This window comes from Flavisolibacter ginsengisoli DSM 18119 (assembly GCF_900129295.1).
Classification (GTDB): Bacteria; Bacteroidota; Bacteroidia; order Chitinophagales; family Chitinophagaceae; genus Flavisolibacter; species Flavisolibacter ginsengisoli.
This window is the reverse complement of record NZ_FQUU01000015.1, coordinates 57,672-115,342: the sequence shown is the minus strand read 5'-3', so window position 1 is coordinate 115,342 and position 57,671 is coordinate 57,672. Positions and strand designations below refer to the sequence as shown.

Below are 57,671 nucleotides of genomic sequence, written 5' to 3'. Positions count from 1 at the left end.
TGGACTGCTACCCCTGGTATATTGCAACATCCATTGGTAGACATTTAATGTGTTATTGGGAGGAACAACACCTGCAAGGGTGTAAAACCAGCTATCATGCCCGGAGGCATCAAAAATAGTTACTTTGGGTGGCGGGTTGCAACCCAACATGGTAATGGTATCGGTATATCCAGTAGTGTAGGTCAGTGCCACTCCATCATCATACCTGTTGTGAAATGCCCATATAGGCAAATTGGTACTAGCAATAACCTTTGATTTAGCAAGTGTTGGTGTATCAGTGCCTGTAAATGGTGCTATAGCTGCTAACCGATTGGAGTATAGTGCACTGCTACCACAATAATTCCATACCGATCCTGCGCCGGTGCTGATACCTACCAGATAGATCCGGGAGGTGTTCACCCGGTAATGCGAAACAGCATAGTCAATAATCTCATTGATCTCGGCAGCTGTTGGATAGCGTTGCCATATGGGAATAGTAATCTGCGGTGTAAAGATGATAAACCTGTGTGTCTGTCCATTTACTGTAAAGGAAGTAGGAAAGCTGCCTTCATTGATATATTTGGGCGGCCCGTTATTATACAGTTTCTGGAGATCTGTAAGACTACCATTCCCGGTTTCTCCAATGCCTTCAATAAATATTAGCAGGGGGTAGGTCTGGGTTCCTGTATTATAGCCTTCAGGAAGGTATTCAGCAAAACCATTGCATTCGGCATTGATATAAACGTTAGGTCGTAAAGTCTGAACCTGGCTATTTCCCTGTAACGAAAAAATAAGCGCAAATAAAAGAAATAGCGTACATGGCAGGGCAGCGTAAAATTTTCTCATAATAAAAGTGGATGTGTACCTGAATTGGATTACAATGAATAGGGTAGGAGTAATATAAATATAAGATAAATCCTTTATTAATCCTACCAAAACCAGGCCATTAGAACAGAGTTTGAAGGAAAAATTTTCTAAAAGCTGTTTTAGTATCAACCAGGGCTCCGGGCATTTGAAAGCTCTATCCATGAGGTATCAAAATGAGAAAGATCCGGTACAGTTCCCGGATCTTTTACTCATTTCGTTATTTCATTTTTAATGAGCAGCATGGCGCAGGGATAAATAGTCCAGGTAGTAAATGATCTTTATGGAAAAGTTATTCTGCTGGGGCGTATTCAACACGTTGGAAAAATTAGTATGGTATTGATTACGTATCTGCTGGTCAAATAATTGGGAAGCATCTTTCCAGGCGATATTGATAAAGCTGCCTGGAGCAAACTGCCAGGTATACACCATGTCAATATTGAAAAGATTCAAATTCTTATTGGGATCCTGGTCAACAGTATTTACTTCCTTCAGGTAGCCATCCTGCTCCAGGTTAAAGAAACGGGTATAGTGAACCTTACTCCAATAATGGCGTGCCCTGAAGCTTAGCCCCATTTTAATATTGAAATTGTATTTGACATTAAATATGTTCTCTACTGTGTTACGGTTGCGCAAACCGAATAGAATGCTATCTCCTGCCTGGTTAATAAAGCCAAAGCCGGCATCCCTGTTGACCCATTCCATGTTATTGGTAAGGCCCATGGAAAGTTTATCAGAAAAACGGTATTGGTTTCCAATAATAAACTGGGTTCCGTTCGCATTGTACCTGGATGAATGGCTTTGAAATCCCTGGAGGGATAGATTGTATCTTTTTGCTGTATTGGTATTTATAAAAAAGCCTGTGGTATAAGACCCCGGGTTTTTAAAAACCCTTCCTTCTACCCTGGGTTCATAGAAATCATTTTCTTCGGGTGAAAATTTTGCATTCAATCCTACGTTCCAGAGATTTTTGAGCTGGCTGTTGACATTTGCGTTGACTTTGAAATACTGGAAACTCCGTGGCTTATACCGCTGTGAATAGTTAGCCCTTACCTGGACACGGATGTTGTTGTAAAAGCTTTTTGGCTGCATGATCTTGTACCAGAGACCTGTGCCATAATTGAAATAGTTGTTATTGGTAAAATAACCCATATCATTTTGCTGGTACTTTTCATCTGCCATAAAATGGTCTACCTCAAAAGTAAAGGGGCCCCTGAATTTGCCAAGGTTCACTTCGTAATTGTATCCGGATAGCGTTTTACCCGGGGCGGGCTGTCCAAATAAACGACTGTTGGCCACCTTGCCCCAGAAATTCCAGTCAACTTTTTTGTCATATAGATCCCAAAGGCCCGCGGTTACATTGGCATCATAATCTTTGCCATTCCTGAGTACATTGGTATTGACAAGGGTAATACTTGAATTGTTTTTCAGGGTCTGGTCCAGCACAATGATATTATAGTTGGTCAGCGGGTTGGTTTCAAGTTTATACTGCGTTTTGTTATTATCTTCTATGGTAGCATACTGAGGCTTGGTGATGGCATTAAAGAAGCCTACTCCCAGGCCGCCGGCGGTTCTGCCACTGATCTTGGTAGCATTCAACAGTTTGGTTTCAGAGGGATTCTGAATAAGCGTTTCGCCGGGTTTCAGCTGATCTAAAGGCAAATAGTAATTGAGGGGTTGACCACCAATTCTGCGGCTGTAAAACAAATTACCCTTGTTGAATAGTTCTGTCCCTTCGGTAAAAAAAGAGCGGTTCTCATTATACCTCACCTCGAAAGGACTTAGATTAAGTACCTGGTTGTCACTTTGAACCTGGCCAAAATCGGGGATCAGTGTCATATCTAAAGTGAACGCCTTGCTGATACCATACTTTACATCCATTCCACCATTGATAGTGGAACCCCAACCTTTATTATTGGATGCATTATTATCCATGTACGCAGAAAGGTAGGGTGAAAAGGAAAGCCTGAGAGGTGATTGAATGTCCCTGATGTCTTTCCAGGTACCTGCCTGGTTCATGGTTCCAAATTTATTAGGGTCAAGGGGGCTCCATAAAAATTGTTGGCCGGTACGGGTGCGGCGGCGTACAAAATTGATACCCCAGCTTTGCACTTTTTCCTTGCTGAAACGCAACGCAGAATAAGGGATGCGCATTTCAAAAGACCAACCTTTGTCGGTTATTTTAGTGGCAGTCTGGAACACAGTACTCCAACTTTCATCTTCATTGTTGAGGAAGTATTTGCAATCCATTTGTTCTCCCAGTGGGGTAACATAAAACCCGACACCATTTATCTTGTCTTCATAGGTGTCGAACATCACACCTGCAAAATCATTAACACCAATCTGGTCGCGCCCTACCAGTTCCGTGGATATGCTGTCTTTGCTGTTTTCATGCATGAACATGGACACATATATGGCATTGTCATCGTAAAGAATAAAAGCTTCCGTTTTAGTGTTTTCCTGTTCCTTTCTTCCATAAGAAGGCCGCTGTTCAATAAAATTGCGGGCAACAGCAGCAGTTGCCCATGCAGGATCACCGAGGTCTCCGTCAACTTTAATGGCAAACGAAGTTCTGATAGCAGGTAAACTGCAGAGAGAAGTTTGTGCTTTAGGGAAAATTGAGGGGAACAAAAAAATGCCTGCCAATAAATAGCTTCGGAAATTCCCTATCATTCTGAACATTGCTTACTTGATTTAAAACCTTTAAATGAGGGTGCAAAATGTATAATCTTTAAAAAACTGACTACCTTTTAGTAGATGAAAGGCAGATATAGCCTTATGAGCAGGGAAAATCAGGAAATGAATCATGATCATTCATTGAATCCCGGGAATAAAGACTACCTGGCCCTGTTATCTTTAATAGAATTGGATTTATTGGTTTCTAAATATTTAATATGAAGTTTTTTCTTTTTTTATTGCTATGCTTTTTATGCCAGGACGCTTTTTCGCAAATTGACTCTTCTTTCGTAAAAGCATTAAAGGCTTTGGATACAGCAGATATTTTAAAAGCAGATACCCTGCCCCCTCCCGATGATGCATTTACAAAAAAGATTAAGGTCCTGAAAAATGAACGGAAAGGGTTGACAACAGAAAATATCATTCGAATGAAACTAATGGAAGAGCAGCAGAAGGATAAGGTACATTCAAAAGAGTTCTATATAGAATTACAGCGGGAGATAACAACCGGCAAAACCGGGCAACTACTGGAAAATAGTTTTGTTAATCTATATAGGAAACGATTTACAGAAAGGGAAGTAGATGATCTTATAAATTTTTATAAATCCTCAGCAGGTAAAAAGATGGATAATGAATTTATATTGTTAATGGTTCAATCTGTAAAAGGTGCTGAGCAATTGCTGAAGATCGCTGGTAAAAATGTGGAGATGAGATTGAAAAAATAATAGATGGCGCCTTTGTGCCTACAAGGCCTCAATCATGGCGTGGTACTAAAAATCTTTCATTTACATCATTATAATTTTATGTGTGGGTCCTGTTCTTTTACATTTGCAGATCTTTAATTAACAAGGTCCAATGAACAAGGAAATGCTTGTTGAGCATTCAACAATGAATGATTTCGATAAGATAATTGAACTATACGATGCCGCAATAGCCTACCAGAAAACGAAGTTCAAAAGAAACTGGCAACGTTTTGACGATGAGATGATCAGGAAGGAGATCGGTGAGAACAGGCAATGGAAAATTGTAATGAATAATGAGATTGCATGCATCTTTGCAATTGCTTTTTCGGACCCACATATCTGGAAAGAAAAGAATGCAGATCCTTCTTTGTATTTACACCGTATTGTTACCAATCCTGCTTACAAGGGTAATCATTTTATCAGGCATATCATACACTGGGCAATGTCTTTTGGCAAGGATAATCAACTGCAATATATAAGGATGGACACCTGGGGTGATAATGATGAACTGGTGCAATATTACCAGCAATGTGGTTTTAAGCTTTTGGGAACCGTAACTCCTGAGGAGACAGGTGAACTGCCCAAACATTACTCCTGTATCACCCTGGCATTACTGGAAATAAAACTATAGCGGTGAACCTATGGTTTTATCTTGCTGAATTCCAGGAAAGGAAGGAGTATGTTTTTTTTCACCCAATACTTCTTTTGCCCTTTGTAAAGCCGTTTCAAAATCAGGCGTAACATATCTTTTCCCTACCTGGAAAAGCAGCCTTGACTTTCTAAATTCTTCGAGAACAGGAGGTTGAATACCACTGAGGATCAATTGCATTTTATCATGCCGGCACATGCGCAGCACATCTTTTATGGTGTGTATGCCTGTGGCATCAATTACTGGTACATGCCTCATCCGAACGATGAGTACTTTAGGTTTTTTTTCAATCACCCTAATGGCATCCTTGAATTTATAAGCTGCGCCAAAGAACATGGGGCCCGTCAATTCAAAAACTTCAACACCATGGGGAATGGTATACCTGCTGACAGCATTGACATCTGTGACCTGTTGCTTATCCTCATTGAGATAAGAACTTACGTTACTTACTTTGATCATCTTTCTCATGAACAGGAAAACTGCGAGCACCATACCTATTTCTATGGCCAGCGTCAGGTCAAAAAGAACAGTTAGCAGGAAGGTAGTGACCAACACCGTAGCATCACTGCGACTACCTTTTGCAATGGCAACAAACGTGGTATGTTCACTCATGTTGTAAGCCACTATGACAAGTATACCAGCCAGGCAGCTCATAGGGATAAGTGTTGCCCATTTGCCCACTAATAACATGATGACCAATAAGGTCAGCGCATGTACTATACCTGCCACAGGTGTGCGTCCACCATTCTTTACATTGGTAGCGGTGCGTGCAATGGCGCCCGTTGCAGGTATGCCACCAAAAAGCGCAGAGGCGATATTGGCACCTCCCTGTGCTACCAGCTCCATATTGCTTTTATGATTGCCACCGATCATGCCGTCTGCCACCACTGCTGACAGCAGGCTTTCAATACCACCCAGGATGGCAATGGTAAATGCCGGCCTGACGGAGTTCTTTATAATATCCCAATCAAGATGCGGTACGCCGGGTGTAGGCAGGGAAGAGGGTATGCTTCCAAATCGGCTTCCAATAGTTTCTACCGGTAGTTTGAATGCCTGGACTGCAATAGTTGCCAGAAGGATAGCAACAAGGGAGCCCGGAATGACATGAGTGATCTTTGAAAAGAAGATGATGATCAGTATCGTAGTCACTCCAATAACGACGGCATAAGGACTGATGTGTGAAAAGTGATGGAAGTAGGCGTTCCATTTTTCTATAAAATCGGCGGGTACACTGCCCATGGTTAATCCAAGGAAATCCTTAACCTGGGATGAAAATATAATGACAGCGATACCGGTGGTAAATCCCACGATCAGTGGATGTGGAATGAATTTGATGACACTTCCGAAACGGGCAAAGCCCATTAGCATTAACATGATACCCGCTATAAAGGTTGCTATGATCAATCCATTGACACCATATTGCTGTACAATGCCATAAACAATTACAATGAAGGCACCTGTAGGTCCGCCAATCTGCACCCTGCTGCCACCAAAAGCTGATATAACAAAACCTGCTATGATGGCTGTGAACAATCCTTTCTCGGGAGAAACACCTGATGCAATGGCAAAGGCAATGGCCAGGGGCAAGGCTACAATGCCTACAATGATGCCTGCTACAAGATCTTTAAGAAATTGTTCCCTGGTATACGCTTTAAGTGTGTCAACAATTTTTGGTTTGAACATGGGATAGTGTTTAGGCAGGATATTGAATGGTTCATTGAGATAAAGAAAGGTGGCTGAGGTGTATATGTGCAGTTGACAGGTTCATATAATATTCATTGGCAAGAGTACTGCCTTTCAGATCGTTGAGCTCTTCGATAATGTACCTGATATACTGTACAAATATATTTTCCCGTGTATCCTGTTTTTTTATTCTTAAAATGTTCTCATTAATGATCTCTTTTACTTCTTCATTAGAATGTGCATTTAATATTTCATTGATCAATTTACTACGGTAGATCTTCATGCTCACTGATATGTTCATAACCTGGGTATTTGTTGTTTGATCTGACCTCTCTGCATCGGGAGCCAAGTGTCCACAAAAGACACATGAACTTTCGTCATAATCAATATCTATTAATATTTCCTGTGTAGTTGTATTGTTCATCATACCTTGATCCAGAATTTCAGGAGGTTGTCAAAATGTGTTTTTACGACGTAATAACAGGGTGGGATCTCATCTTCCAGGCTGTGATACGTAGCTATGCGGGTGCCCTGGGGCAATTGTTCCAGTTGTTTGTACAAGTAACGGTTGTAATAGTTGTAGAGAGAAGAGGAGTATTGGATGCTGGTATCTATTTTTTCAGTGCCATCCAGGTTTTCGTAAAAGGAGTTGAAAAAATAAAAATGATCATAAGCAGCAAGATTCAGTTGAGTGAAATTGCCGTGTATAAAGAATACATTTTTCAACTGTAACTCTGATTTAATGCCAACTGCAATATCATGCAGGTCTTTTCGCTGTTCAATACCATAGAACATCCCACCTGGCTCGTAGTAACCGGCTGCAAGACAAAACTTGCCTACGCCGCTACCTATATCCAATACTCGGGAGCCTGTTTTGGTAACAAGGAATTGTGCTACGCAGCGTGATACCTGCAGGGGAGTCCAATGACAGATGGCTTTTCTCTGAATGACAGGTGGATAGAGGTGATGAAACTCCCTGTCGTCCTGGAATATATCCAACTTATAATGTTTTTTGGAAAAAGCTTCATTCATAAACTACTATGGCCTCCTGTTTGATTTCGTCCTTATTAAAACAAATATTATTTCAACTGATTATTCTATGCCTGTTTTTTGAAAAGAAGAAAATAGAAAGCAGGTATAAGCCTGCTTTGCAAAGTTACCATGGCATATAAAGGCAAACTGTAACTCTTGTCACTTCAAAAAGTAACTTTTATCACTTATTGGATAGTTTTGTAGCATATGAGCCTTAAAGGGATCTTTCCAATTGATAAGTGGGGTTTCAATACTAATTCCGTAATTACTGATCTTCCTGCTGCGGAACTGGACGCACTTATGGCCCATAGCAGTGAACAACTGTTTAGTAAGGGAGAGATAATTTTCCGTGAAGGATCTTTACCCTCCGGCATTTTTTATATGCGCACAGGCATGGCTAAAAAATACAAAGTTGATAAAGAGGGCAGGGAACAGATCATATATGTAGCGAATAGCGGGGAGTTGATCGGGTATCATGCTGTACTGGCTGAAGAACGGTATCCCGACAATGCCGCTGCGCTGGAAGAAAGCCTGGTAGGATTTATTCCTAAAGAGGATTTTCTACAAGTACTTGATCTTTCAAAGACTTTATCCAACCGTCTTTTAAAAACCTTAAGTCATGAATTCACTGTTTTTGCCAATAGTGTAGTGTTGTTTGCCCAGCGAAGCGTAAGGGAACGGTTTGCCATGCAATTGATATTAATGCGTGAGAAATATAAGCAGGGAATTGTTCAAGGCATGGAAGTAGAGATCAATCTTTCAAGGGAAGACCTGGCGAGCCTTGTGGGTACTGCCAGGGAAAATATAGTGCGTATCATTAAGGATTTTAAAAAAGAAGAAATACTGGAAACCCGTGGAAGAAAGATCATTATAAAAGATGTAGAAGCATTATTGAAGGCAGCTAATTATTGAACGGTCAATTATTTTTGGCAAAGCTGTAAAAAAGCATCTATCATTTCATGATACCCTTGTTGGTTTAAAGGTTTCATAGCTACCATATCAGCGCCCTTTTCCATTGCCTTCTTCGTTAACATAGCATCGGCATAGGTGGAATAAATAACTACAGGAATGGACTGGTATGCCGGGTTAGATTTAAGTTCATCCAGTGTTTGTAACCCGTTTTTCTGGGGCATATTCTGGTCAAGGATAATAAGATCGGGAAGCTCCTCCGGAGGCATGGAATCCATTACTTCTAAAAGCCTGGCTCCATTTTCAACTATTGGTAGTATAAATAAGTCGTTCCTGTTATCTAAGAAATCCAGAAATAATTTTTGGTCATCACTGTCATCTTCAGCAAGAAGTATTTTTGTAAAATGCATGCATTAGAGTGCTAAATTATTGTTGATTAAGGGGTAAGATAATCATAAAATGGGAACCGCCCATTTCCTTCCCCGTTGCCTTGATAATACCATGGTGTTTTTCAACAATCTTTTTAGCGATAGCTAAACCTATACCTGTGCCTTCAAATTTATCCTTAGGGTTGAGGCGTTCAAATAGGGCAAATATGTCTGTAGCAAATTTTTCTTTAAATCCTATTCCATTATCCCTGATGGTGATAAGGGAATAGGCTCCATTTGGGTCTTCCTCACTATCAAATGATAAGGATTTTACCAATTTGCTATTGATAGTTATTACCGGGTCCACTCCAGGGCGTTGAAACTTCAGTGCATTACTGATGATATTTTGAAACACCTGCCTTATCTGGCCCCGGTTTACATGTAAAAAAGGTAGTTTACCTACCTGTATAGTAGCTTTCTTATCTCTTATGGAGAGTTCAAAATCTTCAAGCAATTCATGTATCAGTTCATTTAAATCAACTGGCTGCAGGAGCGTATTATTTTCTGAAAGTCTTGAATAATTCAAAATATCAATGATCAGTGCCTTCATTCGCCCGGAAGAATCAATGATCTTATTCAGGTAATGATTGGAGTCTTCAGATAGTTCTTTCCCGTATTTTTCTTTTAAAATATTTGAGAAGACCATGATCTTACGCAAAGGTTCCTGCAGGTCGTGAGAAGCAACTGAAGCAAATTGCTGCAGATCGTTATTACTCAATTCCAGGGCTTCATTCATTTTGGCCAGCTGCTCATTATTATCTCTTAGTTGCTTTTCATTATTTTTTTGCCTGGTAAGGTCTGTAACAATAATGCTTAAGGCTTTTCCTTCATCCAGTTCAAGAGCCGTAAGAGACAATTGAACAGGCATGAATTGGTTTTCATTTTGCAGGCTAAGCTCGCCTTTGCAGTCTTCTGTCCAGGCTTTTCCGAACAATTCCTTGTAAGATGAGAGTTGGTCTGCTGCAATGAATTGTTCAAAGTCCATTCCTATTATGTAGGATAAAGGTGTATTGACCATAGAGGCAAACCTTGAATTGCAATAAAGGATAAGCCCCTGGTTGTTGAGAGTGACAGCACCTTCTGTCATTTTTTCAATGAATACCCTATAGGTGTGGTCTGCAGATTTTAAAGTATATAACTGGTGTCCATTTTCGCCCTGTACTACAATGGCATCGATCTGGCCCGTGCGAATGGCTTCGATCGTTTCATTTGCTTCTTCCAGCTGGGAACGCAATTGCTCCAGCTCATACTCATAATCTTGTATGGATCTGTGTCTTGCTTCCATAGTTTTTAATCAGGCAGACCCAGACCTTTTAATACTTTTTTTGTATCTGACATGTCGCCAATGAGTTTTTTCTCAGGTAAAGGTTTTTTTCTTATCAACATAGGTAATGCTATCAACTGTTCCTTTTCCGCCAGTTTTTGTTGCTGGTGCACATCAATAACTTCCAGGATATATTTATTTTTTATATGCCCTTCACAAATTTGTTTGATGTTGTTCACTGCCTTAATGGAATTGGTGGATGCTCCTGATATATAAAGGCGCAACACATATTCAAATTCCTTTACTGCAGGACCTTTGCCGGTATTATCCTGGCTTTCATTTTTTATCATGTTATTTTGTTACAGGGCGGATATTCAAGCCTACCAATACTTTTTCCTCATTGGAAAGATCACCAATGATCTTTCTAATAGGAACTGGTACTTTTCTAACTAATGTTGGGATAGCAAAGATCTGGTCGCCAGCCGCCAACTGGGGTTGTTCCAACAAGTCAATCACTTCTATTTTATACTGTCCTTTTAAATGTTCCTCGCAATATTTTTGCAGGTTTTTTAGGGCAGTGGCCGACTTAATCGTATTACCTGCCACATATAACCTCAGTTCCCATTTTGGGACCTTTGTCAATGCCTTTTTACTTTCTTTTGCCATTACCCGATGTGTTAAGTCGCTTTTCAATTAATTGCTTTTTATTCTTTTCCATTACTTCCTTTTTTATATCTTCTTCTATATAGGCTTTATTTAGTTCTTCCTGTACAGATTCAAATTCTTCTCTAAGAGAAGCTATTCTTGCCTCCAAAACCATCCTTTTACGTTCAATTTCCCGGTCTTTCCTGGATAAGGCATGAGAGCGGATAACTTCCCCTGTAAATTCATTCAATTGTTGAGCCTCACGTGCTGAACCTGTTAGAATCCCATCCGGACCCAGGAAAACATCTACAAGCTCCAGTCCATTATTGTTAATGACAAATTCCCGGACCTGGTTAGAATGACCCATACCCCTTGATTTAATAATGTACATACCCCTGTTTCGCTCACCATTTAATTCTAATTCTTTAACCTGGATCCAGGCATCGACCATGGAAGAAACGCCTTCATCTGTTTGTTCGCCTATGGCTGTATTGAGGGTAAGGGCTGTAAACATTACAGTGATCTGTTCTTTTTGAAGGAAGTCAATCAGCCTGATTAGCGTGGCTTTGACATCTCTTAACTGACCAATAGTTACCAGGTTGGTGATAGGATCAATAATGACCACCTTTGGCTTAAATTCAATGATCTTTTTATATATAGATACCAGGTGCATTTCCAGGCCATATAAAGTGGGCCTGGAGGCATTAATTTTTAAGAATCCATTATTAATATGCTGCTGGAGGTTCATCCCAATGGATTTCATATTGCGAATAATCTGTTGAGTGGATTCCTCAAAAGCAAAATACAGGCACCTTTCTTTACGCTGGCAAGCTGCATTGACAAATGAAACTGCAATACTGGTCTTACCGGTTCCCGCAGGCCCCGATACCAATATAGAGCTACCTCTATAAAATCCTTTGCCTTCCAACATATTATCAAGAGTGGGCATACCTGTTGATATCCTTTGTGTTGAGGTGGGTGCTTCAAGGGTAAGGGAAGTAATGGGTAATACCGATATTCCATCTTCATCGATCAGGAAAGGATATTCATTAGTGCCATGTATGGATCCCCTGTACTTAATTATACGTAACAACCTGGTAGATATTTGATTACATACCCTATGTTCCAATAAGATCACGCAATCAGAAACATATTCTTCTAAACCTTGCCTGGTGAGAATACCATCCCCTTTTTCACCAGTAATGATGGCTGTAACACCTTTTTCTTTCAGCCATCCAAAAAGACGACGTAATTCCGCCCTTAAAATTGTCTCATTGCCTAAGCCGGAGAACAAATTCTCAATAGTATCCAGAACCACTCTTTTGGCTCCTATACTATCAATGGCATGTCCCAACCTAATAAATAAACCATCAAGGTCATATTCACCTGTTTCTTCTATTTCACTCCTGTCGATATGTACATGATCCAGTTTTATAAGGTTTTGCTTTTGAAGCTTTTCCAGATCAAAGCCCAGGGAAGCCACGTTTATTGCCAGTTCATCTGATTTTTCTTCAAAAGCCATGAAAACACCAGGTTCCTTATAATTCAAAGCGCCTCTTACAATGAATTCTATGGCAAAAAGGGTTTTCCCACTTCCAGCTGCGCCACATATTAGAGTGGGACGACCCTTAGGTAAACCTCCCTCCGTTATCTCATCAAGACCTGCTATACCTGAAGGTGTTTTGGGTAAAATTTTTTTCAATGTTGTTCTTTTATTTGAAACTGATGCCATAAGTAATAATTGTCATTTAAGCTACCAGATTATCTTTTTTCGACAATCAATGCTTAAATGACATAAAAAAATCTTATGCCAAATTTGATCAATCACTTCTATGAGCATAGAATAAACTAACTGAAAGAGAATAGAATTACTTAAAGGAACGAGCAATTTATAGGCGCTTAACGCATATATAAGTACGTTATTGAAGCAGTATTGATAAGTAATCCGGGAGTGCATTTTAACCTTGCAAATAGCCAGGTTTACAATCTTATCATATTGGTGATATTTTTCCCGTTCTAACCACCAGTTGTTGTAAATCCAGGCTTTGCATAGGCTTGCTGCTCATTTAATTCATGCTTTCTTTTTTTTACAGATTCATAAATGATCAAAATAATCAGTAATCCGAAAAGAATGAGCGATGAGCCCTTAGTACCATAGTTAAGCCCTCCAGCCTCATGTGATTTTGTTAACAGGTCACCAAAGGTGGCGCCAAAAGGCCGGGTTAATACAAAGGCAATCCAGAACAGGACTACCCTGGAAATACGTGTGAAAAAGTAAGCTAGTATAATAATTACAAGTATGGAACTGATAAGCAGTGCACTGCCTCCAAAGCCAAGGCCTGAATCATCGGCCAGGAAATCTCCAAGAGCTGTACCCAGGGTATTAGAAAATAATATTGCAGTCCAGTAAAAAGCCTCACCCCGGAATGAGCGGATATGGCTTACTGAAAGTGATTTTTCCACCAGTTTCCAAATTATAAGGATGAGGATGAGTATAGACACAAGGATCAGGGCACCTTTGGCATATCCTAAATGCAGGGTCCTATCCATATAGTCTGACATTGTGGTACCAGCAGTGCTGGTTGCAACAATTACAGCCCAGTATAAGGGTGGAATATATTTTTTAGCAAATAGTTGTAATGAAACGGTGATCAGAAAGAAGCTGAAAAATATAAGTGTGCTTATACCATATCCAACCTTCATTGTCTGAGCCAGCAGGTCGCCCCCGGTTTCCCCAAGGGTAGTAGCTGTGATTTTAGTGATCCAGAATAAAAGAGTGAGTTCAGGGATCTTGCTTATATAAGTACTATTATCACCCGGCCTTTCCATTGTTTTTTTAGAGGGATGTTACAACGATAATGCCATCAATAAGGTTTAGCCGGTAAAAGCTTTAAAAGGTAGAGTAGAGATCTAAGTTGGAAGAATATCCGGGAAACTATATTCACAGGGTAACAGAAACTAAAAAAGCCTGGAGAACCAGGCTTTTTTATTACTTCGGAAAAGTATATTAATATCTGTTTTTATTATAATTATTTCCGTTGTTGTAACCGCCGCTGTTGCGAGCTGGTCTGTCTTCTTTAGGCTTTGCTTCCATTACTTTGATTGTCCTGTTTTCAACAGTAGCACCGTCTAATTCAGCAATAGCTTTTTTAGAAGCAGCGTCATCAGACATTTCAACAAATCCAAATCCACGGGATTTACCAGTTTCTCTGTCGTTGATGATTTTAGCTGAAGTTACTTCTCCATAAGGAGCAAAAAATTCTCTTAAGTCTTCATCTTGTACGTTGAAGCTTAAGTTTGAAACATAAATGTTCATGTGATCTAACAATAATTGATTAAAAAAATATCTGAGGCAGCGGAAGTAAAACTAACTACGATGCAGATTGCTAAGCAGGATAATTACTAAATACTAATGCGAGGCTCAAATTAACCCTGTGAAGATAAGTGTATTATTGATATGAAATGTAAATATTATCACAAGGAATTTTGAGCCCGCATAAATTGACCATACATTACTAATTCACGAGGCCTTCGAGAGAAATAGATTCCAGGTAGGGAGAAACTGTCTCAATATTATAGGATACCCTGTATTCCTCTACTGCTTTGCTGTGGCCATTGCAGTAAGTTTCAACATAATAGTTATCCAATTGAAATAAGAAGACCATTTGGCCGTAAAGCTGCCTTTTGCCTACTAAAACCCCAAGATGGAGCACTGTTAACTTCTTTTCCTCTTCATTTAACAAGATAAAATCAGAAAGCTTCATAGTACCAATTTTAGAATTTAACTAATAATGTTTACTAATAACCTGACTCTGAACAATGATAAATGCTGATGCCTGACGAAATGAAACACTAACTGAAATGAATTCTACATGGGATTTATAAGAATAATATGTAGGCTGCCCATGTAGAAATTATGGATAAGAGCAAATATATAATTTGAAATTCAAAAAGGCAATAGTTGTTTCTAATTGCCTCTTATCCCAACAATATCCATATAATAGACTGTTATTACCCATAAAGGTTAATTTAAAACCTAATATTTGATAAGGATATACCCGGGTGGGTTAATTCAACTAACTTGTTGGAAATGTTAATAAATGAATAGGAACGGTCCCATCGTTATAATTGAAGATGATTCAGATGACCAGGAGATACTTATAGAAGTATTTAAAAAACTAAACTATTCCAATGAGATCATTTTTTTCTTAGAAAGTGAAGAAGCGCTGAATTATTTAAATCGTACCGATATAAGTCCTTTTCTGATTTTGTCAGATATTAATATGCCTAAATTGGATGGTTTTGCCTTGAGAAATAAAATATATACGGATTCTCAGCTGAAACTTAAATGCATACCTTACTTGTTTTTCTCTACTGCATCCACGCAGAAAGCTGTAATCGATGCCTATAGCATGTCTGTACAGGGATTCTTTGTAAAGCAAAATTCTATGGCCGAATTGGAAAAGACCATACAGGTGATCATGGAGTACTGGACAAGATGTGTAGCACCAAATGATGTATAAAACAACTACATTTCTCCACCTGGTGTTGGCATTTGTAGCCATGCTGTTTTAAAGTTCGGCCAATTATTAAGCAAAAGCGGAAACTTCCTTATAAATCAAAACATAACCTTCGCAGATGAAGAAGACGTTATTTAATAAAGCAACTGCAGATAATGTTATTGAAAGAGTAAACAAGCTTCAGCCAGGTAATAAACCGCGATGGGGAACCATGACCGCCACCGAGATGCTCCTGCATTCGAATCTGTGTAATGAAGAAATTTTTCAACCAATAATGCCTGTAAGAAAGACAAGGTTCAAACAGTACCTGCTACGTATGATTGCCCTATACATGGCACCCAATTTCAAGAAGGGAATTAAAGGCGACCCAGGAAAGGAAACGGTTGGAAAAATAGCTGCTGAGGGTTTTGAACAGCAAAAGCTGAAATTTATAGAACTTATTAGGAGGTTTCCTGAACAAGAGGGCGATCTTACCTTGCCGCACATTGCTTTCGGCAACATTTCTAAGGAACAGTGGGGTATAGCAGCATACAAGCACATGAATCATCATTTAAGGCAGTTCGGCGTATAATAAAATACAAATATTTTGCCTGTGAAAGCCGTGTTACTGCTTATTAATGACATATAAAAAAACATCCAAATCATTCTTGGCTTTGTGATTTTATTTTGCTTCTATCATGGAGCAGAATATTTTGTCCTGTTCCAGTACCAACCGATAAAGTTTTTGTTGCTGCAATGCTGTCTGCCAAAATCAATTTGGTCACCTAATGATTGAAACGCAATCTATACCCACGTTTATTAATTCGTTTATTGTTATACCATCAGCATATGCCTGTGGTTTTTGATAATTGTAATTTGTTGAACGTATGGGTATCTGACTACAACTCTCTGCAAAGATTATTGCCAGTAAGAATGATACAACTAAATGGGGGATGTCATTTTTTTCAAATACCTATTGTTATCCAAATTGTTTCTCACCAAGATTATTAACCTAGGTTTCATCTGGTTTAGTGAGATCACCAATTTCTGTTACCTATTTAAAAAATCAAGCAGAATTTTATTGAAAACATCGGGTTGATCCATCATTGGTAAATGGCCAGCCTCTTCAATTAGATGAAATTTTGCATTTGGAATTATTTTAGCAGCTCTTTCACCATATTCAACAGGAAACAATCGATCGTCTTTTCCCCAAATAATAAGGGTTTCTTTTTTTATCTGTTGCAATAATTCTTCGGGCACTTTCGATACAGCAGCACCTCTGCCTTGCTTAAATACATTCTTCCCTCCGGTTGATTTGGCAACAGCAATCGAGTAAAGACTGTGGTTCGGGTCTCTGTTTTCAGGCTTCTGGAGTATATAAGGAGAATTAAAACGATTTACCATAGAGGATGGAAAACTATTCATCCATATGATTCCGAATAGAGGCCAAAATGAAACTTTCGCACCTAAGCCAGCAGCGTCAACTAAAACAAGTTTATCAACCATCTCTGGATGGTCTATGACAAACTGTAACGCAATGGCACCTCCTTGAGATAATCCAACTATATGAGCCTTTGAAATTTTCATTTTCACTAAAAAGTCTTTAAGCCATTTTGAGAAATAAGGGCGGTTATAAGGGGCATTGGGTTTGTCAGATTCACCATATCCTACGATGTCTGGTGCAAGCACATGAAAATTTTTAGAGATAGTACCAATTGATGGATACCAGGTGACGGCTCCAGCACCGGCGCCATGTAGACAAATCACGGAATTACCACTTCCTGCAGATAGGTAAGCAGTTTTAACTGAATCAATTGTTACCTCACCTTCCTCAACCGAAACCGTCATCCTATCTATCAGCGCTTTCCTAAAATCATTTCTATTTCTTTTTTTCAAAATTTAAGTTTATGCAGTTTATGTTTATATAAATAGCCTGCCTAAAATGGTTTACAACAGTTATTATGGGTTCTAAATGTCACTCCTAAAGATAGTTTTTTCAATGACTGTGGCAGGTGGCTCCATCAGGGGATGGGACATAAGGCTGCGATCCATCAATCACCTGAAATTCCCCATTATGCCCGTTGCATGATGTTCCAGTATGTTAGTTTCATCTTAGTTATAGTCAAGCATTAGCTTCACGATGTTTTTATAATGATCACCATATTCATTTTCAATCCGAAGAAGGCACTCACTAATTATATAGTGTCTTTGAGAGCTATCATATTTGATAACTTGAGCGGATTTAAAAAGCTTCTGATCTGCTGTTGAAAATGTCATGGGGCTAACAACGTGGAGTTCATCTAAGTCATTATTGGTTAATTCTCCCGTAGGAATAAGGGTTAAACCATGCAATGTTTTTATGGGAAGGTCGCCTGCCGAAAAACTTTCAATTGACCCCGGAAAAGTACGGTTGTAAGTATCCATAATCCCTGCCAATGCAAATTCATTTATTCCTTCCTGAAGAAGTACCCCGAGCTTTTTGTTTTTCCTGAAAATTATTTTTTTACCAATCGTTACTTTATCGCTAAAGTGGAAGGTGTTGCTCTGATGGTTTAATTTGGGAGTGTCATATGGATAAGAAACGTCTTCAATCACCTTGCGCATAGTTTCCATTCCAAATAATTTGTTGATAACCATAAGGCTCCCTTCAGTTGCGTTGGAGACACCCGCTGTACTATAAAGGTTTCTACTACTGGCAACGCTTGTATGCTGCACCCAGAGCGGCTTACTGAAACTTGCTTTGATGCCTTCGTAATCGGAGGCGTGTGCTGTGATCGGTTTCCCGTCGAACAGACCCGTTGCCGCCGCTGTTGCCGCACCGTCGCATACGGAAAGAATAGTTACGTTGTCAGAGTGATGCCTTTTAATCCAGTTAATAATCACTGGATCCTGATGCAGTGAATCGGCAACGGCTAAGAAAGGAATGACGATAACATCAGGATGAATATGCAATGAATCAATTTGGGAGAACGTCATTTGCGGCAGAAGGAAAAAGCCTTTTTTAACGACGATTGGAACTTTGTTCTTTGCAACAATGTAGACGTTGGCCTTTTCCGTGGCGTTAAAAAGATAATAGGGAGCCATCATGTCAAAGAGTTCAGTGCCTTCGTTGTTTGCTACTATCACCACCGTCTTCTTTGAGCTATCATAAGTCGGAAGTTGGTAGGTGAAATTGTTCTTCCCCTCGTAAACTGGTGTTCTGCCAAACTCCTTTAGGGGAGCACAGGCATGGAAAAGGAGGGCTGTTACCGCTACCAGGATGATAGCGGCTTTCATAATTTTTGTCGGTTTCATCTTTTATTTGCTTTTAGGATTCGTTGTAATTGTCTTGCGGTTTTAAACCCACATTTAGTGGCGATGTATTCAATTGTAAACTCAGGGTTGTTGAGCATTGTCTTGGCGAACTCAAGTCGCAAAAGCGTGAGGTATTCAAGCACCGTCGTTCCTGTTTTTTCTTTAAAAACACGACTCAGGTTCCGTGGGCTCATGGCAACAAGTGACGCCAGGTCTTCGATGGTGTTCTCATCTGATAAATGCTCAATCAGGTGGTCCTGGACAATGTGGATGGCCGGATTGATGTGGTTACGATAATCAAGGTAGATGCTCTGTTGGGTATGGCTTTGGCTTCTGCGGTGATACACCACGAGCCCCCTTGCAACTTTGTGCGTAAAAAGAGCGCCTTTTAATTCTTCCAGTATTGCCAGCGAAAGGTCAATACCGGCACTGATGCCCGCACTGGTGTAAACATTGTTGCTCTTTTTAAAAAGAATGTCCGTAATGACTTTTGCCGTTGGAAACTGTCGTTGTAATTCTTCTACCCTCCTCCAATGGGTGGTGCATTCAGTGTCTTTTAGCAAACCAGCGTGGCCCAACGCAAACGCGCCATTACAAACAGAGCAAATGAAAACACCCTTATCAGAAAGTGATTTTATCCAGTTAAAGAAATGGTGCTCTGCCCGAAACGCAATGCTATTTACATACTCAAAATCCATCCCCGGAATAAAAAGGTAATCGCCTTCTTTTAGGTCGGCTTCTGTGTAATGCTTCACGTTCCCAAATGAAATTCCGGAGGTGCTAATGATTTCCTCTTTGTAGGAATAAAATTGGAGGTCTACTTCGAAGCCATAGAATTTCGCCTCAGTAAATACCTGGGCGGGACCGGCCAAATCCAAGAGTTCAACGGATGGAGGAACGATAAATGCTATTTTTCTCATCTCTTTATTTTGAATTTGAAGAACTCCAGAATTTCCGGGTTCATGTCATGGCCATTAGAAGGTATTAAAAAAATTATATTCAAGGCGAATAAAAGCTCCATTGGGTGCGGTTCTCAATAGTGTTGTTCTTAATTCTTTTCTGTAACCAATGTCCAACCTGCCCTGGCTGTTGAATATAAATTGGACAGACGGGGCAACGTCCACGAAATATTTTCCGGATTCTGTATTCACCTGGCTTAAGAACTCCATCATTAAATTAAGATTTGTCTGTCTATAACCTTTGTACTCCTTTGGCAATATTAACTTCCCAACTGAGAGGGTATAGTTGACAGCTTTGCTTTTGTCTTGCCCATAAAGAAATTTGTTACCATTTCCGTTATCAGTAGCCTTTAGATATGATATGCTGGATGATAACGCCACCTTGCGTAATAATTGGGTAGCAACTATGCCAAACTCCACTCCTGTATTATGGCCGTACATATTGATTTCTTCCTGGTGAATGTCACTATTATTATAGCTGACCCTGCCAAAGCCAGCCATGCGAAAATGTTTTTGCACCGCATCATTACTTAAGAACCGATATTTCGCATAGACGCTCCCACCTTCATACTTTAAAACATCACTACGGTTACTAAAGAAAACATCACCGCTTACCATCAATTTTTTAGAAATACCGAGCATGATTTCCGGAATTAGGTGATAATTTTTTTTCGACGTGTAGGTTTCATCCATGATCGAGTTGTCCACCCGAAAGCCAATGCTTCCAACGGCACGGTTACTGGCCGGCTCTGTTTGCGAAAACAACTCCTGTGCACTTGCTGATAAGAACAGAGAAAAAGACGTTATAACAAATAGAAGTTTCATTTTATCGGTTTGCAGCGTGAACGATGACTGAGCGTTTTATAGACTTGCGTGGTAAACTCCAGCAACTGTTGCAACCTGGCCAAGAGCATTACTTTTATATTCTTTAGAAGAGACAAAACCTTTGTCCAACAACCTAACCCGTTGTATTCCATTTAACGATTGACCTTTGCCGTTGATAATGGAAAAGGTATAATTACCCATTGTCACAGTACCATTGTCATTTAACTTTACGTCATTGAAATGTATAGCAGCAACAAAACTGGATACAGAAAAGCCTGCATCTTCAACTTTCTTCTTTATTTTATCAAAATCAACTTGAGCGTTTTGCTTGAAGGAGATTCCAAACGTATAGCTTTTCACGTCTGCGTCTACTTTCTCTACAAAATCAAGGGTCTTTAACGACTTGTTGATCGCGTTACTGCACATGCTGCATGTTAGTCCACTTGCCTGCAAATAAACTTTGGTGACTTGGGCTTTTGCAACCATTGACACGACGATGGCAAGCAGTAAAAAAATCTTTTTCATGATATTTATTTTCTTTTGAAAACTATTTGATTAAGCCTGAAAATTCAATTTTGCCTTGGAGCGTTTGCGGATAAGTCGCCTTGATTACTTTCTCCTTTTCAGGTCCTTTTGAAACGGCATTCGCGCCGATTAAAGCCGAGATAGCGTGACTTATTTATAGGAAAACGCATAAGAGGAAAATTGTTACCCATCCTGTCATCAGTATAGGAAAGTGGCTCTTTTTCATTTTTATTTGTTTTACGATATGAAGGTAAACTGACTAGGCAGGGTTGGAAGGACAGCCTGATGTCAGAAACGGACAACCTGTAAATTGCCACCCTGAGTCTGTGACTGATAGAACAGTTTTTTAAACCCATAATGATATATATCACTGCTGCCGTTGTGCACAGGATAAGCATTGATAAAAACCCAACCTTGCTTTCCCATGAAGTTCAAAGCGTCGATAATTGTATTGAATTTTTTTAGTTTGCCATCGTAGGTTCTCAGCCGATCATCTGACCAGAAACTTTTTTCTTCACCAAAGTCAATGTCAATGGTGACCTTATTGCTAAAGAGCCTGGGTGTAGCAATGAGCTGGCAGTATTGTTCAATTTTGCTTGTGTCAGTTTGTGCAAATACAGCAATAGTTGCCAGTTGAAAGAATATAATGACTAATAATTTTTTCATTTCTTTTGATTTAATTGTTTATAATTTTTGGTTTTTGAAAGGCACAAAAGGGTGTTTATGATGCTATGCACCACGTTAAAAAATGTTGGCTTGTTTTCAGGATTAAGAAGCCAGTGAAAGCAATTGGCTGCCGACGCATTCATTCTGAGAGGCAGCGCAACAACATGCAGGTTTTCTGTTCTTCAAATATGGGCTGCTACAGTTCCAGCAAGATGCCGGTTCTTCATAGGAGATAGTGATGTCCATTTCTGCAAGCAAGCTTCGGCTACTTTCGGATAAGTGAGTTCTTTCAATAGTGGCAAAGCCCTCATTGTTGTATAATTTACCAACATAGTGAAAGCCTGCTTTCTGAATACCTTTCAAAGATGACCTGTTTTCCGGCGCATGAATAATCCAGAAGCGGTCTGCCTTTTCTCTTTCATAATTGATTATGTATTGGAGTAAAGTCGGATAGATACCCAGGCCGCGAAAAGTTTCCATTGTTCTAAAGTTCCAGAGATAGCGGTTGCCAATAGGCAATATCAGTTCGTGAGCCAGTTCTCCGATCATTGCCTTTCCCCTTGCCATCCATCCAAATGCAGCAGGCATATTGTTTAAATAGGCTACAAAAGCTACATGATCATTTGCTATACGTTTTATTACGTCTTCACGGGTGGTGCCACCCATCCAGGCAAGCAAACCCACTTTGGTGCATTCTTCCATTATCAATCCTGCAGGTGGTCTAATGAAGGACAGCGTATCCGTCGATTTAAGTGTATAAAGAGACATGACTTTATGGTTGTTGTTTTAAAAAACCGAGATAGGTCGCGGTGAATAGATGACCTGGTGAAGATTTGGCCCTTTGATTTTTAGCTTATAAAATGCGCTCAAACGTTTCTGTTCTACCGAATAGCGAGATACCTATATAACCACGTACTTTAAGATTGAGCCCGCTGATACTTATTTTACAACTATAGGTTTTGCCGTTTTCAGGATCATAAACCTGTCCTTGCGTATAAGCGCCATCCTCATAAGAAAAATTGGTGAGCAAATCCAGGCCAAGCAGGTCTCTGTTTTTCAGTTTGCTATCCGGATTCTGTGTGTCTTTTCTTGGGTTCGATGCCCAAATTGTTCTGCCGAAATAACGGTCTCCCTTTTTATACATTTCAATTTTTGCGTCCTTTTTTGGGGACCAATAAACGCCAATTATTTTGTCGGAAACGGACTTGCCTGTTTGTGCCAACCCGCCAACATAAAGCAATAAGATAGCGATGGAAAACAATGATGTTTTAGTTATTTGTTTCATTTTGTTTTCAGTTTTTTGTAAGTGAAAATATTTCTGTCGATAAAGTGTGCCTGTCGATATAACGGGATACTAAATTTTCATTTTGTAGTCCTTTATTTGCGTGATAAACAGTGGGAATGGTTTTCACGTCTTCGGTAAGTTTTGTAACGCCATTATTTTCTGTTTGGGTTACCGTTGTGTGGTTCATTTCAACAACGACGCATATTGGTAAAATGGCCATTAGTGTGAACACTTGTAAAGCGAATGCAATCTTTTTCATTTTATTATTTTTAGTTGTTTTTGATGATGTAAAAGTAGACCGGCTTTCAGGGGCTTGAAGGACGGGAACGTGTCAGAAAAAGACAATCATTTCATCGAACTTCAGAATGGCTATAAATTGTTTAGAGAAAAGCCACCCAGGTTAGAGTGGCTTTTAGCTTCAATGCCGTTAACCGCACTTACTTGCAAGTTGCACATGTGCAATTGCTACCGCAATTACAGTTTTCGCAGGTACAATTTGGGTTGTCACATTTTTGTTTGTCGCTTGGAGTAACACTACTCAATTTGATTTCTGATTTCATAACTTTTGGTTTACTTGTTTTTAAATGATTTTGATAAAACAAAAGTAGAATCAGTGGGGCCTGTTGTTGTTACATTACCTTGGGTAAAGCTTACAGAATTTTGGGTTATAGCTGGTCAAGAAGTTTGCGCTTTGCTGATCCAACTTTCTTGAAGTGTGAAGGCGTAAGTCCGGTGATTTGTTTAAACTGATTGGAGAGATGTGCAACACTACTATAGTCCATTTCAAAGGCGATGGCTGACAATGTCATTTCGTTGTACACTAAAAGCTCTTTTACCTTTTCAATTCGCTGTTGTATAAAATAATTTTCAATGGTGCGCCCCTCAACAGAAGAGAACAGGCTACTTAGATAGGTGTATTCATGATACAAATTCTGTGACAGGTAAGCTGAGAGGTTCATTTTGTGTTCCTTATCGTCAACTTCTTTTCTTACTTTTTTTATCACCAGTTGTTTGATCTTTTCTATTAATCCGCTTGTTCTGTTATCAATTAATTCAAGTCCAATTGCTGCAAGGCAGGAACTTACGGAAACATATTGTTCCGCTGACAGTGGTTGAACAAGATGAATTTCCCCTACAATCACTTGTTGATAGGATATAGAAGCATTGGCCAAAACGTTTTCTACTGCCAGCAGGCAACGACGGCAAACCATGTTTTTAACGAGTAGAACATTCTCGGACATAATGGAAGATAAGTGTTAAGATAATTCAAGTTGATAACTTCCCAACAGAAGGGTCAGTTAATGGCCTTGTGGCAAAAGTTTGTAGACATGCCTCCGAGCAAAAGAAAACTTCAGGCCTTTCGGGGTGCTGAATGGCTGCAGCTTTGTCCAGTATCAGCATTCTGCAAACGGGATCAACAAAGAAAGAAATAGCTTTTGGGTTCACTAATTCCGCTATGTCTTTTTCTTCGGCCATGTTTTTAAAGCGATGTTTCCCTTTTGGTTCAAGTGCAAATGTAGATATATCGGTAACGGCCTCAAGAAAGTCATCTGAACACCAGAAGGTGCCGGGGCTGGCCTTAGCAGCTATGCGGGAAGTAAGATTGATGGCGGAGCCAAAATAGCTACCGTTTCTTTTTAAGACCTTTCCATAATGAAGCCCCCCGTGTACTTGCAGAAAGTTGTCTTCCCTGGAGGTGTGCTTCATTAGCATGAAGGCTGTCGAAAGTAAAAAGTCTGCCGATGCAGACACGATCATTACTTCATCTCCGGTACGTTCTTTTAGCTCGCTGTCGCCAACCAGGCAAACCTGTACAATTTCCAAATACCTGTCAATTAAGTCGGCTGCGGAAGCCGCACCGTGTGTTTCGGTGAGCGCCGTATAACCGGAGAGGTCAGCCATTAAAATGGCAATGCTTTCTTCCATAACCATTGTTTAAAAAAGTATGTAAACCCTAGTGAATATGCACCGAAAGGGCAAAATTGAATTCATACGTTTAAGCTTCTACAAATGGCTTCAAAGTGACTGGATTATGCCGTTTTTGGGCTTTGAAAACAAAAAGAAAGAATAACCCATCAATGACATCTACAACAAAACAAAAGGTTGGCCAGTATCCGGGTATTGCCGTTTGAATCGGTAAACCTTTGTGATGAAATATATCCCACACGCCATGAAAAAGAATGCCGTAGGCTATTAACAAACTGTTCCGGGTGTAGCCAACTATCGCGAGAAAATACAAACCTAACGCAACGGCTACTTCCAAGATAATCAAATTAATGGGGTTTTCTTTCAATGAAAAGCCAACATAAATAAATGCAATGGCGACAAGGAGGGTTGCAGCCATTAGTTTTGTGGGGAAGTATTTAGCCAGCATTTGCGATAGAAGGATGCATATTACGGCGGTGACAATACCTGCAATTGTTTCTACCATTTATTGGTTTTATTGAATGAAAATTCGCTAATGTTATTCAGCGTGTGTCTGTTTCAACTGTAAAGATGCTTTTATATCTAACGCTTAAAAAGACAATTAGGTGTCAGTAACAGACAAGAAGGCTATAACAGATGAACAGGCAAAAGGCTCAAAAGGGGTGTCGAACCCTGGGTTGTGTGTGAATTTTACGGTCAAATATTCCTGCAAACTCGCTTCTTTGTGGGGTTCTGCAAGTATACTGAAAATCAAAGGCTTCAATTTTTGCTGTTCCTGAAGGAATTTTCTTTAATAGAGCAGAAGACAGGTGTCGAACCACAGGTGTCAACGAGGTGTTCTCCTACATTGCAGGACTGGTGGGGCTTTACAGAAATGTAAAAGCCGCACTTCCATGAAAAATTTCGAGAGTGCGGCTTGGGTAGCCTCGCCGCGAATCGAACGCGGATCCAGGGCTTCGGAGACCCTTATACTATCCATTGTACTACGAGGCCAAAATCAGATCAGGCAGAAATCCATCTATTTCTTCCTATTTGATCAATCCATGTGCATTGGTGGCAAATATTTTTACCGCAATGGCGAGCAAAACTACGCCAAAAAACTTGCGCACTGCAATCATTCCACCAGGGCCAAGTATTCTTTCTATAAACTTTAAAGATTTCAAAACGACAAATACAACAATAAGGTTCAATAAAATGCCCAGGAGCACTGTTGTTTGTGTATAATTTGCCTTTAACGATATAATAGTGGTTAGTGTTCCGGAACCTGCAATAAGCGGAAAAGCAATGGGTACAACAGTAGCTGCCCTGACATCTTTTTCACTTTTAAAGAATTCTGCCCCCAGCACCATTTCCAATCCAAGTATAAAGATCACAATAGACCCCCCAACAGCAAATGAGCCTACGTCCAGGCTTAAAAGGTTCAGGAATGGCTCTCCAAGGAATAGAAAAAGAATCATCAGTCCCCCGGAAATAAGAGTAGCCCTGATTTCCTTAATGCCACCCATTTTATTTTTTATTGAGATCAGGATGGGAATGGAACCTATAATATCTATAATGGCAAAAAGCGTAAATGAAACAGTAAGTATATCCTTGACATTAGTTTGCATGGTAATATTTGATAAAAATACGCCTTACAGGCACAGGAAACCTGCTAAAAGGAATAATTAAAGTAATGGACAGTGCCAAAAATTATAGCCGGAAACGGATACCTCCATAGGCATTGAAACTTGCTGTATTATATCCATATACATCCGAATATTTTTGATTGGTGATATTCCTGATGTCAGCAAAGATCTTAATACCTGCGTGCAGGGCATATTCTGTATATAAATTCAGCAAGTAATAATGTTTCAGCTTTATATCTGTGGGCTGAAAGGATGCATCGTAATAAACATCCCTGCTGCTTCCGGTAGCACTTGCCTGTAACATTATATATATGGCTTTTGTAAGCTGGCTGCCGGCAGAAGCTACAAGATTGCTTTTAGGTCTTCTTAATAAGTTGAAATAAGTGGTATCCTTGCCATTTTGAATAGTAGTGATATTGCCCGTAACATAAGTAAACAAAGCCTTTAACTGAACTATGTTTGCTATTGATGCAGAAGCCTCCAATTCAAATCCATGGTCTTTTTGCCTGTCCTGGTTGATATAGCGAGATCGGTAGGTAGCCGGGTCAAAGAAGAAAGCGATGACATCCCTGGTACTTCTGTTAAACCATGTAGCTCTTCCATTAAAGTTATCATTAGGAGAAAAATACTGTAGGCCACCCTCAATATTCATAGAGGTTTCAGGTTTTAAATCCTTGTTGCCATATTCCGAGAACAATTGAAAAAGACTAGGCGTTTTATAGCCTGATGATGCATTCACAAATAGCTTTATCTTTTTTTCAAGGAAGTAAGATGGATTGATATTAAAAGCAAAATTGTTCCCATATACTGAATGATGATTCATTCGTCCACCGCCTTCTATACTGAATGCATTTTTCTTATAATTCAATGCCGCATATGCTGCAAGCTGTTTTTGATTCACGCTATCACCACTTTGCAGTTGCTTTTCTATAGTTGCTTCAGGACTGTAAGGAGGAAAGGGAGGTATGACATTTAGACCCTCATAATCGGTTTTAGAAAAGCGTAGCTCTGTACCCAGTGTTAGCTTGAAATCACTGAGAGTCTGCACCAGGAATGCCTCTGCAAAATGCTCATTGGCCTTATAAACTGTTTTACTGTAAGTGTAATAACCATTCCTGCTTTTTGTTGAATCATCAATGTAATTCCTGTAAGTCCTGTTATATTGATAGCTGATGTTTACCAGGGCATTTTTTAATGTGATGACATTCCTTACTCCCGTTTGAAGGTTATGTGAGGAATAAGCATGGTCCAATTCATCTATGAAAGCATCCTGGTCCAGGCTGCCGCTGTTCTTGCTCCACCTCAAAAAAGGTTGAATATGCAAGGCTTTGCCTGCCTTGACCCCAAGGGTAGCCTGCAGTGCATTTTGCTTGTAGCCATCTTTATCAAATGTGGTTAAAGACCCGGCAGGTTGTTTGGCTTCAGAAAAACCATCTGTGTTGAAATGGGTAAACCCAACCGAATAATTAAATAAACCCTTATTGCCATTGAAAGTGGTATTATAGCGTTTAGTATCATAGCTTCCATAATGCGCAGTGCCGGTTATGGAGAAAGGTTTAGTTCCTGTTTTCCGCGTAATGATATTGATAACACCTGCAATGGCATCACTTCCGTACAATGTACTCTGGCTTCCCTTTAGAATTTCTATGCGTTCCACATTATCTATTGGGATATTCCTGATATCAAAATTGCTACCAATGCCAGAGGCATCATACACTGGAACACCATCTATAGTGATCAGTGTATAATCTACTCTTGCCCCTCTTAAATAGATATTCTTTTCCTTCCCGGGATTATTTGTATAGCCATTGATAAAGACCCCGCCCAACTCTGATATAACCTGTGCCAGGTCCCTGCTGCCTGCATGTTCTATCTGCTGCCTGGAGATAAGCGTGACGACTTTTCCGGTTTCCGTTGTCTTTGTTGAATACTTTGTTGCTGTTACCGTTACTTCGCCCAATACTTTACTGGAGTCCTGAGCGGATACAAAGCTGCTGATAAAGATCGCAGCCACTGTCAAAATTTTTCTCATTCTTTTAAATTTTGTGGTGACTGCTTCCTGGTAATAAAAGAGATAGATAAATCTTACGCCTTATCCTCTCTGCCTTTCACCCGAAAGCATGAAATTAGATTAAGGTAACTGGCAGGTCTTCTGGCTTAAACCTAACCTGAAAGCCTTCCCGTTAATGAAACAGTGGCATAAGTATCAGGTTGATCTTCCTGGAATGTCCAGGGGTTTTTACAGCTACGGGGATAGCGCCGGATTTTCACCGGCTTCCCTTTTCATCCCGGCTTATGACAACCGGGAACCAATTACGTGGGCAAATGTAATGTAACTGTTAAACACATTGACCAGTTGCCTTAAATTAATGATAAGCAGCCCTCTGGATCTTTATTCCACATGGCAGATAACCTATTCCTTCTTATTTTTATATTTATTCCATATGGATAAGCCTTTGCCACAGATCATGTTTGATTTTTCTTCCAAAGTGGAAGAGGAGCAACCTAAAGAGTTTCTCTCAGGGCAGCCTGTGCCCCAGGATAAACCAGTGGCACCAAAAAGTAGCAGGGGCAGAAAGCCTTTAAAGGATATCGAAGCTGAAATAGATCTTGTGGAGGTGCCGGAGGATGAAGTGCTATTTCAAAAACAATACTATTCAATTGGCGAGGTAGCCAATATGTTTAAGGTAAACACATCCCTGATAAGGTTTTGGGAAAATGAATTTGATATCCTGGAACCCCGCAAGAACCGCAAAGGAGACCGTTTTTTTAAACCTATAGATGTAAAGAACCTCCAGATGATTCACGACCTGCTTCGACGCAGGAAATTCACCATTGAAGGTGCCAAGGACTTTCTGAAAAAAAACAAGCAGGGAAGAGAAAAATATGAGATGGTACAATCCCTGCAAAAACTTCGTTCCTTTCTTCTGCAACTAAAGGCCAATTTGTAGCATCTCTTTAACAACAACTGTCTTGTGCCCTGCGGCTGCCGCAGTAATTTTGAAAGACAAGAATCATTATGAAGAAGATACTATTATTAACGGCCATACTTTTTTCTACATGCATCGTGTTTGCACAATCAGCAGAAATTAGCCATGATCCGGAGGGAAATAAAATAATAAAAGGTTTTATCTCAAGGCAGGAATTAGCTAATGATTCCAGCTTTACCTGGTTTTTACAAAATCAAAAAGATTATACACCTGACCAAAGCGCTTTAAAGGCATTAAGGGCCAACAAAGATTCTATCAATATCATTGCTTTTGGTGGCACCTGGTGCAGCGATACCAAGTATATACTCCCAAAATTTTATGTGCTGAGCGATGCTTCAGGTTTATCCCCTGATAGAATTACATTAATCGGTGTAGATCATAATAAAAAGACCATTCAGCATTTATCTGAAGCATTTAATGTCATCAACGTCCCAACATTTATAGTGATGAAAAACGGTAAGGAAATAGGCAGGGTTGTGGAATATGGCACTACAGGAATGTTTGACAGGGAATTGGGGCAAATTATTGCTGGTAAGACAAATTAATAAAGCTTGCACATAACAGAGTATTCCGGGTTGCCGGAATTATTTATGCTTTGAAGTAAGCATTAAGATACTATGGCAATATCTTTTCCTTCAGCTGTGATCTTTATTTCCAGCTTTTCCATGGTTTGAAGAATAAAAAAGTTTACCTGCTGCTTAATAGCAGTAAACTGGCTCCATTGCATAGGGGGTGTAAAGAACTCTATAAACACCATAAAGGCCTGTACCCTGATATCATTAAAAAGCACCGTATGCGATTGTACTTCAGGTATAGAGCTCAGATATTTTTTGATCTCTGCCAGCAATTGCTCCAGCTTTTGTGGCGAGGTTTGGAGGTTAATGAATAAGTTTATCTCCCCGCGTATTTGTGAGCGGAGCGATACATTATCCAGAATGCTGTCCACCATTTGCTTATTCGGCACCGTTACAAAAGATTTATCTGCAGTCCTTACCCTGGTGCTTCTCAGACCAATGCGTTCCACAGTGCCTGATACGCTTTGAACTTTTACAAAATCACCCGTAGTAAACGGCTTATCAAAGAAGATCACAAATGAAGCGATGAGGTTTTCAAGGCTCTCCCTCAAAGCAAGTGCAATGGCAGCACCAACTATACTTAAGCCGGTCAGAAGGCTGCTGATATTATAATTGAAGGCAAAGTGCAGCAGCATCATTACCCCTATAATGCCTACGATTACTTTCAGGAAATCACGAAAGAAAACGATCAGTTGATTATCACTTTGATTGGGCGTCTGGTTGGCTTTTATTTCCAGTACAGATGCAATGAAATCTATGATGCGTAATATCAACCATATAAAAGCTATTACCTGTATAGCTATACCAATCGAAAGCAATACCTTTTCAAGGGAATACTTGTAGATTTTAATATTTAAAGCTGAAGGAAAATCCAGCCGGTATAATGCAATAATTGATACTGAGATCACCAAAAAGGTCCCCAGGGGAACAATGATCAGGTCAACGAACTTTTGTTGATCAAAGGTTTTCCATGCTCTCTTGAATACTTTACACAGTAATATCGCAAGGTATTTAGAGATCAGCCGGTTCAGGATAAGTACAAACAGGATAACGCCCAACACCCATAAATAATCCCTCACAGAATTATCCAAATAAATACGGTCTAAGAAAGAATTCATCTCAAGGATTTGGATTAAAATTATAGATTACTGCAAAACTAAAACCTGTATTGGTAAATCCGTAAGGTGTCGTTTGTAAATGTGACCAGCCTGGCAGATGTCGAAAAAGAATGGAAATAGGGTTGAAAGGAGGCCGGTATTGGTTTCTTTACATCCATAAAATTACTGGTATTGTATACAATGATCTCGTTAGGATGGGTTTGTATGATATAGTTTTCTTTAACTGCAATGCTTTGCCATTTGGTAACGCCGATCTTTTTCTTATAGGCTCCATAATTATCAAAAACAAACACACCATTAACGCTGTCGGCAAGATATACAAGGCCATTATCGCTAAGGATCTTTTGCGGATGAACACTTACAGGGAAAAGTGTTCGCAGATCAGGAGTTTCCACAAGCAGTTTTCCCTGCTCATCTACTTTCTTCAACTTATTGTCATATTCATCAAACACCCAGATGTTATTATCATAAGATATCCCGGCAGCTCCCGGTTGCAGGATATTGTATCGCTTCAGATCTATAGATGCCCTGTTGGCCAAAAACCTATCCAGGAGAACTATGGTGGAAAAATCTTTGTAAAACAACAGGGGCCTTAATGGATTCGATACATCCACGGAAAATAATTTGCCTGCATTGCGTACCTGGTTATAGATTGCTACCGAATCACCTTTGTCATTGAATTTACGAACCTGGCCCGAGGAAGAAATGATATAAAGGTTGTCAAGGTTATCCATAACAGCGTCCGTGATATCTCCTTTATACGTTTTCACCAGGGTAAAGCCGGAATCGGGCTGCACCTGTGCAAGGCAGGGTAGAAAACCAGAGGCTAACAGGTATATAATAAATAATTGCTTCACCAGTTCTTATAGATTTTATGTTCCATGCCTGAATAGGACCTCACCTCCATATCTGTACCATCAAAGATGGCATAGGTGCTGAAATTCATCCATTCGCCAAGGTTAATATAGCGGCTGTTATCTTTTAGACGATAATCTATGGGCAGGTGTCTATGCCCGAAGACAAAAAAATCAAAATGTTGCTGCTTCAGCATTTCCTTGCTATAGATCAGCAACCATTCTTTCTCTTCTCCAAGGAAATTTTCCTCGCTATCGCCAGTTGCTGAGCGGCTTTTATGACTGAAATAATTAGCTATGCCCACTCCGATAAAAGGGGGAAGTATTCCAAACATCCAGTGACAGACAGGGTTCCTGAATACTTTCTTCATGGCTTTGTAACCATGGTCTCCGGGTCCCAGGCCATCACCATGACCAATGTAAAAGCTTTTGCCATTGAACTCAAAGGTTTTGGGTTCAAAATAGACCGGAACATTCAATTCCTTTTGAAAGTACTGGCGCATCCACATATCATGGTTGCCAACAAAGAAATGGATCCCTATACCTGCATCTGTGAGTTCCGCTATCTTTCCTAATAATCGGACACCACCTTTTGGAACCACCTTGCGGTATTCATACCAGAAGTCAAACATATCCCCAACAATGAAGATCATGAAGGCGTCTGCCCTGGTTTCATCCAGGAATCTAACTATACGCTTTTCTCTTTCAAGGCTGCTTTCTTCATTAGGCGCACCTAAATGAAAATCAGAAAGAAAGTATATTTTTTTGCCCGGTGGAATCTGCATAGGATCAGTAGCTATTGCTGGTCGTCAATTACAAAACAATATACTTCTTTTGGACCATGCACGCCAACTACCAGGGTTTTTTCAATATCGGCAGTGCGGCTTGGTCCCGTGGCAAAGGTTATGAGAGAGGGAAGGTATTGATGGTACTTTTGCTTTAAGGCTACCAATCCATCCCTGATGTCATACACCAGTTGGGATGTATAGGCAATGCAAATATGTACTGGAGCATATACGCTTGGTACACGGCCCTGGTGCACAGAACTTAATACCATGCTACCTGTACGCGCCACCAGGAATTCGCAACTCGTTATCGAGGCTTCACAGCTTGCAATGTCATTATGCAAACTGTTAGGAAATATCAATGATTTCCATTTTTCCTCTTCACAATAAATGCGGGTCCATTGATTCTGGTAGCATAGCTTATTGAATTGGGCAACAAGTTCCTTTTCATTCTCACAAAAAAGAAATTTACCCTGTAAAGAGGAAAATTGCTCGGCAAATTCCACTACAAGGTCCTGTTGTTGCGGCTGGAAGACACTGCCAGCTCCTTCGCTTTTGGGAAAAGGCAATGGCGTTGGGTGAGCCAACGCCATACGTATTTTTTTCAGAATGTTATTCTTTGCCTGTGAATTACTCATTGGGGTGCAGGAGCTTGGTTGGTAACATTTGGATCATAAGGAGGCACGCCTTCGCTAATTCCACCTTCAGGATGCTTTTCTGCTTCTTCATCATCCACATCCAGTAAGTGCTTGTCTTCGTAAGGTCGTGGCCCTATCAGTGTTTCCACATCACTTTGAAACAAGACTTCTTTTTCAAGTAATGCTTCAGCCAGCTTTTCTACTTCAGCTTTCTTCTCAGTCAAAAGTGCTTTGGTTCTTAAGTAAGCTACGTCTATCAGCTTTCGCACTTCTTCATCAATAAGCCTAGCCGTTTCATCAGAATAAGGCTTTGTAAAAGAATTATCCTGCTGGGGGTCGTAAAAACTAATGTTGCCCACTTTTTCATTCATACCATAAACAGTTACCATGGCATAACCAATACGTGTGATCTGCTGAAGGTCGTTCTGTGCTCCTGTAGATATCTTTCCAAAGAAAATATCTTCACTGGCGCGGCCTCCCAATGTCATACATATCTGGTCATTGAGCTGGTCTGTATTGTACAGGTATTGTTCCTTTGGTGTGTACTGGGCATATCCTAAGGCTGCCGTTCCTCTTGGTACAATTGTAACCTTGAGCAATGGATAGGCATGTTCCAGGAACCATCCGCAAATAGCATGTCCTGCTTCGTGGTAGGCAATGATCTTCTTTTCATCCGGTGAAATGATCTTATTCTTCTTTTCCAATCCACCGATCACCCGGTCAACCGCATCCTGGAAATCAGTCATATCAACAGCTGTTTTTCCCTTACGGGCAGCTATAAGGGCTGCTTCGTTACAAACGTTGGCTATATCAGCCCCCGCAAAACCGGGAGTCTGCTCTGCCAGTTTATGTATATCTACTTTTTCAGATACCTTAATTGGTTTCAGGTGTACCTTAAAGATGGCTTCGCGTCCCTTTACGTCTGGTTTATCTATCGTAATCTGCCTGTCGAAACGACCTGGGCGTAAAAGCGCTGTATCCAGTACATCCGGGCGGTTGGTAGCTGCGAGTACTATAATGCCTGTATCAGTTCCAAACCCATCCATTTCAACGAGCAATTGGTTCAAAGTGCTTTCTCTTTCATCATTGCTCATCATCATGTTCTTACCACGGGCACGTCCGATAGCATCTATCTCGTCAATAAAGATCACGCAGGGAGCTTTTTCACGCGCCTGCTTGAACAGGTCACGAACCCGGCTGGCACCTACACCAACGAACATTTCCACAAAATCTGAACCGCTCAGGCTGAAGAATGGCACCTGTGCTTCTCCTGCCATAGCCTTAGCCAGCAAGGTCTTACCTGTTCCGGGAGGACCAACCAAAAGTGCACCTTTAGGTATTTTACCACCAAGAGATGTATATTTCTTAGGATTACGGAGAAAGTCAACGATCTCCATAACCTCTACCTTAGCCTCATCAAGCCCTGCAACATCAGCGAAAGTTATATTAACACGGGTACCCTTATCAAACAGGGTAGCTTTTGATTTACCTATATTGAATATGCCGCCAGGCCCGCCACCTGCTCCTGCACCGCCGCCCATCTTGCGCATCAATAAGATCCAGAGACCTATGAATATCAGGATAGGTAACAAGGTCTGAAGTATTGGACTAAACCAGTTAGTCTCATTTTCCACATCAGAACCCGGTTGGTTTTGCGGAGGCACCTTTGCCACAACATAGTAATCATTCAATTCCTTACGTACATCTTCATTGGCTGAAATGCGGAAATAGTAATGAGGACCCTCTTGTGTGAATTTGGTCTTGGAGGTGGAAGCATATTTTTGGATAGCTTCTGGCTTTAAATAAACCCGAACAATGTCCCTGTTATCAACAATGATGTATTTAGAAACATCACCCTGGGATACCATCTGCTTGAAGTTTTCAAAATTCGTTTTCTCCAGCGAAGTAGAGAAAGGTCCAAAAAACTGGAAGCCGATCAATACAGCAAAAATGATGGCATAAACCCAGTAAATACTGAATTTCGGCCCTTTGCGGGGTGATTCTCCATCATTGTTTGAACCTGTAGTTCTATTAGAGAATTTAGGAAGTCGGGATTTGCTATCGTTCTTATATGGCTCTTGTGACATTTTAATTTTTCTTATTAATCTTATAGCTAAAGATGCAAGTAATTGAATTTTTAGTGGAATATCTAAGGAGGAAAGCTATTTAACAAATAGATTTCCTATCCATTATGCTCTTCTCCGGTTGCATCACTCCACATTTCTTCCAGTTTATAAAATTTCCTCTGCTCAGGCAACATGATATGAACAACAATATTTACATAGTCAAGCAGCACCCATTGCAGGTTTTGCTTTCCTTCATGCCTGTATGGGTTTTCACCACACACCGTTTTTACCTGGTCTTCTATGAAATCAGAAATTGCTCTTATCTGCGGTTGGTTTGAGGCCTCGCAAATGATAAAAAAGTCGGCAACTGCTTCCGGGATTTTTCGAAGGTCCAGGGAAATAATGTTTTCACCCTTTTTTTCCTGAATAGCCTTTATGATTGTTTTAAAGATTTTAGAGTTTTTGTTCAACCGGCTAACGCCTTTCTTACGTGTGGCTAATACTTCTAATGGTTCCAAATAGTAATAGTATTTTTTGTTATAATAATAAAATAAGTGCGGTCACTTAGGGTAGTAACAATTAAAGTTATTTTTCTTTGCTCAAAAATAGTAGTTAATTGTCATCTTTAAACCCAATAGGTACCCCTTTCATTGAACTGCACACCGTGGATAGCACCAACAACTATGCCATGGGATTGGTGCATGCAGGTATGGCACAGCATGGTACCGCTGTGTTCGCACAGGAGCAAACCAGGGGGCGCGGACAGCGTAATAAAACATGGATTTCAGAGCCCGGTTCCAATATAGCTTTATCAGTTATTTTTCAACCTCCTGCCTATTCTACTTCGCAATTGTTTATGATAAGTAAGCTGGTAGCCACGGCAACGCTTAATTTTTTTAACAGCTATACAACAACTGACACTTCCATTAAATGGCCTAATGATATTTATTGGCGTGACAGAAAGGCAGGGGGCATATTGATCGAGAATATTATTATGGGTAGCGAATGGAAGTACACCATTGCTGGTATTGGTTTGAATATCAATCAAACTTCTTTCAAAGGACTTAAGAATAAAGCAGTGTCGCTTAGGGAAATTACCGGCAATATTTTTGAACCCGCGGCATTAGCCAGGGAATTATGCATTTTCCTGGATATACAGTTCAATAAATTATTGCAAGATCCTGCAGAGATATCAAGACAATACCAGGAACACCTGTTTGGTTATGGAAAAAAGGTAAAGTTGAAACAGGGCTCCAGGATATTTGAAGCTACCGTGCGTGAAGTCACCGATCTGGGACAACTGGTGGTGGAACATACATTGGAAGAACGCTTTGAAGTAGGCGAGGTAGAATGGGTATTATGATCCTGTAATCACTTAGCCCTTCACTATTTCTTCAGCATGCGCTTTATTCTTCGGACGAAGGAAGATCTTTTGTATCACGCCATTTTCATCTATTACAAAGGTAGTACGGAGAATACCCATATATTTTCTTCCGTATAGGTTCTTGTCTCCCCAGACACCATACTTTTCAATGATCTTATGCTGGGGATCGGCAAGCAGTGTAAAGGGTAGGTCGTACTTTTCCCTGAACTTCCGGTGTTTATCTTCAGCATCAGGGCTCACACCTATCACTTTAAAGCCATTCTTTTTCAACAATGAATAGTTGTCACGAAGATTGCAGGCCTGGATGGTACACGTCGGGGTGTCATCTTCAGGATAGAAATACAATACCAGCTTCGAACCCTTCAGTTCATTCAACGATACTTTTTTACCATCTTGGTCAACCCCAGAAAAAGCAGGAGCTTTTTGTCCAACCTGTAAATGTGTAGCCATGAGAAAATGTAAAATGAATAATGTAAAAATATTACATAGGTGAAGAATCAAAATTACAATGTAAATAACAGGAAAATCATCTCCTCACATTCCATGTTCTTTCCATCACATTGCCTGCTTCATCCTGTATGGTCAATTTTAATTCATGCGCCCCGGGCGGAAAGTTTTCATCAAACTGGTAGATCCAGGTCTTGCCCTTGTCATTGCTAAAGCATAACCATTTGCCATCCACTTCAGCCCGGAAGCTTTTAATAGTATTGAAATTATCCCGTGGTGTAAATACCAGCCTGGAAGCTTTTGACAAATTTATTGGTGGGGCATTCACAGTTGGAGGCATGGTATCAATAAATGCCTGGAAACTACCAAACTGCCTGAACTTAGCAGATAGCCACCCGCTTTGCCAGGTTGCTTTCGATATAAAAGTTCTGCTGCCGGCAATGTTTTTAATGATCACCTTGTCCCTTAGTTCCGGAGCAATGTCAGTATCAGGTTTGATCCGTACAGTGAACAAATCATGTGCAGGAATGCCTGCAGATAAAAATTTATGTAAAGCTGAAACGGCACCCAATTCCTTATTCTGAACTATTTCATAATTGACATGGATAGAATCATAGAGTGTAGCCTCAGTGGTGTACAATTCAAAGGCATCCAGTTCCACCACGTTTACCTGCCCGGGAATTAATTCCTGGGCTGCTGTTGGTGTATAAGGTTTGGCAAGTGTGGGATCATATTGCACACTAAAATGAATGGTGGAAGTATTCTTATCAGCATCCTGCACTTCTATGTCAATATTATGTACCTCCTTGTCCTTTAGCTCAATGATGCCATTGCCATTAAAAACATCATACGCTACATTCATTGCCCCGGGCAATGGACTTACCTGCTGCATGGTAGGTCCGCCTCTTGACTTAAAAGGGAGGTCTACCTGCGCATTGATATACCTGGTTTCGTCATAGCCAATATTATTGAGCACGAATTGGGACACTGGTTTGTCATCCATCATGATCTCCGCACAATAGATACCATTGGGGTTTAAGGTGCCACTAAAATGATCAACGGCATTAATAGCAAAGCTGATCTTATTGGAGCCAACCCTAAGCCTGTCAGATGGCAATAAATATTTTGCACCTGCTTTTTTGAGTGAGATTACCTGGGGGGTTTGCTCATAAGTGCTTTTATTACGGTCATACATGGCCAGTTTGTAGATGGATGGAGGCACCGCATCTGTAATGGGGAAATTAAACAAAAGGGGATTGAGGCATTTGCCGGTTTTAGTGTCCCTGATCTCAAAATGCACATGGGGACCTTCCGACCCGCCGGTGCTGCCGCTCCTGGCTATAAAACTTCCTTTTTTTACCGGAAACAGATTGCCTGGAATGGAGATATCAATATTCCAGCTTTGCCTGGCATATTGCTGTTTTTTAACATAGTCGGCCAGCGCCGGAAAAAATGCATTAAGATGGGCATATAATGTTGTGTAACCATTTGGATGATCAATGTAGATTGCCTGCCCAAAGCCGCCAGGTTCCACCACTATCCTGGAAACATATCCATCGGCTGCAGCATACACCGGCAGGTTCACCTTTTGCTGGGTGCGAATATCGAGCCCCATGTGCCAGTGGTTGGCGCGGATCTCCCCGAAATTAGCCACCAGTTTCATGGGAATATCCAACGGATGGCGGAAATAGTTTTGAGGGTACGTTTGTGCTTCACAGTAACCAGCGAAAAGAAACGAGAAAAAAAGGAAGGGTAGTTTTTTGAGCATCATATTCCATTTAACAGACCGAATCTGCATTCAATCATTATTCCATAAAAGCTGGGCATAAAATTGGTAACTTAATAGAGTAATAAAAAATTTTTCACCTAAAAACCCCAAACAATGAGTGTAAATAATAAACACCTTGCCACTTTCCTACTCGGTGCTGCAGCTGCCTTCGGTGCCTATAAATACATGAATCTTACAGATGAAGAAAAAGAAAAGCTGGCTAATGATATAAAGGACAAAGCCAATAAAGTAAAAAAGACAGCAATGGATGCAGAAGACCAGGCTATGGAATACTTCAATGAATTAAAAACAAAAGGTTCTGATGCATTGAAGGAATATATGCCTAAAATGGAAGAGTTTTTTGAAGGGCTTTTTAAAAGTGGAACTAAAACCACAAATGCGGCCTCAACAGAAACACCTTCCAATAATTAAAAGTTTTTCATACAATCTTTTTTTACGGTACGATATTTTATTATATAGGTAACACGATACGAAAATTCATTCTTAACCTCGCCTGATAAGATTTTTACTTACCAGGCACTAAAACTTATATTATGAAAAGTAAATCCGGGATTGGATCATTATTGTTATTAGGTGCTGCTGCCTTTGGTGCTTATAAATATTCTAAGATGACTGATCAACAGAAGAAAGACCTTGTAAACAAAGGCAAAAAGCTTGTTGATGAAAATCTTGGCGGCCTGACAAATATGTTTGGCAAAAAGCAAGGTAGAACAACTGCTGTTAACGGAACTGTTTAAACTTTTCTCAACAGGCTGTTAATAGTCCAAAAACATTGCAAAGGTAAACCTTCAATTACCCTATTTTTGCACCCCGGGCATAAGCCCGGTTTTTTTATATCCTTAAATCAAGTAAATAAGGCTTTTTTCATATGTTTTATTCGGCAACAGCCTGCATGGAAAAAAGCCGCTATCAACACAGATGCCTAAAGACTCCTCAATAAAATCAGTATTAATTATCGGCTCTGGGCCTATTGTTATCGGCCAGGCTTGCGAATTTGATTACTCCGGTACCCAGGCTGCAAGAAGCTTGCGTGAAGAAGGTATTGAAGTGATCCTTATTAATAGTAATCCGGCCACCATCATGACAGACCCAATGATGGCCGACAGGGTTTATTTGTTGCCACTAAACGTGGAAAGTATTGAGCAGATACTTGAGGAAAATAATATCGACGCCGTACTTCCTACAATGGGAGGGCAGACAGCGCTCAATCTTGCTAAGGAAGCAGAAGACCTGGGCATCTGGGAAAAGTACAATGTCCGCCTGATAGGTGTGGATATTAAAGCTATTGATAAGGCGGAGGACAGGGAGAAGTTCCGCCAGTGGATGATACGCCTTGGCGTTCCTGTAGCTCCTGCACACACCGCCAATTCCTTCCTGGAAGGAAAGGAATTTGCACAGGACATCGGCTTTCCACTGGTGATCAGGCCATCTTTTACACTGGGTGGCACGGGTGGAGGATTTGTGCATGACGCTTCTGAACTTGATGAAGCCCTGCAACGTGGTTTACAGGCTTCGCCTATTCATGAAGTACTGGTAGAAAAAGCAGTCCTTGGCTGGAAAGAATTTGAGCTGGAATTGCTGCGTGATTCCGCTGATAATGTATGTATCATTTGTACCGTTGAGAATTTTGACCCAATGGGTGTTCATACAGGCGATTCTATTACTGTAGCCCCTGCCATGACGCTTAGCGATACTGCTTTCCAGTTAATGCGCAATACCGCTATCTTGATGATGCGCGACTTAGGGAATTTTGCCGGTGGTTGCAACGTGCAGTTTGCTCTTGATCCTGAATCAGAGGGAATTATCGCTATCGAAATAAATCCGCGTGTAAGCCGTTCTTCAGCACTGGCATCAAAAGCAACAGGCTATCCTATTGCCAAAATAGCTGCCAAGCTGGCTATTGGCTATACATTGGATGAACTGGAAAACCAGATCACTAAAACCACATCAGCCTATTTTGAGCCTGCCCTTGATTATGTCATTGTAAAGATCCCACGCTGGAACTTCGATAAATTTAAAGGTGCCAATGATACGCTGGGGCTGCAAATGAAAAGTGTGGGTGAGGTAATGGCTATTGGAAGAAGCTTTACAGAGGCTGTTCAAAAAGCCTGTCAGAGCCTGGAGAATAATGCAGTGGGTCTTGGTTATTATGGCAAAAGTGGCATGAGGTCGGAAGAGTTGCTGGAATACATTAAAACTCCGAAATGGGATCGCATATTCAGGATCAAAGATGCGCTGATGCTTGGCATCAGTGTAAATACCATTGCCAAAGCCACTTACATTGACCGCTGGTTCCTTTACGAGATCCAGAAGATCTGTAACATAGAAAAAGAACTGGGTAATTACTGGTTGGAAGAATTGCCAACAGATTTGTTGCGCAAGGCTAAAGTGCATGGATTCAGCGATGAGCAGATAGCCCGTATCATCCAGGATGGCAGTGAAGAAGAAGTGTACGAAAAGAGAAAAGCAGCAGGCATCACCCGTGTATATAAAATGGTAGATACCTGCAGCGCTGAGTTCGAAGCAAAAACACCTTATTTCTATTCAACCTTTGAAGAAGGAAATTTCAATGAAAGCAAGGTTTCAGATAAAAAGAAAATAATTGTATTGGGAAGTGGTCCCAATCGCATTGGCCAGGGAATAGAATTCGACTATTGCTGCGTCCATGGCCTATTGGCCATTAAGGAAGCTGGCTATGAATCCATCATGGTCAACTGTAATCCAGAAACCGTATCTACGGATTTTGATATGGCTGATAAGCTGTATTTCGAACCTGTATTTTGGGAACATCTTTGGGAACTTATTGAATATGAAAAGCCTGAAGGTGTCATAGTGCAATTGGGTGGGCAAACAGCGTTGAAACTGGCGGAGCGCCTGCATCAAAAAGGAATCAAGATCATGGGAACCTCCTATGATAATATGGATATAGCAGAAGATCGCGGGCGCTTTAGCGATATGCTTAAAGAACTGGATATTCCTTATCCAAATTATGGAACTGCCTATGATGTGGATGATGCAGTGGAAGTGGCAAAGAAAGTTGGTTACCCCGTGCTGGTGCGTCCCAGCTATGTACTGGGTGGACAAAGAATGCGTATCGTTATCAATGATGAAGAACTGGAGAAGGCAGTTATCAGCCTGTTGAAACATATTCCAGGTAATAAGATATTGATCGATCATTTCCTTGACCGTTGCCAGGAAGCAGAGATAGATGCCATATTCGATGGTGAGAACTTTCATGTGATGGGAGTGATGGAACATATTGAACCAGCAGGTATTCATAGTGGTGACAGCAATGCCGTATTGCCAGCATTCAACCTCACACCATTAGTTGTAACCACCATGGAACATTATGCTGAGAAGATTGCAAGGGCTTTGAATATCCTTGGACTGATCAACATCCAGTTTGCTATAAAGGATGGAAAGGTATACGTGATCGAGGCCAACCCGAGGGCTTCACGTACCACGCCTTTTATTGCAAAAGCTTACGGTATTCCTTATTTGAATGTAGCTACCAAAGTGATGTTAGGTGCCAACAAACTCACCGACTTTACATTTGAAAAGAAGCTGAATGGTTTTGCTATTAAAGAACCTGTATTTTCATTTAATAAGTTTCCGGGTGTAAATAAAGAGTTGGGACCTGAAATGAAATCAACGGGAGAGGCTATCCGCTTTATCAAAGACCTGAGGGATCCTTACTTCAGGCAATTGTACAAAGACAGAAGTATGTACCTGAGTAAATAGCAAATAAATTATTCTCGCGAGCCCACACCCTGGTGTGGGCTTTTTTATGTAGAACAAAATGCCATTTATCATTTAAATAGGAGACACTACATTTTATCTTTTCACTTGCTAAGAGAGTTTATTTTTATTTGCCTTATAAAATTTCTATAGCATGAATAAAGAAATTCAATACCTGGTCTCCCAATTACAAGAAAGTTATAATGGTGATCCATGGTTTGGACGTAATGCTGAAAAACTATTAGGAGAGGTAACGGAAACTTTAGCTTTCCAAAAACCTAATGGACAACACAGCATTGCAGAACTGGTATGGCATATGGTGAACTGGAGAGAATTTGTAATAAGCAGGTTTAAAAAAGATGAAACCAAGGACCTACATTATTTTGAAGCAAACGACTGGCGGCAACTGGATCATTCAGACAGATCATTGTGGCAACATGGTCTGCAAAAATTGAATGAAACGCAGGAAATATTGATAAATATTTTACAGGACCAGTCCGATTCAATACTTGATAAGACTGTTGAGGAAAGAACTTACAACTACAGGAATCTATTGAATGGTATCGTACAGCACGATATATATCATCTGGGTCAGATCGCCTACCTGGTTAAATTTTTGAATCAGCAATAAAAGATAGAATACAGCTATGTAGGTAAAGCTACTTCTCCGGATTTCTATTTTTTGATTGTATTAAATATGAAAAAATATAACAAAAGATGGAAGGAAAGGTGAAAGAGATGATCCTTTTAAAAAAGAAGGCCTGCCCTAAAAAGAGCCGGCCGTTGCTAACCTATGAAAAACACCAAGTTCAAATATAGTTTAAAAAACAAACTATTACAACCCGGGATTATTTCTTTTGTTAGCACGGCCTTCCAGGCGGTTTTGCAACCTGTCCTGCTGAAGTTCTTTAACGCCTTTTATAAAATCACGTTCGTAAGTAAATACATCATTACTGCGTTTATCACCTATGATCGGCTTAAACTGGTCGCGGTAACGTAAGCGCAATTCAACTATCTTTTGCTGTAGCACCAACCTGTCACCTTTGTAATCCTGGTTAGTTTTACGCAGGTCCCTGAAATAATCAAGGAACACGGGGCTGAACTTCTCAGCCTCAGTTTTAGATAATCCCAGCTTTTGCTGGATGTATTCTGTCATTTTATCCTGCAACCGTCCCCCATCGTTATCCTGGGCATAGGAAGAGAAATGAATAACAGTAAAGAAGCTTAATATGAGTAAAAGTTTTTTCATTGTCTGGGTTAATTAATAGCCATAAGGTCTTCATCATCAGTGGGCACCTGTCTTAGAAATGCATCCAGTTCCGTATCAGAAACCCCGTTCAGCATAGATTTGACTTCAGTAACTACAGCAGGTTTATTGTGTGCTGTACTATTATTGCCGGAAGTGATATCTGCTGTTTTGATGAACTCATTGAGTTCTTTGGTGCTTACATTTTTAAGCTGCTGGGCAATAGGCTTATTAGCGTCAATGCCATTACTTTCAAGGCTATAAAAGTACCCGGTAAGTGCAATAATACCGGCAACCATTGCCGCAACCGCCAATCTCATCCACTTTCTCCTTACCATGGGAATGACTCGTGCCGGTTGTTTGTCAACCAGTTTTTCCAATACCTGGTCAGGAAAATTGGCAAAATAACCCTGCGGAACCTGGTACGGAGTCACTCTTTCTATGAGTGTTAGAATAGCTGACTGGGGATCATCCCCAACCATGTATGGCAGTTCATCAAGATTTGATTGGAAGTAGTTTTCAGGAATTGCATAAGGCATGTTCCGTGAAATACCTGCTAACAAAGGTGAAAGAGAAGCAATTTCTTCGCTGGCAGAAACGCTTTCAACCCCTTTGATCTTAGCCAATATTGAACCAGCCAAACCTTCAAAATACCCTTCCGGAACTGAAAAAGTATTTTTGTCAGGATGGGCAGGCAGGTCACTGTTCAAACCCCTCAATTCATCTTCTATGTTATTATGGCTGTTCATTTACAAGATCTAGGACCTAAAAAGGGTTCCAAAGTTTAATGATTTTTGATATAATCTTCAATTTTTTTTACCGCATGGTGGTAACTGGCTTTTAATGCTCCTTCACTGGTATCCAGTACACGGCTCATCTCTTCATAGGGCATTTCATCATAATATCTCAAAGTGAACACAGCCTTTTGTTTCTCAGGGAGTTGTTGAATGGCAAGCTGTAATTTCCACTCCAGCTTATTTGCATCAAAATACCTGTCAGCCTTTATCTTATTACTTAATCCGCTTTCCACATCACTCAGGCTTACCGAGGCTCTTTTTTTCTGCCCCTCCAGGAATGTTAAAGATTCATTGGTACCAATACGGTAGAGCCAGGTATAAAGCTGGGAATCTTCCCTGAAGTTTTCCAAACCATTCCATACACGAATAAAAACATTTTGCAATACGTCATTGGCATCGTCATGATCCACAACCATTCTTCTTACATGCCAGTAGAGCTTTTCCTGGTACTTTTTAATCAAAGCAGTAAATGCCTGTTCTTTTGTAGCAGGATTTTTAAACTGCATGAGCAGTTCCGCATCTGATCTTTCTATTTGGGCCATTGGTTCTTAATTCCAGGTAACTGGATTTTTATGATGGCGGTAAAGATAATTTTAAAGAGATAAACTTTCTGCATTCCATTGCAGTTCTTTAAAGCGAGTTCATCAGAAACTAGCCGTCAATATTTATTGTCAAGGAATCATATTTAACATTAATGCCATGCAATATAATAACCCACACCTGACTTCAACGTATTTAAGCCCTATCAACTCCCTACCAACCGCCTACTTCCAGTATAGATACTGCGTGATGATCACGCAGTATCTATACCTTAGATAGGGAGGACATAGGTAGAACATAGGGAGAAGGTAGGGTGATGGTCTGAAAAAAGCAGAAGGAAGCCAGGTCTAAAACGATGAAAAGACCAGGAGCTCTAAAAATATTTCACATATTTATCATTAATAATGTGAGTACTGTGGCATTGCTTTAATGAAAGGCCGAAAACAAAAAACCTTCCGGAGGGAAGGCTGGTGGTTTGTTTTTATAAAAAGGAATCAGGCTGTCTTTTTTGAAAGGACCTTCTCGGTGGCTGCAATAATATCTGGTACATCTAAACCATATTTCTTTAATAACTGGTCAGGTGTGCCACTTTCGCCAAAAGTGTCCTTAGTACCTACATATTCAATAGGAATAGGGAAGTTTTTGGCTGCAACCTGGGCTATGGCATCTCCCAGGCCACCGATAATATTGTGTTCCTCCACTGTCACTGCACATTTGGTCTTCCGGATAGAATTCAAAACTGCTTCTTCATCAAGGGGTTTGATCGTATGGATATTGATCACCTCCACACTTAGTCCTTTTTCTTCAAGGGCTATCCCGGCCTGGATGGCATTCCACACCATATGCCCACAGGCAAAGATGCTGACATCTGTACCTTCTGAAAAACGTTGGGCTTTGCCAATGACAAATGGTTCGTTGGGGTCAGTAAAAATGGGCCAGCTTGGGCGGCCAAAACGCAGGTAAACTGGTCCTTCAAATTCCGCTATCGCCAGCGTGGCTGCCTTGGTCTGGTTATAATCACATGGCACTATTACTGTCATGCCTGGCAGCATTTTCATCAGGCCAATATCTTCCAGGATCTGGTGGGTGGCACCGTCTTCTCCAAGCGTTACGCCTGCGTGAGAAGCACAGATCTTTACGTTTTTACCGCTATAGGCAACACTTTGCCGTATCTGGTCGTAAACACGGCCGGTAGAAAAGTTAGCAAAGGTGGTTGTAAAAGGTATCTTACCTCCAATGGTTAATCCCGCAGCAATGCCAATCATATTGGCTTCTGCAATACCAACCTGTATAAAGCGTTCAGGAAATTCTTTGATGAACTGTTGCAGCTTCAGTGAACCAGCCAGATCGGCGGTAAGGGCTACAACATTTTTATTTTTACGGGCAGCTTCTGCAATTCCATCACCGAATCCGCTCCGGGTATCTTTCTTTCCGGTCGGTTGTATATCTTTTAACATTCCAACGATTTGGCTGCAAAATAAACGAACAATCTGCTTACCTGCCTAAAATAGTTATTCCTGGCTATTGACGCATAATGTCACAGACCGTATAGAATTTCATATTGTTATCTATAACCGCCTGTATGATCTTTCGCAGCCTTTCCGGGGATACATACATGTTTTTTTCTGCCCTGTTAATATGATGCCCGACCAGCACCAGGCAATTATTATTCTTTTGTGCAATATTGACAAGGTTCAAAAGCTCATTGATGGTTTTTCCGCTGGATCTATCCATGCCTATGGCAAATAATTTTGAATTGTCCTCATTGGAAGTAAAGCTTTTTGCATAATCAGAGGATCCATTTAAACAACGAATGCTTCTAAAACGCCTGAGTAAACAATTATCAAGTACCTCGGTATGGCTTCCATAGGGATAGGCAAAATTTTTAGGATAGAAGCCATCTGCATTCATCAGAACCAATCCTTTAAGGATCTCTTCTCCTTCCAGTCTTTCCATACTGTTTTTTCGCAGGAATTTCACCATATCAGGATGAGTCAGCGTATGATATGCAATCTCATGACCATGATTTTTTAATATTTTAAGCTTGCTTTTTTGATCTTGAGTTAAATTCTGGTAATTGGAAATGTAAAACGTGGCTTTCACATGAAAGGAATCAAATACGGGAAGGAAATCGTACCATTCATCAATATAACAATCATCAAAGGTTAATGCAACCCCGGGCCTGGGCATATGGCCAGGCTTATCATATTTGGTGCAACCGAAAAAAAATACAAGAGTAAGGAAAGAAACACAAGTGATAGTTCTCATTACAGTTTTAATAACTGCAGAAAAGTATCAAGCTCATCAATAATAGAAAAATATATTCGACAAGGAAAGCTAAAAACTAGTTCATTTGAAAGTTAGAGTTCTCATGAAGGGAAGAATCCTGTTTTAATTTCAATTCCCAATTCCATGCGGTGCTCATCATTTCTTCGAGTGTTCGTTCGGGATTCCAGCCCAGGCGCATCTTAGCCTTGTCATTATTTGCATAGATGGCCATGATATCACCGGGACGACGTGGACCTATTTCGTAATTAAGTTTTACACCGCTTACCTTTTCAAAAGCTTTGATGGCTTCCAGCACTGTCACACCATTGCCGGTGCCCAGGTTAAACACCTCGCAACCAGCAGCATTGTGACCTTTTTGCAAATACTTAATAGCCAGCGTATGTGCATGGGCGATATCACATACATGTATATAATCCCTTACACAACTGCCGTCACGGGTGGGGTAATCATCGCCAAAGACCATCATTTTGGGCAACTTGCCAATAGCAGTTTGTGTAATGGCAGGCACCAGGTTTTGTGGTTTGCCAATAGGTAATTCGCCAATCAGCCCTGATGGATGTGCACCGACAGGGTTAAAGTAGCGTAATAATATAGCCTGTGTCTTGCTTGCTTTTTGAAATTCTCCCAGTATTTGCTCGCCCATTTGCTTGGTATACCCGTACGGTGAGGCAGCAGGCTTTGGTGGTGTTTCTTCAGTGACCATTTGCTGGTCAGGTTCACCATATACTGTACAGGAAGAGGAAAATACAAACCATGGTATGGAGAATTCCTGTACGCATTTCAACAAGGAAATAAGTGAGTACAGGTTGTTTTCAAAATATAATAAAGGCTTTTCAACAGACTCTCCTACGGCTTTGTAAGCCGCGAAATGTATGATGCCACTGATGTCTTCATTTTCCTGGAAGATGGCAAAAGTGTCATCGAAATTACAAAGGTCAACCTTGTAGTTCTTTACGGTTTTGCCTGTTATTTTTTGAACGCCTTCGAGAACGGCAGGGTTAGACCTTGAATTATTATCCACGCAGATCACTTCATAACCGTTCTCTATCAGGTCAACTATTGTATGAGACCCTATATATCCACAACCTCCTGTTACCAGTATTTTTGCCATTTGCGAAAGTTAAGCCGCAAACTTCGGAAATTATGTAAGAAAAAAATGAAGTATATAAAAAATACCCGCTGCAAGCACGGCGCTGATAGGAATGGTTAGTATCCAGGCCCATAAGAGATTAAGGGTTACACCCCAGCGAACGGCTGATAAGCGTTTAGTGGCTCCAACACCCATAATGGCACCAGTGATCGTATGCGTGGTGCTTACAGGTATCTTCAAAGCTTCTGTAACAAACAAGGTAATGGCACCTGCTGTTTCAGCAGCAACTCCTTCAAATGGAGTAACCTTGGTGATACGGGTGCCCATGGTTTTAACGATCTTCCATCCACCGCTCATGGTTCCCATGGCAATAGCGGAATAACAAGCTAATGGCACCCACCATTCCATGTGATTGATATTATATCTTGCAGGATCGCTTGCCACCAATGCAGCCATAATTATACCCATGACTTTTTGAGCATCATTGCCGCCATGGCCAATACTGAAAGCAGCAGATGAAATCAATTGCAGTCGTTTAAACCAGAGGTTTGACTTGTGGGCATTCAATGTATTGAGCCAGAAGGTGAATACTGCAAATACCACCAGGATAAAGCAAAGTAGTATCCATTTAAAGTTCTTGGTATAAAAAAACACCTGCCAGAAATAGGTCTTATAATGCGTTTTGCCTTCTAATTCTTTAGGGTCTAAAATTAACTGGTCGTATAAGAACCATACTACAAATAGTATGACCAGGATAGAAACCAGCCTGGGCAGGTAATCCTTTCGAAAGGAAAGTAAAAACCAGAGAGAAATGATAAAAGCTATGAACATTCCAACCAGGGGAGCCACCACTATAAAGCTGGCTGTTTTAATAATAGGATCGCTATTGATAGCACCCCAGCCCCCAAATGCCACACCGGCACCTGCAAAGCCACCAATCAATGTATGAGAGGAGGAAGAAGGTATGCCGAACCACCAGGTAAGTAAGTTCCAGATAATGGCAGCTATCAAACCAGCCAACACTACAATCAGGCCTGTGTGACCGGTAACATATTCCGGCTTCACAGTTTTGGCCACTGTATTGGCCACTCCATGATCTTTAAAAATAAAAAAGGCGGCAAAATTGAATACTGCTGCCCAGATTACCGCCTGGAAAGGGGTCAATACCTTTGTAGATACGATAGTGGCAATAGAGTTGGCCGCATCATGAAAGCCATTAATAAAATCAAATATTAATGCCAGGACTATAATGGAGAGGACGAAACTCATTAAGACAATTTGAAATGATTGGGAATTCAGAATATTATACTACCAGGACGCTTATACCATAACTGCTATATAACAAGGCATTGTTTGGCCTATGCGTACTTAATAATAATTGATTCAATAACATTGGCCGCGTCTTCACATTTATCTGTGGCTGTTTCCATCACCTGGTAGATCTCTCTTTTCTTAATAACCTCTTTTGCATCAGGCTCGGTAGCAAATAAACGCTCAATGCTCATATCAAAAATATCATCTGCTTCATTTTCAAGACTGTTGATCCTGACAAGTGATTCTGTGATCAGGCGCATATTCTTGAGCGTTCTTAATTCGCCCACAGTGCTGCGCACTTCATTGGTACTTTGAACAATGATCTCGGCCAGCTTGTGTATTCCTATATCATTGGGATTGACCCTGTAAAAGTTTACTTTCTTGGCTGAAGCAAAAATAAAATCGGCAATATCATCTAAGGCAGAGGCCAGGTAGTGAATATCTTCCCTGTCGAAAGGGGTAATAAAATTGCGTCCCAGTTCAGTAAAAAGATTATGAGTGAGCTCATCGTTGGCATGTTCCAGGTCTTCCATTTTTGATATCAGCGTCTGGCGCTTATCAAAGTCAGACTCAGTTACTACCTGGGTCAATAACACACCCATTTGTTTTACATTGTCCGCGCTTTTTTCAAATAAGTCGTAGAAAACCTTGTTCTTGGGAGCCAGCAATTTTGCGAAAATATTCATAATGACAACTTTTAATGGTCGGGGGCGAAGTTAAGTTCTATTCATTGGGCCGAAATACTTAACGGAAAATTAATAATAACTTAATATAGACGTAACATGCGATTCATAAATCGTGCTAATTCTATAAAATGAAAGCTAGAGCCTATTTAAAGAATCTGCCTTTTGTTTTATGATGCCTTATTACTATAGCAGAAATAAATTATAATTATTGTTGAAGCATTGTTGTATTGATCATTGATTCTTTTAATAGAATAGGATGCCTGTATCATAATATATAATATTACATATCATACAATCACTGTTTATTTATGCCATTTTCCAGGTAACAATTCAATAACATTCCGTTCACTATTCCTTAATTGTGCGTTAACCTTAGGGTAATATGATAGAACGTGCTTTGCCGCAAATAAGACGGAATGAAGTTTCGGATAGTAAGTTTAGTTTTTTGTTTGTTAATTGGTTCAATTACCTACGCCCAGGTCCAGAAGGTAAGTGGTAAAGTGTTGAATGATAAAAATGAGCCAATACCGGGAGTTTCTGTAAAAGTCACCGGGGGTGCAGGAACATCCACCAATGTAGATGGACAGTTTGAATTAAATCTTGCCCCAGGTAAAAAATACGAAGTTCGTTTTACTGCTGTAGGATATAAGGCAAAATTGGTGGGTGATGTGGAAGTACTCCCCGGGCAGGTTAATGAATTGAATCTTGTACTTGAAACAGAAAGCAAGGACCTGAATAATATAGTGATCACGGCTAGCAGTAATTCCAGGAAGGAAACTGTGAACTCACTGATCACTTATCAGAAGAATACAAATACTATAGCGCAGGTGGTATCGGCTGAAGCTATACGCCGTTCTCCTGATAAGAATACAGGTGAAGTATTAAAAAGAGTACCGGGTACTTCTATCCAGGAAGGTAAATACCTGGTAGTAAGAGGATTGGCGGACAGGTATAACCAGGCTTTATTGAATGGTGTATTATTAGGTACCACGGAACCAGATCGTAAAAGTTTCTCATTCGACATATTTCCTGCTTCCATTATTGATAATATCATTATCAATAAAGCCTTTGTCCCCGAATCCCCGGGAGAGTGGGCCGGGGGACTGGTACAGGTAAATACCAAAGATGTTCCTGCAGCTAACTTTTTAAGCATACAGGTTGGTACAGGTTTTAACAGCCAGACTATCGGTAAGGATTTTTATACTTATAAGGGTGACAAAAATGATTGGTTGGGATTTGATGATGGTACCCGGGGATTGCCTGCAGGTTTTCCTACTTCGAGGCAATTCACAGCCCTCTCCCGGCAGGAACAAATTGATTATGCAAAAAAGCTGGAAAACACCTGGAGCACACAGCCGGTATCTTCTAAAGTATTGCCTTTACTGAACACTTCTTTTCAATTAAGTGGAGGTATCAATACACATATTGGTAAAAACAAATTAGGTGGTGTTGTTGCACTGACCTATAACAGGAGCATGCGCAACCTTCAATACAACAATAGCATTTTTGTAATCAACGAGGTGGACCAGAATAACAGAAAGTATGATGCGGTGTCAAGCTTTTCTTATTCCAATCATAAATACAGCCAGGATGTATTATGGGGAGCCCTGGGCAACCTGACATTGCAACTGGGTAATAACAGCAAGATTTCATCTAAAACACTGGTTAATGTAAATGCAACTGACTATGCTATTGACCGGGTTGGAAAAGATTATGAGGGCGCAGCTGGTAACATAGGTGACAATGTAAGGGCAACAGAACTTGCTTTCAGATCCAATACTTTCTTTAATACCCAATTAACAGGAGACCATAATATTCCAATGTTGAAAACCAAACTGCATTGGTATGGAAGCTTTGGTATCCTTGATCAATATGTGCCCGATCAAAGAAGGATCAGGTATACACAAAACGGTAATGATCCAACCGGTCCGTATTTATTGGATGTTTCATCTTCTCAAACTTCCCAGGTTTCCGGTAGCCGTTATTTTGGGTTCCTGAATGAATATATATACACTGGTGGTGGCGATGCCAGCAAAACATTTAATTGGGGTGGCAACAGTCAAACCATAAAAGGTGGGTACATGGTGCAGGTGAAGGACAGGCTTTTTGACGCCAAGCCATTTGCAGTATATATTCCTGGAGGTGATAACAAGGCGCTTCGACAGTTACCTGCTGATAAAATTTTTGATCCGTCAAACTTTGGCGATGGCAGCGCCACAAGTAACCAGTTTGCCTTTAACGAACTGACAGGATCGCAATACAGGTACGTGGCCAATTCCATTCTTAACGCAGGATTCCTGCAGTTAGATAACCAGTTTTCTTCCGGTCTAAGAGCTGTATGGGGACTAAGGGTGGAAGATTTTGACCAGGTGATAGGTAGTATGAATGCTAAAGACCCACGCCATGTACATACACGCGTTACAGATTATTTGCCCGCCCTTAACCTTACCTATAAATTAAGCAATACGACCAACCTGCGCTTATCCGGATCTCAAACAGTGATCCGGCCTGAGTTCAGGGAACTGAGTGATTTTGCTTTTTTTGATTTCGAGTTGGGAGCTACTGTCACGGGGATCAAATCCTTGCAGCGCACAAAAGTTACGAATGCTGATCTGCGTTATGAGGTGTATCCCAGGGCAGGCGAGTTATTTACTGCTGGTTTATTCTATAAATATTTTAAAAACCCTATCGAATTATATTTTAACCAGTCGGGTACGGGAAGCTCCAGCACATTTAATTATATCAATGCTGATAATGCCAACAGCTTTGGAGCAGAACTGGAAATGCGAAAGAAACTTGACTTCAGCCAGGCGTTGCGCAATTTCACTTTCCAAAGTAATATATCCTACATCTATAACAGGGTGAAATGGGAAAGTGCAAGGTTGGACAGGCCTATGCAGGGTCAGTCGCCCTATGTGATCAATGCTTCACTGCAATATGACCTGAACCCTTCAGGCCTGAGTACCACCTTACTCTTTAACCAGATAGGCAGAAGGATACTGTATGTGGGTGGAAATGACATTCCACCGGTATGGGAAGCCCCAAGGGCATTGCTTGATTTTCAAATTGCTAAAAAGGTGCTGAATAAAAAGGGAGAGCTCAAACTGAATATTTCAGATCTGCTAAACCAGCGAGCTGTTTATTATCATGACTTGCAGGACGATGGTAAATATTCAGGTAGCAATGCAGATGCTCTTGCCATCGATCGTAAATATGGAACTAACTACAGCCTCAGTTTTTCCTATAACATTAAATAGATAAAATCTTTAAGAATAAAACATGAAAAAGCTATTGACACTAACCGCAATTATTGGTTTGCTAAGCAGCGGTTGCCGCAAAATTGAAATGGATGGTGGAACCACTGTAGTGACCCCAACTACGGGTACGGAAAATACCATCCTTGAAGGACGCATTACAGAAAACAGGACATTAAAGGCAGGCAATACCTACAAGTTGAGAGGCCTGGTATACGTGACCAATGGAGCAGTTTTAACCATTGAGCCTGGGACAAAGATAGTTGGTGAAACAGGCCAGCGGGGAGGTTTGATCATTACAAGGAATGCCAAAATATCTGCAGACGGCACTATAGACAAGCCGATAGTATTTACGTCTGAATCAGCTTCGCCTCAAAGAGGTGACTGGGCTGGTGTGGTAATATTAGGCAATGCTCCTGTTAATGCTTCATTCAATGGTGTGCAAGGTGTAGGAGAAATAGAAGGTGGCATCAATAACAGTGATGGTCTTGGTTTATATGGTGGTACCAACCCTGCTGATAACAGTGGTATTTTACGTTATGTAAGAATTGAATATGCTGGTTACGCTTTCCTGCCAGATAAAGAGATCAATGGTCTGACCTTTGGTGGTGTAGGTAATCAAACAGTTGTGGATTATGTGCAGGTTTCCTACGCCAACGACGATTCTTTTGAGTGGTTTGGAGGTACAGTAAATTGCAAACACCTAATATCATTCAGAACATTGGATGATGACTTTGATACTGACAATGGCTTTTCCGGCAAGGTGCAGTTTGGTATTGTGCTGAGAGATTCTTCGGTAGCTGATATCTCGAAGAGTGAAGCATTTGAAAGCGACAATGATGCCAACGGTAGTTCATTAACGCCTCAAACGTCTGCTGTGTTCTCCAATATAACTGCTCTTGGTCCTAAGGCTACTTTAGCCAATACTGGTAATAACCTGTTTGTATGGGGAGCGCAGATCAGGAGAAATTCAAGCATCTCTATCTTCAACTCACTGATCATGGGATGGCCAACTGGCTTGTATATTGACGCCACAAAAGGTACACCTACCGATAATAATATACCAGGTAGCTTGTTTGTACAAAATACCATTATTGCGGGTTCTCCAACAGCAGTGCTTTATGGTGCCAGCACTACTTCACCTACAGGCGCCACCACTGCCAGCATCAATACATGGTTTAATACAGCTGCCTATGGAAGCAGCGTACTTACCAATAATTCAGATGTTGGTTTGACTGCTCCATTTAATTATACTGCCCCTGATTTTAATCCGGCTGCAGGTTCTCCTGCAGCAGCAGGCGGCATATTTACACACGCCAAACTTAATGGGTTGACCAATGTAAATTACAAGGGAGCCTGCGCGGTTGGTGATACATGGTGGAAGAACTGGACCAAATTCATGTAATTGCAATATTTATAATGCTAAAACCATCCTGCACACAGTAGGATGGTTTTTTTATATAGGCACACCACCCTGGAGGACCATCCTGGCATAACAATCATCAGATATCAGGTATGGCCCGGATCGCTGCAATTTTATAGAATTGGTCTTCATGGCTAAACCTATGAACTTTTTATACAACTTTGCTCCCTCAGGAACCTGGTTAAAACCGCACATATGAAAAACTTCTCCATTATTATAGCACTTTTTCTATACTTCAATTGTTTTGCTCAAACATCTGACAGTCTCAATAAGATTAGGCTACGATTACCAAATGGATGGAGTATTACGCCTGTAGGAAAAAGGTTGCCCTTAGGAGACCTGCCATTGAACATGGTGGTAAGCCCGGACAAAAGACTTGTAGCTGTTACCAATAACGGTCAAAGTGTGCAGACCTTGCAATTATTTGATGCCAGGAAGGAAAAGCAATTAGATTGGGTTGAGGTTGGCAAGGCCTGGTATGGATTGGCTTTTAGTGGGGATAACAAATACCTGTATGCCTCAGGAGGCAACGATAATTGTATTCTGCGTTATCATATAGTAAATAATAAACTGGAATTAAAAGATTCCATTCAACTGGGAAAGCGCTGGCCAAATAAACTATCTCCTGCAGGCATTGCCATTGATGATGCAAAACAACAATTGTATGTAATAACCAAGGAAAATAACAGCCTGTATGTGGTAGATCTGAAAACAAGGAAAGTGCAGAATGTATTTCCTTTAGGAGGTGAGGGGTATTGCTGCCTCCTGTCTTCCACTCGGCAACAATTGTTCATTAGTTGCTGGGGATGTGATAAGGTGCTGGTCTTTGATACGGAGAAAGGGAAATTTACAGCTTCTATACCTGTAGGCGATAACCCCAATGAAATGGTGCTTTCCGCTGATGGACATTATTTGTTTGTATGTAATGCCAATGACAATTCCGTGTCTGTTATAGATACAAAACTGGATAAGGTTATAGAAACCCTGAATGCTGCCTTATATCCTGGTGCCCCAAGTGGCTCCACTACCAATGCAGTGGCATTAAGTCAAAAAGGAAAAACATTGTATGTGGCTAATGCAGACAATAATTGTATAGCTGTCTTTGATGTAAGCACTCCTGGCCGTAGTATGTCCAAAGGTTATATTCCATCAGGATGGTATCCTACGAGTATAAAAATGGTGGGTGATAAAATATGGATTGCAAATGGAAAAGGTTTCTCTTCTATGGCTAATCCGCATGGGCCGAATCCCGTTTCATCAAAAGAAAAAGTGTGGCGTCATGAAGGAGATACTGCACAGCAAAAAGGTGTTCAATATATTGCCGGGCTATTTAAAGGCGGGCTGACTATTCTTCCCGCTCCTAGTGCCTGGCAGTTGGGGGAATATACAAAAGCTGTTTATGGTAACACACCTTATAACAATAAAAAAGAAACCATGGCGGAGGGTGATGTGCACAACCCGGTGCCAACATCCCTGCATCAAGGATCACCCATAAAATATGTCTTCTACGTGATAAAGGAGAATCGTACCTATGACCAGGTATTGGGAGATATGCCTGGAGGAAATGGTGATACTTCCCTGGTGTTATTTGGACAGCATATAACACCCAATTTGCATGCTCTTGCCAGTAAGTTTGTATTGCTGGATAATTTTTATGTAGACGCGGAAGTAAGTGCTGATGGGCATAACTGGAGCATGGGTGCATATGCTACAGATTACCTGGAGAAAACATGGCCTACCAGCTATGGAAAAAGGGGAGGGAACTATGATGCTGAAGGGAATCGTGCCATAGCTAATAATAAAGCAGGGTTTATTTGGGATCATTGTAAAAAATACGGGATCAGTTATAGGACGTATGGTGAGTTTGCAGATGATTATAATCCTAATATAAAATCATTGACCGGGCACTATTGTCCGTATTATACAGGGTTCAACACTTCAGTGATGGACACAACGCGCTTTTACCAGTGGAAGAGAGATTTCGATTCATTAATGGCTATACATGCAGTTCCCCAATTCAATACAGTTCGTTTTGGTAATGATCACACAAGTGGTCTAAAACTGGGTGCCAAATCACCGTTTGCCATGGTGGCGGATAATGACCTTGCTGTTGGTATGTTCATTGACTACCTGAGCAAATCTTCCATCTGGAAGGAAACTGCTGTCTTCATT

59 protein-coding genes, 1 tRNA gene and 1 riboswitch (2 of these 61 cut by a window edge) are annotated in these 57,671 nt (G+C 40.6%); of the genes, 15 read left to right on the top strand and 45 right to left on the bottom strand.

Translation table 11 applies throughout. The annotated features are described in order from the left end of the window. On the bottom strand, positions 1–825 hold part of the coding region annotated (locus BUA53_RS16115) for a PKD domain-containing protein (protein ID WP_245793181.1) (this coding region is incomplete at its 3' end). Its footprint begins 1,658 nt before the window's first position; 825 of 2,483 annotated nt are visible. Between the two features lie 249 nt (positions 826–1,074). Continuing rightward, the gene (locus tag BUA53_RS16110) at positions 1,075–3,525 is read right to left on the bottom strand and encodes a DUF5916 domain-containing protein (protein ID WP_084080172.1); all 2,451 of its coding nucleotides are present in this window, start codon (positions 3,523–3,525) and stop codon (positions 1,075–1,077) included. Between the two features lie 212 nt (positions 3,526–3,737). On the opposite strand from BUA53_RS16110, the gene BUA53_RS16105 reads away from it, so the two are divergent. Both BUA53_RS16105 and BUA53_RS16100 read left to right on the top strand, forming a co-directional pair. Next, positions 3,738–4,244, top strand: coding sequence for a DUF2059 domain-containing protein (locus tag BUA53_RS16105; protein ID WP_072836423.1), 507 nt, complete (start codon positions 3,738–3,740; stop codon positions 4,242–4,244). Positions 4,245–4,374: 130 nt separating this feature from the next. Next, positions 4,375–4,893 carry a GNAT family N-acetyltransferase gene (locus BUA53_RS16100; RefSeq protein WP_217653010.1) on the top strand — a complete coding sequence of 173 codons (519 nt, stop codon included), beginning with the start codon at positions 4,375–4,377 and terminating at the stop codon, positions 4,891–4,893. Here the strand turns inward: BUA53_RS16100 and BUA53_RS16095 are convergent. Genes BUA53_RS16095 through BUA53_RS16085 form a run of 3 tightly spaced genes read right to left on the bottom strand, consistent with a single transcriptional unit; the run spans position 4,888 to position 7,626 of the window. Then, on the bottom strand, positions 4,888–6,594 hold the full coding sequence (locus tag BUA53_RS16095) for a SulP family inorganic anion transporter (RefSeq protein WP_072836422.1): 1,707 nt from the start codon (positions 6,592–6,594) through the stop codon (positions 4,888–4,890). The two genes, BUA53_RS16100 and BUA53_RS16095, sit on opposite strands and share 6 nt — an antisense overlap. A 31-nt stretch (positions 6,595–6,625) precedes the next feature. Then, entirely contained in the window at positions 6,626–7,021 is a 396-nt protein-coding gene (locus BUA53_RS16090) for a hypothetical protein (protein WP_072836421.1), read from the bottom strand. Beyond that, on the bottom strand, positions 7,018–7,626 hold the full coding sequence (locus BUA53_RS16085; protein WP_072836420.1) for a methyltransferase domain-containing protein: 609 nt from the start codon (positions 7,624–7,626) through the stop codon (positions 7,018–7,020). The genes BUA53_RS16090 and BUA53_RS16085 overlap by 4 nt, the downstream gene beginning before the upstream one ends. A 207-nt stretch (positions 7,627–7,833) precedes the next feature. On the opposite strand from BUA53_RS16085, the gene BUA53_RS16080 reads away from it, so the two are divergent. Further along, entirely contained in the window at positions 7,834–8,538 is a 705-nt protein-coding gene (locus BUA53_RS16080) for a Crp/Fnr family transcriptional regulator (RefSeq protein WP_072836419.1), read from the top strand. Positions 8,539–8,546: 8 nt separating this feature from the next. On the opposite strand, the gene BUA53_RS16075 is transcribed toward BUA53_RS16080, so the two are convergent. From BUA53_RS16075 to BUA53_RS16040, 8 genes are all read right to left on the bottom strand, one after another. Continuing rightward, the gene (locus BUA53_RS16075) at positions 8,547–8,945 is read right to left on the bottom strand and encodes a response regulator (protein ID WP_072836418.1); all 399 of its coding nucleotides are present in this window, start codon (positions 8,943–8,945) and stop codon (positions 8,547–8,549) included. A 16-nt stretch (positions 8,946–8,961) separates the two neighbouring features. Beyond that, a complete protein-coding gene (locus BUA53_RS16070) occupies positions 8,962–10,248 on the bottom strand; it encodes a sensor histidine kinase (RefSeq protein WP_072836417.1) in 1,287 nt (428 codons plus the stop codon). 5 nt (positions 10,249–10,253) lie between these two features. After that, positions 10,254–10,577: a circadian clock KaiB family protein gene (locus BUA53_RS16065; protein WP_072836416.1), complete on the bottom strand. Its 324-nt coding sequence runs from the start codon at positions 10,575–10,577 to the stop codon at positions 10,254–10,256. A 1-nt stretch (position 10,578) separates the two neighbouring features. Beyond that, a complete protein-coding gene (locus BUA53_RS16060; protein ID WP_072836415.1) occupies positions 10,579–10,893 on the bottom strand; it encodes a circadian clock KaiB family protein in 315 nt (104 codons plus the stop codon). After that, positions 10,877–12,604, bottom strand: coding sequence for a circadian clock protein KaiC (gene kaiC, locus BUA53_RS16055; RefSeq protein ID WP_072836414.1), 1,728 nt, complete (start codon positions 12,602–12,604; stop codon positions 10,877–10,879). Before kaiC ends, BUA53_RS16060 begins: the two co-directional genes overlap by 17 nt. Before the next feature lie 284 nt (positions 12,605–12,888). Beyond that, entirely contained in the window at positions 12,889–13,701 is an 813-nt protein-coding gene (locus tag BUA53_RS16050; protein ID WP_217653009.1) for a COG4705 family protein, read from the bottom strand. Positions 13,702–13,879: 178 nt separating this feature from the next. Beyond that, positions 13,880–14,188, bottom strand: a complete 309-nt coding sequence (locus tag BUA53_RS16045) for an RNA recognition motif domain-containing protein (RefSeq protein ID WP_072836413.1) — start codon at positions 14,186–14,188, stop codon at positions 13,880–13,882. A 199-nt stretch (positions 14,189–14,387) separates the two neighbouring features. Beyond that, positions 14,388–14,636, bottom strand: a complete 249-nt coding sequence (locus tag BUA53_RS16040) for a hypothetical protein (RefSeq protein WP_072836412.1) — start codon at positions 14,634–14,636, stop codon at positions 14,388–14,390. Positions 14,637–14,972: 336 nt separating this feature from the next. On the opposite strand from BUA53_RS16040, the gene BUA53_RS16035 reads away from it, so the two are divergent. Both BUA53_RS16035 and BUA53_RS16030 read left to right on the top strand, forming a co-directional pair. Continuing rightward, entirely contained in the window at positions 14,973–15,395 is a 423-nt protein-coding gene (locus BUA53_RS16035; RefSeq protein ID WP_072836411.1) for a response regulator, read from the top strand. A gap of 115 nt (positions 15,396–15,510) precedes the next feature. Further along, positions 15,511–15,963, top strand: coding sequence for a DUF1569 domain-containing protein (locus BUA53_RS16030; RefSeq protein ID WP_072836410.1), 453 nt, complete (start codon positions 15,511–15,513; stop codon positions 15,961–15,963). Between the two features lie 458 nt (positions 15,964–16,421). On the opposite strand, the gene BUA53_RS16025 is transcribed toward BUA53_RS16030, so the two are convergent. From BUA53_RS16025 to BUA53_RS15960, 15 genes are all read right to left on the bottom strand, one after another. Beyond that, complete coding sequence (locus BUA53_RS16025) at positions 16,422–17,267, bottom strand: alpha/beta fold hydrolase (RefSeq protein WP_245793179.1); 846 nt, start codon at positions 17,265–17,267, stop codon at positions 16,422–16,424. A gap of 216 nt (positions 17,268–17,483) precedes the next feature. Next, a complete protein-coding gene (locus tag BUA53_RS16020) occupies positions 17,484–18,665 on the bottom strand; it encodes a DJ-1/PfpI family protein (RefSeq protein ID WP_072836409.1) in 1,182 nt (393 codons plus the stop codon). Then, entirely contained in the window at positions 18,662–19,585 is a 924-nt protein-coding gene (locus BUA53_RS16015) for a GlxA family transcriptional regulator (RefSeq protein WP_072836408.1), read from the bottom strand. The genes BUA53_RS16020 and BUA53_RS16015 overlap by 4 nt, the downstream gene beginning before the upstream one ends. A 54-nt stretch (positions 19,586–19,639) precedes the next feature. After that, positions 19,640–20,449, bottom strand: a complete 810-nt coding sequence (locus BUA53_RS16010; protein WP_072836407.1) for a hypothetical protein — start codon at positions 20,447–20,449, stop codon at positions 19,640–19,642. Positions 20,450–20,485: 36 nt separating this feature from the next. Then, positions 20,486–20,974 carry a heavy-metal-associated domain-containing protein gene (locus BUA53_RS16005; RefSeq protein WP_072836406.1) on the bottom strand — a complete coding sequence of 163 codons (489 nt, stop codon included), beginning with the start codon at positions 20,972–20,974 and terminating at the stop codon, positions 20,486–20,488. Between the two features lie 288 nt (positions 20,975–21,262). Further along, positions 21,263–21,640 carry a hypothetical protein gene (locus BUA53_RS16000; protein WP_072836405.1) on the bottom strand — a complete coding sequence of 126 codons (378 nt, stop codon included), beginning with the start codon at positions 21,638–21,640 and terminating at the stop codon, positions 21,263–21,265. A 102-nt stretch (positions 21,641–21,742) separates the two neighbouring features. Continuing rightward, positions 21,743–22,408, bottom strand: coding sequence for a GNAT family N-acetyltransferase (locus BUA53_RS15995; protein WP_072836404.1), 666 nt, complete (start codon positions 22,406–22,408; stop codon positions 21,743–21,745). A gap of 85 nt (positions 22,409–22,493) precedes the next feature. Further along, complete coding sequence (locus BUA53_RS15990) at positions 22,494–22,925, bottom strand: DUF2147 domain-containing protein (RefSeq protein WP_072836403.1); 432 nt, start codon at positions 22,923–22,925, stop codon at positions 22,494–22,496. 7 nt (positions 22,926–22,932) lie between these two features. Beyond that, positions 22,933–23,184 (bottom strand): hypothetical protein, encoded by a 252-nt coding sequence (locus BUA53_RS15985; protein WP_072836402.1) that lies wholly within the window; start codon positions 23,182–23,184, stop codon positions 22,933–22,935. A 406-nt stretch (positions 23,185–23,590) separates the two neighbouring features. Then, entirely contained in the window at positions 23,591–24,166 is a 576-nt protein-coding gene (locus tag BUA53_RS15980) for a helix-turn-helix domain-containing protein (protein WP_072836401.1), read from the bottom strand. Between the two features lie 25 nt (positions 24,167–24,191). Continuing rightward, the gene (locus tag BUA53_RS15975; protein ID WP_072836400.1) at positions 24,192–24,851 is read right to left on the bottom strand and encodes an adenylate/guanylate cyclase domain-containing protein; all 660 of its coding nucleotides are present in this window, start codon (positions 24,849–24,851) and stop codon (positions 24,192–24,194) included. A 70-nt stretch (positions 24,852–24,921) separates the two neighbouring features. Then, complete coding sequence (locus tag BUA53_RS15970) at positions 24,922–25,356, bottom strand: DUF6010 family protein (RefSeq protein WP_072836399.1); 435 nt, start codon at positions 25,354–25,356, stop codon at positions 24,922–24,924. Between the two features lie 416 nt (positions 25,357–25,772). Then, positions 25,773–25,844: transfer RNA gene (locus tag BUA53_RS21265), tRNA-Arg, on the bottom strand. 35 nt (positions 25,845–25,879) lie between these two features. After that, on the bottom strand, positions 25,880–26,458 hold the full coding sequence (locus tag BUA53_RS15965; RefSeq protein ID WP_072836398.1) for a MarC family protein: 579 nt from the start codon (positions 26,456–26,458) through the stop codon (positions 25,880–25,882). Positions 26,459–26,540: 82 nt separating this feature from the next. Then, positions 26,541–28,508 (bottom strand): TonB-dependent receptor plug domain-containing protein, encoded by a 1,968-nt coding sequence (locus BUA53_RS15960; protein WP_072836397.1) that lies wholly within the window; start codon positions 28,506–28,508, stop codon positions 26,541–26,543. A gap of 93 nt (positions 28,509–28,601) precedes the next feature. Beyond that, positions 28,602–28,805, bottom strand: a riboswitch (cobalamin riboswitch). A gap of 115 nt (positions 28,806–28,920) precedes the next feature. On the opposite strand from BUA53_RS15960, the gene BUA53_RS15955 reads away from it, so the two are divergent. Both BUA53_RS15955 and BUA53_RS15950 read left to right on the top strand, forming a co-directional pair. Continuing rightward, on the top strand, positions 28,921–29,427 hold the full coding sequence (locus tag BUA53_RS15955; protein ID WP_084080176.1) for a MerR family transcriptional regulator: 507 nt from the start codon (positions 28,921–28,923) through the stop codon (positions 29,425–29,427). A gap of 68 nt (positions 29,428–29,495) precedes the next feature. After that, positions 29,496–30,011: a thioredoxin family protein gene (locus BUA53_RS15950; protein WP_072836396.1), complete on the top strand. Its 516-nt coding sequence runs from the start codon at positions 29,496–29,498 to the stop codon at positions 30,009–30,011. A 62-nt stretch (positions 30,012–30,073) separates the two neighbouring features. Here BUA53_RS15950 and BUA53_RS15945 read toward each other — a convergent pair whose 3' ends face one another. The 6 genes from BUA53_RS15945 to rsfS all read right to left on the bottom strand — a co-directional run bounded on the left by BUA53_RS15945 (position 30,074) and on the right by rsfS (position 36,020). Next, on the bottom strand, positions 30,074–31,159 hold the full coding sequence (locus BUA53_RS15945; protein WP_072836395.1) for a mechanosensitive ion channel family protein: 1,086 nt from the start codon (positions 31,157–31,159) through the stop codon (positions 30,074–30,076). 38 nt (positions 31,160–31,197) lie between these two features. After that, positions 31,198–32,016 (bottom strand): NHL repeat-containing protein, encoded by an 819-nt coding sequence (locus BUA53_RS15940; protein ID WP_072836394.1) that lies wholly within the window; start codon positions 32,014–32,016, stop codon positions 31,198–31,200. After that, on the bottom strand, positions 32,013–32,798 hold the full coding sequence (locus BUA53_RS15935; RefSeq protein ID WP_072836393.1) for a UDP-2,3-diacylglucosamine diphosphatase: 786 nt from the start codon (positions 32,796–32,798) through the stop codon (positions 32,013–32,015). The genes BUA53_RS15940 and BUA53_RS15935 overlap by 4 nt, the downstream gene beginning before the upstream one ends. 11 nt (positions 32,799–32,809) lie before the next feature. After that, entirely contained in the window at positions 32,810–33,436 is a 627-nt protein-coding gene (locus BUA53_RS15930; RefSeq protein ID WP_072836392.1) for a LutC/YkgG family protein, read from the bottom strand. After that, positions 33,433–35,523 carry an ATP-dependent zinc metalloprotease FtsH gene (gene ftsH / locus BUA53_RS15925; protein WP_072836391.1) on the bottom strand — a complete coding sequence of 697 codons (2,091 nt, stop codon included), beginning with the start codon at positions 35,521–35,523 and terminating at the stop codon, positions 33,433–33,435. The genes BUA53_RS15930 and ftsH overlap by 4 nt, the downstream gene beginning before the upstream one ends. Positions 35,524–35,618: 95 nt before the next feature. Further along, a complete protein-coding gene (gene rsfS / locus BUA53_RS15920; RefSeq protein ID WP_072836390.1) occupies positions 35,619–36,020 on the bottom strand; it encodes a ribosome silencing factor in 402 nt (133 codons plus the stop codon). Positions 36,021–36,118: 98 nt separating this feature from the next. Between rsfS and BUA53_RS15915 the strand changes: the two genes are divergently transcribed. Further along, positions 36,119–36,865 carry a biotin--[acetyl-CoA-carboxylase] ligase gene (locus BUA53_RS15915; RefSeq protein WP_072836389.1) on the top strand — a complete coding sequence of 249 codons (747 nt, stop codon included), beginning with the start codon at positions 36,119–36,121 and terminating at the stop codon, positions 36,863–36,865. A gap of 12 nt (positions 36,866–36,877) precedes the next feature. Here BUA53_RS15915 and bcp read toward each other — a convergent pair whose 3' ends face one another. Further along, entirely contained in the window at positions 36,878–37,336 is a 459-nt protein-coding gene (gene bcp / locus BUA53_RS15910; RefSeq protein ID WP_072836388.1) for a thioredoxin-dependent thiol peroxidase, read from the bottom strand. Positions 37,337–37,412: 76 nt separating this feature from the next. After that, a complete protein-coding gene (locus BUA53_RS15905) occupies positions 37,413–39,131 on the bottom strand; it encodes a M23 family metallopeptidase (RefSeq protein ID WP_084080170.1) in 1,719 nt (572 codons plus the stop codon). Positions 39,132–39,215: 84 nt separating this feature from the next. On the opposite strand from BUA53_RS15905, the gene BUA53_RS15900 reads away from it, so the two are divergent. The 4 genes from BUA53_RS15900 to BUA53_RS15885 all read left to right on the top strand — a co-directional run bounded on the left by BUA53_RS15900 (position 39,216) and on the right by BUA53_RS15885 (position 43,491). Further along, entirely contained in the window at positions 39,216–39,533 is a 318-nt protein-coding gene (locus BUA53_RS15900) for a hypothetical protein (RefSeq protein WP_072836387.1), read from the top strand. A gap of 122 nt (positions 39,534–39,655) precedes the next feature. Beyond that, a complete protein-coding gene (locus tag BUA53_RS15895) occupies positions 39,656–39,859 on the top strand; it encodes a hypothetical protein (protein ID WP_072836386.1) in 204 nt (67 codons plus the stop codon). Between the two features lie 181 nt (positions 39,860–40,040). Beyond that, the gene (gene carB / locus BUA53_RS15890; RefSeq protein WP_072836385.1) at positions 40,041–42,863 is read left to right on the top strand and encodes a carbamoyl-phosphate synthase large subunit; all 2,823 of its coding nucleotides are present in this window, start codon (positions 40,041–40,043) and stop codon (positions 42,861–42,863) included. A gap of 151 nt (positions 42,864–43,014) precedes the next feature. Then, positions 43,015–43,491, top strand: coding sequence for a DinB family protein (locus BUA53_RS15885; protein WP_072836384.1), 477 nt, complete (start codon positions 43,015–43,017; stop codon positions 43,489–43,491). A gap of 204 nt (positions 43,492–43,695) precedes the next feature. On the opposite strand, the gene BUA53_RS15880 is transcribed toward BUA53_RS15885, so the two are convergent. From BUA53_RS15880 to BUA53_RS15845, 8 genes are all read right to left on the bottom strand, one after another. Further along, positions 43,696–44,109, bottom strand: coding sequence for a hypothetical protein (locus BUA53_RS15880; RefSeq protein ID WP_072836383.1), 414 nt, complete (start codon positions 44,107–44,109; stop codon positions 43,696–43,698). Positions 44,110–44,117: 8 nt separating this feature from the next. Next, positions 44,118–44,855 (bottom strand): hypothetical protein, encoded by a 738-nt coding sequence (locus BUA53_RS15875; RefSeq protein ID WP_072836382.1) that lies wholly within the window; start codon positions 44,853–44,855, stop codon positions 44,118–44,120. 35 nt (positions 44,856–44,890) lie between these two features. After that, positions 44,891–45,445, bottom strand: a complete 555-nt coding sequence (locus BUA53_RS15870) for an RNA polymerase sigma factor (protein ID WP_072836381.1) — start codon at positions 45,443–45,445, stop codon at positions 44,891–44,893. 492 nt (positions 45,446–45,937) lie between these two features. After that, complete coding sequence (locus tag BUA53_RS15865; protein ID WP_072836380.1) at positions 45,938–46,900, bottom strand: transketolase family protein; 963 nt, start codon at positions 46,898–46,900, stop codon at positions 45,938–45,940. Positions 46,901–46,964: 64 nt separating this feature from the next. After that, a complete protein-coding gene (locus tag BUA53_RS15860) occupies positions 46,965–47,711 on the bottom strand; it encodes a polysaccharide deacetylase family protein (RefSeq protein WP_072836379.1) in 747 nt (248 codons plus the stop codon). A 76-nt stretch (positions 47,712–47,787) separates the two neighbouring features. After that, complete coding sequence (gene galE / locus BUA53_RS15855; RefSeq protein WP_072836378.1) at positions 47,788–48,843, bottom strand: UDP-glucose 4-epimerase GalE; 1,056 nt, start codon at positions 48,841–48,843, stop codon at positions 47,788–47,790. Between the two features lie 30 nt (positions 48,844–48,873). Further along, positions 48,874–50,091, bottom strand: a complete 1,218-nt coding sequence (locus BUA53_RS15850; protein WP_072836377.1) for an inorganic phosphate transporter — start codon at positions 50,089–50,091, stop codon at positions 48,874–48,876. 89 nt (positions 50,092–50,180) lie between these two features. Continuing rightward, on the bottom strand, positions 50,181–50,822 hold the full coding sequence (locus tag BUA53_RS15845) for a DUF47 domain-containing protein (RefSeq protein ID WP_072836376.1): 642 nt from the start codon (positions 50,820–50,822) through the stop codon (positions 50,181–50,183). 416 nt (positions 50,823–51,238) lie between these two features. Between BUA53_RS15845 and BUA53_RS15840 the strand changes: the two genes are divergently transcribed. Next, entirely contained in the window at positions 51,239–54,079 is a 2,841-nt protein-coding gene (locus tag BUA53_RS15840) for a TonB-dependent receptor (protein WP_072836375.1), read from the top strand. 22 nt (positions 54,080–54,101) lie between these two features. Further along, a complete protein-coding gene (locus tag BUA53_RS15835) occupies positions 54,102–55,481 on the top strand; it encodes a hypothetical protein (RefSeq protein WP_072836374.1) in 1,380 nt (459 codons plus the stop codon). 51 nt (positions 55,482–55,532) lie between these two features. On the opposite strand, the gene BUA53_RS21260 is transcribed toward BUA53_RS15835, so the two are convergent. Then, entirely contained in the window at positions 55,533–55,694 is a 162-nt protein-coding gene (locus BUA53_RS21260; protein WP_175546096.1) for a hypothetical protein, read from the bottom strand. Here BUA53_RS21260 and BUA53_RS15830 point away from each other — a divergent pair, their 5' ends adjacent. Further along, on the top strand, positions 55,695–57,671 hold the 5' portion of the coding sequence (locus BUA53_RS15830) for a bifunctional YncE family protein/alkaline phosphatase family protein (RefSeq protein ID WP_072836373.1). The gene runs 450 nt beyond the window's last position; the window shows 1,977 of its 2,427 coding nt (coding positions 1–1,977); its start codon is at positions 55,695–55,697; the stop codon falls past the right edge of the window. It abuts the gene before it with no gap.

Bases quoted from the DNA above. Each gene is read 5' to 3' on its own strand.
- BUA53_RS16110 (WP_084080172.1), bottom strand. From the start codon at position 3,525: ATGTTCAGAATGATAGGGAATTTCCGAAGCTATTTATTGGCAGGCATT.
- BUA53_RS16105 (WP_072836423.1), top strand. From the start codon at position 3,738: ATGAAGTTTTTTCTTTTTTTATTGCTATGCTTTTTATGCCAGGACGCT.
- BUA53_RS16100 (WP_217653010.1), top strand. From the start codon at position 4,375: ATGAACAAGGAAATGCTTGTTGAGCATTCAACAATGAATGATTTCGAT.
- BUA53_RS16095 (WP_072836422.1), bottom strand. From the start codon at position 6,594: ATGTTCAAACCAAAAATTGTTGACACACTTAAAGCGTATACCAGGGAA.
- BUA53_RS16090 (WP_072836421.1), bottom strand. From the start codon at position 7,021: ATGATGAACAATACAACTACACAGGAAATATTAATAGATATTGATTAT.
- BUA53_RS16085 (WP_072836420.1), bottom strand. From the start codon at position 7,626: ATGAATGAAGCTTTTTCCAAAAAACATTATAAGTTGGATATATTCCAG.
- BUA53_RS16080 (WP_072836419.1), top strand. From the start codon at position 7,834: ATGAGCCTTAAAGGGATCTTTCCAATTGATAAGTGGGGTTTCAATACT.
- BUA53_RS16075 (WP_072836418.1), bottom strand. From the start codon at position 8,945: ATGCATTTTACAAAAATACTTCTTGCTGAAGATGACAGTGATGACCAA.
- BUA53_RS16070 (WP_072836417.1), bottom strand. From the start codon at position 10,248: ATGGAAGCAAGACACAGATCCATACAAGATTATGAGTATGAGCTGGAG.
- BUA53_RS16065 (WP_072836416.1), bottom strand. From the start codon at position 10,577: ATGATAAAAAATGAAAGCCAGGATAATACCGGCAAAGGTCCTGCAGTA.
- BUA53_RS16060 (WP_072836415.1), bottom strand. From the start codon at position 10,893: ATGGCAAAAGAAAGTAAAAAGGCATTGACAAAGGTCCCAAAATGGGAA.
- kaiC (WP_072836414.1), bottom strand. From the start codon at position 12,604: ATGGCATCAGTTTCAAATAAAAGAACAACATTGAAAAAAATTTTACCC.
- BUA53_RS16050 (WP_217653009.1), bottom strand. From the start codon at position 13,701: ATGGAAAGGCCGGGTGATAATAGTACTTATATAAGCAAGATCCCTGAA.
- BUA53_RS16045 (WP_072836413.1), bottom strand. From the start codon at position 14,188: ATGAACATTTATGTTTCAAACTTAAGCTTCAACGTACAAGATGAAGAC.
- BUA53_RS16040 (WP_072836412.1), bottom strand. From the start codon at position 14,636: ATGAAGCTTTCTGATTTTATCTTGTTAAATGAAGAGGAAAAGAAGTTA.
- BUA53_RS16035 (WP_072836411.1), top strand. From the start codon at position 14,973: ATGAATAGGAACGGTCCCATCGTTATAATTGAAGATGATTCAGATGAC.
- BUA53_RS16030 (WP_072836410.1), top strand. From the start codon at position 15,511: ATGAAGAAGACGTTATTTAATAAAGCAACTGCAGATAATGTTATTGAA.
- BUA53_RS16020 (WP_072836409.1), bottom strand. From the start codon at position 18,665: ATGAAACCGACAAAAATTATGAAAGCCGCTATCATCCTGGTAGCGGTA.
- BUA53_RS16015 (WP_072836408.1), bottom strand. From the start codon at position 19,585: ATGAGAAAAATAGCATTTATCGTTCCTCCATCCGTTGAACTCTTGGAT.
- BUA53_RS16010 (WP_072836407.1), bottom strand. From the start codon at position 20,449: ATGAAACTTCTATTTGTTATAACGTCTTTTTCTCTGTTCTTATCAGCA.
- BUA53_RS16005 (WP_072836406.1), bottom strand. From the start codon at position 20,974: ATGAAAAAGATTTTTTTACTGCTTGCCATCGTCGTGTCAATGGTTGCA.
- BUA53_RS16000 (WP_072836405.1), bottom strand. From the start codon at position 21,640: ATGAAAAAATTATTAGTCATTATATTCTTTCAACTGGCAACTATTGCT.
- BUA53_RS15995 (WP_072836404.1), bottom strand. From the start codon at position 22,408: ATGTCTCTTTATACACTTAAATCGACGGATACGCTGTCCTTCATTAGA.
- BUA53_RS15990 (WP_072836403.1), bottom strand. From the start codon at position 22,925: ATGAAACAAATAACTAAAACATCATTGTTTTCCATCGCTATCTTATTG.
- BUA53_RS15985 (WP_072836402.1), bottom strand. From the start codon at position 23,184: ATGAAAAAGATTGCATTCGCTTTACAAGTGTTCACACTAATGGCCATT.
- BUA53_RS15980 (WP_072836401.1), bottom strand. From the start codon at position 24,166: ATGTCCGAGAATGTTCTACTCGTTAAAAACATGGTTTGCCGTCGTTGC.
- BUA53_RS15975 (WP_072836400.1), bottom strand. From the start codon at position 24,851: ATGGAAGAAAGCATTGCCATTTTAATGGCTGACCTCTCCGGTTATACG.
- BUA53_RS15970 (WP_072836399.1), bottom strand. From the start codon at position 25,356: ATGGTAGAAACAATTGCAGGTATTGTCACCGCCGTAATATGCATCCTT.
- BUA53_RS15965 (WP_072836398.1), bottom strand. From the start codon at position 26,458: ATGCAAACTAATGTCAAGGATATACTTACTGTTTCATTTACGCTTTTT.
- BUA53_RS15960 (WP_072836397.1), bottom strand. From the start codon at position 28,508: ATGAGAAAAATTTTGACAGTGGCTGCGATCTTTATCAGCAGCTTTGTA.
- BUA53_RS15955 (WP_084080176.1), top strand. From the start codon at position 28,921: ATGGATAAGCCTTTGCCACAGATCATGTTTGATTTTTCTTCCAAAGTG.
- BUA53_RS15950 (WP_072836396.1), top strand. From the start codon at position 29,496: ATGAAGAAGATACTATTATTAACGGCCATACTTTTTTCTACATGCATC.
- BUA53_RS15945 (WP_072836395.1), bottom strand. From the start codon at position 31,159: ATGAATTCTTTCTTAGACCGTATTTATTTGGATAATTCTGTGAGGGAT.
- BUA53_RS15935 (WP_072836393.1), bottom strand. From the start codon at position 32,798: ATGCAGATTCCACCGGGCAAAAAAATATACTTTCTTTCTGATTTTCAT.
- BUA53_RS15930 (WP_072836392.1), bottom strand. From the start codon at position 33,436: ATGAGTAATTCACAGGCAAAGAATAACATTCTGAAAAAAATACGTATG.
- ftsH (WP_072836391.1), bottom strand. From the start codon at position 35,523: ATGTCACAAGAGCCATATAAGAACGATAGCAAATCCCGACTTCCTAAA.
- bcp (WP_072836388.1), bottom strand. From the start codon at position 37,336: ATGGCTACACATTTACAGGTTGGACAAAAAGCTCCTGCTTTTTCTGGG.
- BUA53_RS15905 (WP_084080170.1), bottom strand. From the start codon at position 39,131: ATGCAGATTCGGTCTGTTAAATGGAATATGATGCTCAAAAAACTACCC.
- BUA53_RS15900 (WP_072836387.1), top strand. From the start codon at position 39,216: ATGAGTGTAAATAATAAACACCTTGCCACTTTCCTACTCGGTGCTGCA.
- BUA53_RS15895 (WP_072836386.1), top strand. From the start codon at position 39,656: ATGAAAAGTAAATCCGGGATTGGATCATTATTGTTATTAGGTGCTGCT.
- carB (WP_072836385.1), top strand. From the start codon at position 40,041: ATGCCTAAAGACTCCTCAATAAAATCAGTATTAATTATCGGCTCTGGG.
- BUA53_RS15885 (WP_072836384.1), top strand. From the start codon at position 43,015: ATGAATAAAGAAATTCAATACCTGGTCTCCCAATTACAAGAAAGTTAT.
- BUA53_RS15880 (WP_072836383.1), bottom strand. From the start codon at position 44,109: ATGAAAAAACTTTTACTCATATTAAGCTTCTTTACTGTTATTCATTTC.
- BUA53_RS15875 (WP_072836382.1), bottom strand. From the start codon at position 44,855: ATGAACAGCCATAATAACATAGAAGATGAATTGAGGGGTTTGAACAGT.
- BUA53_RS15870 (WP_072836381.1), bottom strand. From the start codon at position 45,445: ATGGCCCAAATAGAAAGATCAGATGCGGAACTGCTCATGCAGTTTAAA.
- BUA53_RS15865 (WP_072836380.1), bottom strand. From the start codon at position 46,900: ATGTTAAAAGATATACAACCGACCGGAAAGAAAGATACCCGGAGCGGA.
- BUA53_RS15860 (WP_072836379.1), bottom strand. From the start codon at position 47,711: ATGAGAACTATCACTTGTGTTTCTTTCCTTACTCTTGTATTTTTTTTC.
- galE (WP_072836378.1), bottom strand. From the start codon at position 48,843: ATGGCAAAAATACTGGTAACAGGAGGTTGTGGATATATAGGGTCTCAT.
- BUA53_RS15850 (WP_072836377.1), bottom strand. From the start codon at position 50,091: ATGAGTTTCGTCCTCTCCATTATAGTCCTGGCATTAATATTTGATTTT.
- BUA53_RS15845 (WP_072836376.1), bottom strand. From the start codon at position 50,822: ATGAATATTTTCGCAAAATTGCTGGCTCCCAAGAACAAGGTTTTCTAC.
- BUA53_RS15840 (WP_072836375.1), top strand. From the start codon at position 51,239: ATGAAGTTTCGGATAGTAAGTTTAGTTTTTTGTTTGTTAATTGGTTCA.
- BUA53_RS15835 (WP_072836374.1), top strand. From the start codon at position 54,102: ATGAAAAAGCTATTGACACTAACCGCAATTATTGGTTTGCTAAGCAGC.
- BUA53_RS21260 (WP_175546096.1), bottom strand. From the start codon at position 55,694: ATGTGCGGTTTTAACCAGGTTCCTGAGGGAGCAAAGTTGTATAAAAAG.